9 protein-coding genes (2 of these 9 running past the window's edge) are annotated in these 57,671 nt (G+C 76.4%); 1 reads left to right on the plus strand and 8 read right to left on the minus strand.

Annotated features, from left to right (window positions below):
* From ACH495_RS19415 to ACH495_RS19435, 5 genes are all read right to left on the minus strand, one after another.
* Positions 1 to 5,365: the beginning of a type I polyketide synthase gene (locus tag ACH495_RS19415; RefSeq protein ID WP_396859125.1), read on the minus strand. Its footprint begins 24,218 nt before the window's first position; only the first 5,365 of its 29,583 coding nucleotides appear in the window; its start codon is at positions 5,363 to 5,365; its stop codon lies off the left edge, out of view.
* A 22-nt stretch (positions 5,366 to 5,387) separates the two neighbouring features.
* A complete protein-coding gene (locus ACH495_RS19420) occupies positions 5,388 to 29,174 on the minus strand; it encodes a type I polyketide synthase (protein WP_396859126.1) in 23,787 nt (7,928 codons plus the stop codon).
* A 182-nt stretch (positions 29,175 to 29,356) separates the two neighbouring features.
* A complete protein-coding gene (locus tag ACH495_RS19425; RefSeq protein ID WP_396859127.1) occupies positions 29,357 to 30,238 on the minus strand; it encodes a metallophosphoesterase family protein in 882 nt (293 codons plus the stop codon).
* Entirely contained in the window at positions 30,235 to 44,229 is a 13,995-nt protein-coding gene (locus ACH495_RS19430) for a type I polyketide synthase (protein ID WP_396859128.1), read from the minus strand. Before ACH495_RS19430 ends, ACH495_RS19425 begins: the two co-directional genes overlap by 4 nt.
* A 21-nt stretch (positions 44,230 to 44,250) precedes the next feature.
* Positions 44,251 to 49,764, minus strand: a complete 5,514-nt coding sequence (locus ACH495_RS19435) for an SDR family NAD(P)-dependent oxidoreductase (protein WP_396859129.1) — start codon at positions 49,762 to 49,764, stop codon at positions 44,251 to 44,253.
* Between the two features lie 229 nt (positions 49,765 to 49,993).
* Between ACH495_RS19435 and ACH495_RS19440 the strand changes: the two genes are divergently transcribed.
* Positions 49,994 to 50,749, plus strand: coding sequence for a thioesterase II family protein (locus ACH495_RS19440; protein WP_396859130.1), 756 nt, complete (start codon positions 49,994 to 49,996; stop codon positions 50,747 to 50,749).
* A gap of 52 nt (positions 50,750 to 50,801) precedes the next feature.
* Here the strand turns inward: ACH495_RS19440 and ACH495_RS19445 are convergent, their stop codons facing one another.
* The 3 genes in view from ACH495_RS19445 to ACH495_RS19455 are tightly spaced (at most 29 nt apart) and all read right to left on the minus strand, a layout consistent with a single transcriptional unit that may run on beyond the window.
* Positions 50,802 to 51,689, minus strand: a complete 888-nt coding sequence (locus ACH495_RS19445; protein WP_396859131.1) for a class I SAM-dependent methyltransferase — start codon at positions 51,687 to 51,689, stop codon at positions 50,802 to 50,804.
* Positions 51,690 to 51,718: 29 nt separating this feature from the next.
* Positions 51,719 to 53,281 (minus strand): bifunctional 3-(3-hydroxy-phenyl)propionate/3-hydroxycinnamic acid hydroxylase, encoded by a 1,563-nt coding sequence (locus ACH495_RS19450; protein WP_396859132.1) that lies wholly within the window; start codon positions 53,279 to 53,281, stop codon positions 51,719 to 51,721.
* Between the two features lie 29 nt (positions 53,282 to 53,310).
* Positions 53,311 to 57,671, minus strand: the final stretch of a protein-coding gene (locus tag ACH495_RS19455; protein WP_396859133.1) for an SDR family NAD(P)-dependent oxidoreductase. 10,273 nt of this gene lie beyond the right edge of the window; the window shows 4,361 of its 14,634 coding nt (coding positions 10,274-14,634); the start codon falls outside the window, past its right edge; its stop codon occupies positions 53,311 to 53,313.

Here is a 57,671-nt window from a genome sequence, read left to right on the forward strand (position 1 = left end):
CGTCCGCGGCCAGCCCGCCCTGGCGGGTGAACTCGACGAACGCGCCGGGGGTGACCAGCACGTTCACGCCGCCGGCCAGGGCCAGGTCGCACTCGCCGGCGCGCAGCGACTGCACGGCCAGGTGCAGCGCGACGAGCGACGACGAGCAGGCGGTGTCCACGGTGACCGCCGGGCCCTCCAGCCCGAACGTGTAGGCGACCCGGCCGGAGATGACGCTGTGCGCGCCGCCGGTGAGCCGGTAGCCGTCCAGGTCGCGGGTCTCGTCGCCGGCGCCGTAGCCGGACGGGGACGCGCCGACGAACACGCCGGTGGCGGTGCCGTGCAGCGCGTCCGGGTTGAGCGCCGCCTGCTCGAACGCCTCCCAGGTGGCCTCCAGCAGCAGCCGCTGCTGCGGGTCCATGGCGAGCGCCTCACGCGGGCTGATGCCGAAGAAGTCCGGGTCGAAGTCGGTGGCCCGGTCGATGAAGCCGCCGTGGCGGGTGAACGAGCGGCCCGGGGCGTCCGGGTCGTCGGCGAAGAGCCGGTCGAGGTCCCAGTCCCGGTCGGTGCGGAACTCGGTGATGCCGTCCCGGCCCTCGGCGACCAGCTCCCACAGCCCGTCGGGGTCGGCGACGCCGCCCGGGTAGCGGCAGCTCATGCCGACGATCGCGATCGGCTCGTCGGCGGTCGCCGGGCCGGCGGGCGCGTCGGCGGCGGCGTCGCCGGCTTCGGGCAGCCGCAGCAGCGTGGCGAGCTGACCGGCGAGCACGGCCGGGCTGGGGTAGTCGAAGATGACGGTGGTGGGCAGCGACAGGCCGGTGGCGGCGGTGAGCTGGTTACGCAGCTCCACCGCGGTCAGCGAGTCGAAGCCGAGGTCGCGGAACGCGCGCCGGGGGCGTACCGCGTCGCTGCCGCGGTGGCCGAGCACTGCGGCGGCGTGGTCGCGGACCAGGTCGGTGAGGCGGCGTTCCCGGTCGGCGGGGGGCAGGTCGAGCAGTTGCCGGCGCAGCCCGGTGGCCCGGTCGTCGACGTCGGCGGTGGCGGGCCGCTCGGCCAGCGCGTTTCGGGCCTCCGGGATGTCGGCGAGCAGCGGCCGGGGGCGGGCGGAGGCGTACGCGGGCGCGAACTGGGCCCAGTCCACGTCGGCGACGACAAGCGTGGTCTCGCCGTGCTCGACGGCGCGGCGCAGGGCGAGCAGCGCGGCGGCCGGCTGCATCGGGTTGAGGCCGCGTCGGCTGAGCAGCCGCTGCGCCTCCTCGGTGGTGGCCATGCCGCCCTCGGCCCAGGCGCCCCAGGAGATCGAGGTGGCGGTGAGTCCCCGGGCGCGGCGCTGCTCGGCGAGCGCGTCCAGGTAGGCGTTCGCGGCCGCGTACGCGCCCTGACCGCCGCTGCCCCACACGCCGGAGATGGACGCGAACAGCACGAACGCGTCGAGCTGCCGGTCACCGAGCAGTTCGTCGAGGTGGGCGGCGCCGGCGACCTTGCCGGCCATCACGTGGTCGAACACGTCGAGGTCGGTGTCGACGAGCGCGGTGAGCCGGGTGATGCCGGCGGCGTGCAGCACGGCGGTCAGCGGCGCGACGTCGTCCAGGCCGGCGACCAGCGCGGCGACCTTGTCCCGGTCGGCGAGGTCGCAGGCGACCACGCTGACCCGTACCCCGTCGGCGGTCAGCTCGTCGGCCAGCTCGCGGGCCCCGGCGGCGTCGAGCCCCCGGCGGCTGGTGAGCACCAGGTGCTCGGCGCCGTTGGCGGCGAGCCAGCGGGCGGCCTGGGCACCGATCGCGCCGGTGCCACCGGTGATCAGCACGGTGCCGCGCGGCTGCCAGCCGGCGAGCTGCCCGGCGGTGCGGGCGGTGGTACGGGTCAGCCGGCGCACGAACGTGCCGTACGGGCGGACCGCGAACTGGTCCTCGTCACCGCCGCCGGTGAGGACGCGGGCGACCTCGGCCCAGGTGGCGGCGTCGGGCGCGGCGGGCAGGTCGACCACGCCGCCCCACTGCCGGGGGTGTTCCAGGCCGATCACCCGGGCCAGGCCCCAGAGCGCGGCCTGGGCGGCGCTGGTGACCGGCTCGGCCGGGCCGGTGCCCACGCCACCCTGGGTGACGCACCACAGCGGCGCGGCCCGGCCGGCGTCCTGGGCGGCCTGCACCAGCCGGGTGGTGGCGACCAGGCCGGTGGAGATGCCGGGGTGGCCCGGGTGGTCGGCGTCGGCGAGCCCGAGCAGGGACACGATCGCGGTCGGCTCGTCGGCGAGCGACGCGGCCAGCTCCGCGCGGGTGGCGTGGACCGGGTCGACGGGCAGCGTGCGCAGCGTCGACCCGTCGGGCAGCGCGGCGGCGAGCGCGGCCAGCCAGGCGTCCACGCGCGGGTCGTCGGCCGGTCGCACCACCAGCAGGTCGGCGGCGGCCGGGGTGGCGACGGCGGTGGCCGGCTGCCACACCACCCGGTACGACCAGCCGTCCAGCACGGCCCGCTGGAGCCGGGCCCGCCGCCAGGACGACAGCAGCGGCAGCGCCGGGGCGAGCACCTCCGGGTCGGCGTCCCCGGCGGTGAGCGCGGCGACGTCGGCGCGTTCCACGGCCGACCAGAACTCCACGTCGACGACGTCCGGGCCGACCGGGCCGGCGGCGGTCGCCGCCATCCGCTCCGGCCAGTAGCGCCGGCGCTGGAACGCGTACGTGGGCAGGCCGGTGAGGACCGGCGCGGGGGCGAGGACCCGGTCCAGTTCCACCGGCAGGCCGTGCGCGTGGGCGTGGGCGATGCTGGTCAGCAGCCGCAGCCGGGCGTCCTCGCCGCGCCGCAGCGTGGACAGCGCGCGGCCGGCGGTGCCGGTGTCGTCCAGGATGGCCGCGACCGACATGGCGAGCACCGGGTGCGGCGACACCTCGACGAAGTCGGTGTGCCCGGCGTCGATCGCGGTGCGCACGGCGGTGTCGAACAGCACCGGCAGGCGCAGGTTGTCCGCCCAGTGGTCGGCGTCGAGGCGGGCGCCGTCGCACCAGTCGCCGGTGACCGTGGAGATGATCGGCACGTCGCCGGCGCGCGGCGTCAGGCCGGCCAGCTCGGTGCGGAGCCGGTCGGCGACCGGCGCCACGGCCGGGGAGTGCGAGGCGTAGTCGACGGCCACCGGCCGGGCCCGTACGCCGTCGGCGACCAGCGTGGCGATCAGGTCGGCGATGGCCTGGGACGGCCCGGCGACGGCGGTGGTGGCGGGGCCGTTGACCACCGAGACGGTCACGCCCTCGGGCAGGCGGGTGGCCAGCTCGGCGGCGGGCAGGTCGACGGCGGCCATGGTGCCGGTGCCGGCGACGTCGGCCAGGGCCCGCAGGCGCAACGCCAGCACCCGGGCCGCGTCGGCGAGGGTGAGCGCGCCGGCCACGTGGGCGGCGACGATCTCGCCCTGGGAGTGGCCGATCACGGCGCGCGGGCTCATCCCGGCGTGCCGCCACAGCCGGGCCAGCGCCACGCCGACCGCGAACAGCGCCGGCTGGGCGATCTCGGAGCGGGTCAGCCACGAGTCGTCGGGGCCGGTGAGCAACGCGACCACGTCGACGTCGAGCCAGCGGTCCAGTTCGGCCTGGCACTCGGCGAGCGCCTCGTCGAAGACCGGCGCGGCGCCGATCAGCTCGGCGGCCATGGCGGCGTGCTGCGCGCCCTGGCCGGGGAACACCCAGACCGGCCCCTCCCCCGGCTCGCCGGCCTGCCCGGTGACGACGGTGGCGGCGGGCGTGCCGGCGGCGACCGCGTCCAGGCCGGCGAGGAGCTGCTCGGGGTCGGCGGCGACCACTGCGGCCCGGTGCTCGAACACCGACCGGGTGGTGACCAGCGACCAGGCCAGCCGGGCCGGGTCGAGGTCGGCGTGGTCGCGGACGTGGCGGGCCAGCCGGGTGGCCTGCTCGCGCAGCGCGTCGGCGGACCGGGCGGAGAGCGACCAGACGGTGGCCGCGCCGGCGACCAGCGCCGGCCGGTCGGTGACGGGCGCCGGGGCGGGCGTCGGGTCGGCCTGTTCCACGATGACGTGGGCGTTGGTGCCGCTGATGCCGAACGAGGAGATCGCGGCGCGGCGCGGCCGGTCCACCGCCGGCCAGCTCCGGGCCTCGGTGAGCAGCTCCACCGCGCCGGCGGACCAGTCGATGTGCGGGGACGGCGTGTCGACGTGCAGCGTGGCGGGCAGCCGGCCGTGCCGGATGGCCTGCACCATCTTGATCACGCCGGCGACGCCGGCGGCGGACTGGCTGTGGCCCAGGTTCGACTTGATCGAGCCCAGCCAGAGCGGGTCGCGGCCGTCGCGGTCCCGCCCGTACGTGGCCAGCAGCGCCTGCGCCTCGATCGGGTCGCCGAGCGTGGTGCCGGTGCCGTGCGCCTCGACCGCGTCCACGTCGCCGGCGTCCAGCCGGGCGTTGCTGAGCGCCTGCCGGATGACCCGCTGCTGGGAGGGGCCGTTGGGGGCGGTGAGCCCGTTGGACGCGCCGTCCTGGTTGATCGCGCTGCCACGCAGCACCGCGAGCACCGGGTGGCCGTTGCGCCGGGCGTCGGCGAGCCGTTCGACGAGCAGCAGGCCGACGCCCTCGGCCCAGCCGGTGCCGTCGGCGGCGGCGGCGAACGACTTGCAGCGTCCGTCGGAGGCGAGCCCGCGCTGGCGGGAGAAGCCGACGAACGCGCTGGGGCTGGCCATCACGGTCACGCCGCCGGCGAGCGCCAGGTCGAACTCGCCGGCCCGCAGCGCCTGCGCGGCCAGGTGCAGCGCGACCAGCGACGACGAGCAGGCGGTGTCCACGGTGACGGCCGGCCCTTCCAGGCCCAGCGCGTACGCGATCCGCCCGGAGACGACGCTGGTGACGGTGCCGGTGAGCAGGTAGCCCTCGTCGGCGTCGGTCGCGCCGCCGTCGGCGGCGACGCCGTAGCCGTTGGCGGCGGTGCCGACGAACACGCCGACCTTCTGGCCGCGTACCGACGAGGGGGCGATGCCGGCGGTCTCGAACGCCTCCCACGACGTCTCCAGCAGCAGCCGCTGCTGCGGGTCCATGGCGAGCGCCTCGCGCGGGCTGATGCCGAAGAACTCGGCGTCGAAGCCGGCCGCGTCGTAGAGGAAGCCGCCCTGCTGGGTGGTGGAACGGCCGACCCGGTCGGCGGACGGGTCGTAGAGGTTGGCCAGGTCCCAGCCCCGGTCGGTGGGGAAGCCGCCGATCGCGTCGCCGCCGGCGTCCACCAGCTCCCACAGCTGCTCGGGGGTGGACACCCCGCCCGGGTAGCGGCAGGACATCGCGACGATCGCGATCGGCTCCCGGGCGGCGGCGCTCAGCTGCTGGTTGAGCTGCTTGAGCCGGCTGGTCTCCTTGAGGGAGGCCCGAAGCGCCTCGACGACCTTGTCTGAAGACGTGGACATCATCTACTCCGTACGTGGGGCGTCAGGACTCGGAGCCGTCGAGGGCCAGCCGGATCAGGGTGTCGGTGTCGAGGTCGTCGAGGTCGACCTCCGCGCCGTCCGGCTCGGGCGCGGGGCCGTCGCCGTCGGTGAGGCCGAGCAGCAGCTCCAGCAGCCCGGCCTCGCGGATGCGGGCGAGCGGGACGGTGGCCAGCGCCTGGCGTACCGCGGTCTCGGCCGGGTCCGCCGTCGGCGTGGTCGACGCGTCGGGCAGCAGCGTGGCGCGCAGGTGGTCGGCGAGCGCGGCCGGGTCGGGGTGGTCGAAGACCAGCGTGGTGGGCAGCGACAGGCCGGTGGCCCGGTTGAGCCGGTTACGCAGCTCGACCGCGGTCAGCGAGTCGAAGCCGAGGTCCTTGAACGCCCGCCGGGGCTTGACCCGCTCCGGACCGCCGTGGCCGAGCACGGCCGCCGCCTCGGCGCGGACCAGCTCGACGAGCTTGCGGTCCCGGTCCTCGGTGGACAGCTCGCGGAGCTGGTCGCGCAGCGCGGCGCCGCCGTCGGCGGGGACCTCCGCGGCGGCGCGGACGGCCTGCCGGGCCTCGGGCAGGTCGGCCAGGAACGGCCGGGGACGGCTCGACGCGTACGCGGGGGCGAACGTCGCCCAGTCCACGTCCGCCACGATGAGGGTGGCGTCGCCGCGCCCGACCGCGACGCGCATGGCGTGCAGCGCATCGGCGGGGGCCATCGCCCGCAGGCCGCGTCGGGCCAGTTCGCGCTGCGCGTCGTCGGTGGCCATGCCGCCGTCGGCCCACGGTCCCCAGGCCACCGAGGTGGCGGCGAGGCCGCGGGCGTGCCGCCGGGCGGCCAGCGCGTCGAGGTGGGCGTTGCCGGCCGCGTAGCCGGCCTGCCCGCCGCTGCCCCACACCCCGGCGATGGAGGCGAACAGCACGAACGCGTCGAGCGGCCGGTCGCCGAGCAGCTCGTCGAGGTGCACCGCGCCGGCGGTCTTGCCGGTGAGCACGCCGGCCAGCCGGTCCGGGTCGGTGTCGAGCAGCGGCGCCACGTCGTTGAGCCCGGCGGCGTGCACCACGGCGGTCAGCGGCGCCGGGTCGGCGTCGAGGCGGGTCAGCAGCGCGGCGACCGCGTCCCGGTCGGCCACGTCGCAGGCGGCGATCGTGACGCGTACGCCGAGCGCGGTCAGCTCGTCGCGCAGCTCGGCCGCGCCGGGGGCGGCGTCGCCGCGTCGGCTGGTGAGCACCAGGTGCTCCGCACCGGCGCCGGCCGCCCAGCGGGCGACGTGCGCGCCGAGCGCGCCGGTGCCGCCGGTGACCAGCACCGTGCCGGCGGGCTGCCACCGGTCGGCGGCGGCCGGCGCGGCCGGGGTGGCGCGGACCAGGCGGCGCGCGTAGAGGCCGCCGTCGCGCAGCGCGAACTGGTCCTCGTCGCCGTCGGCGGTGAGCGCGGCGGCGAGCCGGGCGGGTTCGATGTGGGTGTCACCGTCGCCGGCGGGCAGGTCGAGCAGGTTGACGCGCAGCCGGGGCAGTTCCAGCCCGGCGACCCGGGCCAGGCCCCACAGGCCGCCCTGGGCGACGCCGTGCACCGGGTCGTCGCCGTCGACGGCGACCGCGTCCCGGGTGAGGCACCACAGCGGCGGCGTGTCGCCGGTGTCGTGCAGCGCCTGGATCAGCAGCAGCGTGGCTGCGGTGCCGGCGGGCAGCGCCGGATGCTCCGGGTGCGGCGCGTCGTGCAGGCCGAGCAGCGAGACCACGCCGTCGACCGGCCCGTCCGCGAGCGCCTTGCCGAGCGCGGCGGCGAGGTCGGTCCGGGTGGCGGTGGCGGGGTCGACGGTGACCGGGCGCAGCTCCGCGCCGGCCAGCGCGGCGGCGACGTCGGCGGTGGCGGGTTCGCCGGCCGGGGCGACGACCAGCCAGGCGCCGCCGGCGGCGGGCCGCTCGTCGAGGTCGAGCCGCTTCCAGGTGACCTGGTACGCCCACCGGTCGGCCGGGGTACGCCGGGTGCGGGCCCGCCGCCAGGTGGTGAGCGCGGGCAGCGCCGGGGCGAGCGTGTCGAGGGCGTCGTCGGCGAGGTGACCGGCGAGCGCGGTCAGGTCGCCGCTCTCCACGGCGGCCCAGAACTCGGCGTCGGAGGCGTCAGTCCGGGTCGGCGTGTCGGGCCAGAACCGCTCGTGCTGGAACGCGTACGTGGGCAGCTCGACGCGGGTGGCGCCGGCGAACCAGGGCGCCCAGTCGACGCGGACGCCGTGCACGTGCAGCTCGGCCAGCCCGGCCAGCAGCGCGCCCGCCTCGTCCCGGTCCCGGCGCTGCACGGCGACGGCGACCACCTCGTCGTCCGGCAGGATCTCCGCCGCCAGCGCGGTCAGCACGCTCTGCGGGCCGATCTCCAGGAACGTGTCCACCCCGGCGTCCCGCAACGCGGTCACCCCGTCGGCGAACCGGACCGCCTCCCGCACGTGCCGCACCCAGTAGTCGACAGTGGTGATCTCGTCGGACCCGGCGAGCGCGCCGGTCACGTTGGACACGATCGGCAGCAGCGGCGCGGCGAACGTCAGCCGGTCGAGGACCGTGCGGAACTCGGCCAGCATCGGCTCCATCAGCGGGCTGTGGAACGCGTGCGACACGGTCAGCCGGCGGGTGCGCACACCCCGGTCCCGCCACGCGCGCTCGATCTCGTCCAACGCGCTCAGGTCACCGGAGACCACTGTCGACGACGGGCCGTTGACCGCCGCGATCCCGACGTCCGCGTGACCGGCGATGGACGCCGTCACGTCGGCCTCGGGCGCCGCGACCGCGAGCATCCCGCCGCCGGCCGGCAGCGCCTGCATCAACCGGCCCCGCGCTGCCACCAACCGGCACGCGTCCGGCAGGGAGAGCACGCCCGCGACGTGAGCGGCGGTGATCTCGCCGATCGAGTGCCCGCCGACGAAGTCCGGCGTCACGCCGAACGACTCGACCAGGCGGAACAGCGCCACCTCGACCGCGAACAGGCCGGCCTGGGTGAACTGCGTCTGGTCCAGCAGGTCGCCGTCGCCGAACAGCACCGGCTTCAACGGCTCCGGCAGCAGCGGGTCCAGGTGCCCGCAGACCTCGTCCAACGCGGCGGCGAACACCGGGAACGCGTCGGACAACTCGCGGCCCATGCCGGCACGCTGCGCGCCCTGCCCGGAGAACAGCACCGCCAGACGACCGCGCGGGCCGGCGGGGCCGGTGGTCACCGCGCCGGTGGGCGTGCCACCGGCCAGCGCGCGCAGCGCGGCGAGCAGGTCGTCCCGGTCGGTGACGCCGAGGACGGCCCGCTGCTCCAGCGCGGGCCGGGTGGTGAACGCCGACCATCCGACGTCGGCCGGGCGCAGCGTCTCGTCGGCGGCGAGCCAGCGCGCCCAGCGACCGGCCTGCGCGGCGAGCGCCGCGTCGGTACGCGCCGACAGCAACACCGGCACCGGCCCGCCGGTCGACTCCCCGACGCTCGCCGGCTCGATGACGTCCGTGGGCTGTTCCAGGATGACGTGGGCGTTGGTGCCGGAGATACCGAACGACGACACCGCCGCCCGACGCGGCCGATCCACCACCGGCCACGGCGTCGCAGCCGTCGCCAGCGTCACCGCCCCCGCCGACCAGTCGATGTGCGGCGACGGCTCATCCACGTGCAACGTCGGCGGCACCACGCCGTGCCGCATCGCCAGGACCATCTTGATGATGCCCGCGACACCGGCCGCCGCCTGCGTGTGCCCGATGTTCGACTTCACCGACCCGAGCAGCAGCGGCGTCTGCCGGTCCTGCCCGTACGTGGCCAGCACCGCCTGCGCCTCGATCGGGTCACCCAGCGTGGTGCCGGTGCCGTGCGCCTCCACCGCGTCCACGTCGGCGGTCGTCAGCCGCGCGTTGGCCAGGGCCTGCCGGATCACGCGCTGCTGCGACGGACCGTTCGGCGCGGTCAGGCCGTTTGACGCCCCGTCCTGGTTCACCGCCGTACCCCGCACCACGGCGAGGACCCGGTGGCCGCGACGGCGGGCGTCGCTGAGCCGCTCGACCAGCAGCATGCCGACGCCCTCGCCCCAGCTCGTCCCGTCGGCGCCGGCGGCGAACGACTTGCACCGCCCGTCGGGGGCCAGCCCGCGCTGGCGGGAGAAGCCGACGAACGCGCTGGGCGTCGCCATCACGGTGACTCCACCGGCCAACGCCAGGTCGCACTCCCCGGCCCGCAGCGCCTGCCCGGCCAGGTGCAGCGCGACGAGCGACGACGAGCAGGCGGTGTCGACGGTGACGGCCGGTCCTTCCAGCCCGAAGACGTACGCGACGCGACCGGAGGCGACGCTGCCGGCGGTGCCGTTGACCAGGTAGCCCTCCAGCTCCTCGGAGGCGTCGAGCCGGCCGGCGTAGTCGTGGTGGATCAGACCGGCGAAGACACCGGTGGTCGTGGTGCGGTCGTGGGGGTCGAGGCCGGCGGACTCGAACGCCTCCCACGAGGTCTCCAGCAGCAGCCGCTGCTGCGGGTCCATCGCGAGGGCCTCACGGGGGCTGATGCCGAAGAACGCCGGGTCGAAGTCGGCGGCGCCGGGCAGGAACCCGCCGTGCCGGGTGGTGGACGTGCCGGCGCGGTCGGCGTCCGGGTCGTAGAGCGCGTCGAGGTCCCAGCCCCGGTCGGCGGGGAACTCGGCGATCCCGTCGCCGCCGGTGGCGACCAAGTCCCACAGTTGGTCCGGGTTGGTGACGCCGCCGGGGAGCCGGCAGGCCATGCCGATGATGGCGATCGGGTCGTCGTCCTCGGTGGCGGTGGCCCGGATGGCGGTGGTGACGGCGGCCGGCCGGTGGCCGAGTCGTTCGTGCAGGTGCTCGGCGAGGCGTTCCGGGGTGGGGTGGTCGAAGACCAGCGTGGCGGGCAGCCGCAGCCCGGTGGCGGCGGCGAGCCGGTTCCGCAGCTCCACCGACGTCAACGAGTCGAACCCGAGGTCCTTGAACGCCCGCGTGCCGGGCACCGCCTGCGCCGACGCGTGCCCGAGCACCGCCGCGGCCTGCGCCCGGACCAACTCGACCAGCAGCGCGGTCGCCTCGTCCGGGGCCAGGCCGGCGAGCCGCTCGGCCCAGCCGGTGGGTTGCGCGTCGCCGGTGCGGGCCTGCCGGCGTACGCCGGTGGGGGCCAGCAGCCGCAGCAGCGGCGGAAGGTGCGTCTGACCGCCGGTGACCCGCAGCCGGGCGGCGACCACGGCGGGCAGCGGTTGCGCGGCGGCGGCGTCGAGCAGGGCCGCCCCCTCGGCGGCGCTGAGGCCGGTCATGCCGATCCGGCCGAGTCGCTGCCGGTCGCCGGCGTCGAGCCGCCCGGCCATGCCGTCGGTGGCCCACGCGCCCCAGCCGATGCTGGTGGCCGCCAGCCCGTTCGCCCGTCGGTGGGCGGCGAGCGCGTCGAGGAACGCGTTCGCGGCGGCGTAGTTGCCCTGCCCGGGCGAGCCGAGCGTGGCCGCGATGGACGAGAACAGCACGAACGCGGACAGGTCGTGCCCGGCGGTGGCCCGGTGCAGCGCCCAGGCGGCGTCCACCTTGGGCCGCAGCACCCGCTCGACGGCGTCGGCGTCCAGCGAGGTGACGGTGGCGTCGGCGATGGTGCCGGCGCAGTGGTACACGGCGGTCAGGTCCACGCCGGCCACCAGCGCGGTGACCTGTGCGTCGTCCGTCACGTCGACGGTGGCGACGCGGACGGTCGCGCCGGCCGTTTCCAGTGCCTCGACCACTGCCGCGTAGGCCGGGTCGTCGGCCGGGAACCGGCGGGCGGCCAGCAGCAGGTTCCGACTCTGGCCGGTGGCGACGAGGTGCCGGGCGACGACCCCCGCGAGGGCGCCGGACGCGCCGGTGATCAGCGTGACGCGCTCCGGGTCGACCGGCGTAGGCACGGTGAGCACGACCTTGCCGACGTGCCGCGCCTGACTGAGGTGCCGCAGCGCGGCCCGCGCCTGCCGCACGTCCCAGGTCCGGACCGGCAGGGGCCGCAACGCGCCGCTGGTGAACAGCGCGAGCAGCTCGCCCAGCATCTGACCGATGCGCTCGCCGCCGGCCTCGTTCAGGTCGAACGACCGGTAGGCGACGCCCGGGTGCTCCCGCGCCACCACCTCCGGATCCCGCAGGTCCGTCTTGCCCATCTCGACGAAGCGTCCGCCGCGCGGCAGCAACCGCAACGACGCGTCCACGAACTCACCGGCCAGGGCGTCCAGCACCACGTCGACCCCGGCACCGCCGCTCGCGGCGGCGAACGCGGCCTCGAAGTCGGTGGTCCGCGACGACGCGATCCGCTCGTCCGCCACCCCCAGACTCCGCAACGTGTCCCACTTCGCGGGGCTCGCCGTCGCGTAGACCGTCGCGCCGAGATGCCGGGCGATCTGGATCGCCGCCATCCCCACCCCACCGGCACCGGAGTGGATCAGCACCGACTCACCGGAACGCAGGTTCGCCAGATCCCGCAACGCGTACCAGGCGGTCAGGAACACCACCGGCACCGACGCCGCCTCGACGAACGACCAACCCACCGGCACCCGCGCGACCCGATCCCGCCGCGCCACCACCACCGGACCGAACCCGGGCTCGAACAACCCGAACACCCGGTCACCCACGCCCAGCCCGGACACCCCCGGACCGACCTCCAGCACCACCCCGGCGCCCTCGCTGCCCATCACCGCCGACGCGTCCGGATACATCCCGAGCGCGATCAACACGTCCCGGAAGTTCACCCCGGCCGCCCGCACCGCCACCCGCACCTCACCGGCCGCGAGCGGGACCGGCGTGGCCGGCACGATCTCGACGCCGTCGAGCGTGCCGGGACGCGCGGCGGCGACGTGCCAGCCGCCCGCCGCCGGCGGCACCAGCTCCGCGTTCGTCGGGCGCACCAACCGGGGTACGCACACCCGGTCGCCGCGCAGCGCGAGCTGACCGCCCGACGGGGACGGGTCCGCCACCACGGCGGCCAGCACGCCGAGCGCGCGCCGGTCGAGGGCGACGTCGGTGTCCACCAGCACGATCCGGTCCGGGTGTTCGGACTGCGCCGAGCGCAGCAGCCCCCACACCGCCGCGGCGGCCGGGTCGACCGCCCGGTCGTCGTCGCCGGTGCTCACCGCGGTGCGAGTCACCACCACCAGCCGCGAGTCGGCGAGCACGTCGGCGGCCAGCCACGCCTGCACGCCCGCCAGCACCGCTGTCGTCAGCGACCGCACCCGGGCGGGCAGGTCCCCCTGGACGCCCGCCCCCTCGGCCGTCGCATCGACCACGCCGCTGCCCGCCGTGCCGGTCAGGGCGTCGGCGGTGCGCGCCGGGAGATCGATCGGCAGCAGAATCGCGTCGGGGGTGGGCGTGCCGGCCTCGACGGCTGCCACCAGCGCCGCGACGTCCGGGAACGCCGGCACCGCCCCGGTCGGGTCGAGCCAGCCGGTGGTCGGGGATCCGGTGTTCGGCCGGGCCGCGCCGCGTCCGGCCGCCTTCCCGCCCCGGGCCGGGCGGTCCGCGTCGGCGTCGGCCGGTCGGGCCGGGACGAGCGCCGCCCAGGTCAGGTCCGCCTCGGCCGGCGGGATCTCCTCGGCCGGCCAGGTCACCGCGTACAGCGACCGGGGGCCCGCACCCGTGGTGGGAGTGGCGGCCAGTTCGCGCAGCACCAGCGTGTCGACCGACACCACCGGCGCGCCGGTCTCGTCGGCCGCCACCAGGCGTACCCCGGCGCCGGCGCGGGTCAGCCGCACCCGCAGCAGCCGAGCCCCGGCGGCGTGCACCTGCACGCCCTCGAACGCGAACGGCACGCGCGGTCCGGTCGACGCGTCTGCGTCCGGCAGGAGGCCGATCGGGTGCAGCGCGGCGTCCAGCAGCGCCGGGTGCACCGCGAACCCGGCCACCGTGGTGTCGGGCAGCGCCACCTCGGCGTACACCTCGTCGCGGCCGGTCCAGGCCCGGCGCAGGCCCTGGAACGTCGGTCCGTACGTCAGGCCGTGGCCGACGAGCGTCTCGTACCAGCCGGTCAGGTCCGTCTCGGTGACGCCGGGCGGCGGCCAGGCGGCGAGGCCGGGCTCGTCGGCGGCGGCCGGCTCCAGCACCGCCTCGGCGTGCCGGGTCCACTCCGCGTCCGGGTCGTCGTCCGGCTGGGCGTACACGGCGGCGTCCCGGCCGCCGGTGTCGTCGGCGGCGCCGACCCGCACCTGCACCCGGACACCGCCGGTGGCGGGCAGCACCAGCGGGGCGGTGACGGTGAGGTCGCGTACCCGGGGGGCGTCGACCTCGTCGCCGGCGCGCACCACCAGCTCCACCAGCGCGGTGCCGGGCAGCAGCACGGCACCGGCCACGACGTGCTCGGCCAGCCAGGGCTGCGCGGACACCGCGAGCCGGCCGGTCAGCACCGTCTCGTCCGCGCCGGCCAGCCGCACCGCGGCGCCGAGCAGCGGGTGGCCGGACGCGGCCAGTCCGGCGCCGGTCAGGTCACCGGCCCGCCAGCCGGTGGCGTCGGGCCAGAAGCGCCGCCGCTGGAACGGGTACGTGGGCAGGTCCAGCGGCGCGCCCCCGCCGGTCAGTGGCGTCCAGTCCACCGGCACGCCACCGGCGTACGCCTCGGCGAGCGCGGTGAGCAGCGCGGCCCCCTCGGTGCGTCCGGCGCGCAGCGTCGGCACGACCACCGGCGTGGCGTCGTCGCCGAGGCAGTCGCGGATCATGCCGGCGAGCACCCCGTCCGGCCCGACCTCCAGGTACGTGCCGACGTGGCGCTGCCGCAGGTCGGCGATGCCGTCGGCGAAGCGGACCGCGTCGCGGACGTGCCGCACCCAGTAGTCGGGGTCGCGCAGCGCGTCCGGCTCGGCGACGCGGCCGGTCAGGTTCGACAGCACCGGCAGGCGCGGCGGGTCGAGGGTGAGTTCGTCGACGACGGCCCGGAACGCGTCCAGCATCGGGGCCATCAGCGGGCTGTGGAACGCGTGGCTGACCCGCAGCCGGCGGGTGCGTACGCCCCGCTCCCGCCAGTGGCGTGCCAGTTCGTCGAGCGCGTCCGACGCGCCGGAGACGACCACCGACGACGGGCCGTTGACGGCGGCGATCCCGACCCGGTCGGCGTACCCGGCGAGCGCGGCGGTCACCTCGTCCTCGGGCGCGGCGACGGCGAGCATGCCGCCGCCGTCGGGCAGCGCCTGCATGAGCCGGCCGCGCGCGGCGACAAGCGTGGCGGCGTCGGGCAGGGAGAGCACCCCGGCCACGTACGCGGCGGTGATCTCGCCGACCGAGTGGCCGCCGACCACGTCGGGGGTGATCCCGAACGACTCGACCAGGCGGAACAGCGCCACCTCGACGGCGAACAGCGCCGGCTGGGTGAACTCGGTGCGGTCCAGCAGCGCCGCCTCCGGGGCGCCCTCGGGTGCGAAGAGCACCGGCCGCAGCGGTCGGGGCAGCAGCGGGTCGAGGTGCCGGCAGGCCTCGTCCAGCGCGGCGGCGAAGACCGGGAACGCCCGGTACGCCTCGCGGCCCATGCCGGGGCGCTGCGCGCCCTGACCGGAGAAGAGCACGGCGAGCCGGCCGGTGCCGGCGGTGCCGCGTACCACTGTGGACGACGGTTCGTCGGCGGCGACGGCGGCCAGGCCGGCGAGCAGGCCCGTACGGTCGCGCGGCAGCAGCACGGCCCGGTGTTCGAACGCGGACCGTCCGGTGGCGAGCGCGTGGCCGAGGTCGGCCAGCGGCACCGCCGGGTTCGCCTCGATCCAGGCGGCCAGCCGGTCGGCCTGGGCGCGCAGCGCGTCCGGGGTGCGGGCGGAGAGCACGCACGGGGTGCCGAGGTCGCCGGTGACGGCGGGCGGCGTGGTGGGTGCCTGGGTGGGTTCGGGGGCCTGTTCCAGGATGGCGTGCACGTTGGTGCCGGAGATGCCGAATGACGAGACGGCGGCGCGGCGGGGCCGGTCGACGGCCGGCCAGGGCGCCGCCGTCGTGGCCAGCGTGACCGCGCCGGACGCCCAGTCGACGTGCGGGGACGGCTGGTCGGCGTGCAGCGTCGGCGGCACCACGCCGTGCCGCATGGCGAGGACCATCTTGATGATCCCGGCGACGCCGGCGGCGGCCTGGGTGTGGCCGATGTTCGACTTCACGGAACCGAGCAGCAGCGGCTCCGTCCGGTCCTGCCCGTACGTGGCGAGCAGCGCCTGCGCCTCGATCGGGTCGCCGAGGGCGGTGCCGGTGCCGTGCGCCTCGACCACGTCCACGTCGGCCGGGGACAGCCGCGCGTTGGCCAGGGCGGCCCGGATGACCCGTTGCTGGGACGGGCCGTTGGGGGCGGTGAGGCCGCTGCTGGCGCCGTCCTGGTTGACCGCGCTGCCGCGCAGCACGGCGAGGATCCGGCGATTGTTGCGGCGGGCGTCGGAGAGGCGTTCCAGCAGCAGCATGCCGACGCCCTCGGCGAAGCCGGTGCCGTCGGCGTCGGCGCCGAACGCCTTGCACCGCCCGTCCGGGGACAGGCCGCGCTGCCGGGAGAACTCGGCGAGCATGCCGGGGCTGGACATGACCGTGACGCCGCCGGCCAGCGCCAGGCCGCACTCCTGCTGGCGCAGCGCCTGGGCGGCCAGGTGCAACGCGACCAGCGACGACGAGCAGGCGGTGTCGACGGTGACCGCCGGGCCTTCCAGGCCGAGCAGGTAGGAGATGCGGCCGGAGGCGACGCTGCCGGCGCTGCCGTTGCCCACGTACCCGTCGAGTTCCTCGTCGGTCCCGACGGCGGTGCCGGCGTAGTCGTGGTAGATCAGGCCGACGTAGACGCCGGTGCTGCTGCCGCGCACGGTGGACGGGTCGACGCCGGCGCGTTCCAGCGCCTCCCACGAGGTCTCCAGCAGCAGCCGCTGCTGCGGGTCCATGGCGAGCGCCTCGCGCGGGTTGATGCCGAAGAACGCGGCGTCGAAGTCGGCGGCGTCGTAGAGGAAGCCGCCGTGCCGGGGCGCGGGCCGGTCGTCGCCGTCGTCGAGCAGGCCGGCCAGGTCCCAGCCCCGGTCGGTGGGGAACGGCGCGATCACGTCCGCGCCGGCGGTGACCAGGTCCCACAGGTCCTCGGGGCTGTGGACGTCACCGGGGAAGCGGCAGGCCATGCCGACCACGGCGATCGGCTCGTCGACGGCGGTGGTCGCGGTGCCTGCCGGCGTGGCGGCGGGCGCGGCCCGGCCGCCGATCTCCCGGTCGAGGTGTTCGGCGAGCACGACCGGGGTGGGGTGGTCGAACGCCACGGTGGCGGGCAGTCGCAGCCCGGTGGCGGCGGCGAGCCGGTTGCGCAGCTCCACCGAGGTCAGCGAGTCGAAGCCGAGTTCCTTGAACGGGCGTTGCGGGTCGACGCCGTCGGCGGACCGGTGGCCGAGCACCGCGGCGACGCTGCCGGCGACCAGGTCGAGGAGCTGGTTGTGCCGGGCGGCGGGGCTGAGCGTCGCGAGCCGCTCGGCCAGCGACAGGTCCCCTCCGGTACGCGCGGCGGCCCGCCGCCGGGCCGGGCGGATCAGGTCGCGCAGCAGTTCCGGCACGCGGGCCGGGTCGGGGCTGGTCGGCACGTTCATGAGCACGGCGTGCGTGCCGCCGTGTCGCTGGGCCGCGTCGAGCAGCGCGAGCCCTTCGGCGTCGGTGAGCGGGGCGCTGCCGGCGCGGATGGCGCGCCGGTGCTCGCCGTCGTCGAGGTGGGCGGTCATGGTGCTGGTGGTGGCCCAGAGTCCCCAGGCGAGGCTGGCCGCCGGCAGTCCGTTCGCCCGGCGGTGGGCGGCGAGCGCGTCGAGGAACGCGTTCGCGGCGGCGTAGTTGCCCTGCCCGGGTGAGCCGAGCGTGGCGGCGATGGACGAGAACAGCACGAACGCGGTCAGGTCCAGGCCGGCGGTGGCCTCGTGCAGCGCCCAGGCGGCGTCCACCTTGGGCCGCAGCACCCGGTCGACGGCGTCGGCGTCCAGGGAGGTGACGGTGGCGTCGGCGATGGTGCCGGCGCAGTGGTACACGGCGGTCAGGTCCACGCCGGCCACCAGTTCGGCGGCCCGGCCGGGTTCGGTCAGGTCGACCGGGACGGCCCGGACCGTGGCCCCGGCGTCGGTCAGCGCGTCCACGAGGGCCGTGTACGCCGGGTCGTCGGCCGGTGCGCGGCGGGCCGCGAGGAGCAGGTTGCGGGTCTGGCCGGTGGCGACGAGGTGCCGGGCGACCAGGCCGGCGAGGGTGCCGCTGGCGCCGGTGACCAGCGTGACGCGGTCCGGCTCGGCGAGGGCGGGCACGGTGAGCACGACCTTGCCGACGTGGCGGGCCTGGCTCAGGTGCCGCAGCGCGGTGCGGGCCTGCCGGACGTCCCAGGTCCGGATGGGCAGCGGCGTCAGCGCGCCGCGCTCGAACAGGTCGAGCAGCTCGGTGAGCATCTGGCCGAGGCGCTCGCCGCCGGCCGCGTTGAGTTCGAACGCCCGGTACGTGACGCCGGGGTGCTGGGCGGCGACCTGGTCCGGGTCGCGGACGTCGGTCTTGCCCATCTCGACGAAGCGTCCGCCGCGCGGCAGCAACCGCAACGACGCGTCCACGAACTCACCCGCCAGGGCGTCCAGCACCACGTCGACCCCGGCGCCGTCACTCGCCGCGGCGAACGCGGCCTCGAACTCCGTGGTCCGCGACGACGCGATCCGCTCGTCCGCCACCCCCAGGCTCCGCAACGTGTCCCACTTCGCGGGGCTCGCCGTCGCGTACACCGTCGCGCCGAGATGCCGGGCGATCTGGATCGCCGCCATCCCCACCCCACCGGCACCGGAGTGGATCAGCACCGACTCACCGGAACGCAGGTTCGCCAGATCCCGCAACGCGTACCACGCCGTCAGGAACACCACCGGCACCGACGCCGCCTCGACGAACGACCAACCCTCCGGCACCCGCGCGATCCGATCCCGCCGCGCCACCACCACCGGCCCGAAGCCCGGCTCGAACAACCCGAACACCCGATCACCCACCGCCAGCCCGGACACCCCCGGACCGACCTCCAACACCACCCCCGCGCCCTCGCTGCCCATCACCGCCGACGCGTCCGGATACATCCCCAACGCGATCAACACGTCCCGGAAGTTCACCCCGGCCGCCCGCACCGCCACCCGCACCTCACCAGCCCCGAGCGGCAGGGTGTCGGTCGGCCGCAGGGCGACGCCGTCGATGGTGCCGGGCTCGACGGCTGCCACGTGCCAGCGGTCGGTCGACGGGACGAGCCGGTCGCCGGCCGGGCGCGTCACGCGCGGGACGAGCACGTCGCCGTCGCGCAGCGCGACCTGACCGCCGGCCGGCGCGGCGGCGAGCAGCGCCAGCACCTCGGCGTCGGGCGTCCGGTCCAGGTCGGCCAGCACGATCCGGCCCGGGTGCTCGGACTGCGCGGACCGCAGCAGCCCCCACACCGCCGCGCCGGCCAGGTCGACGATCCGGTCGCCGTCCCGGGCCGCCACCGCTCCCCGGGTGGTCACCACCAGCCGCGACTCGGCCAGCACGTCGGCGGCCAGCCAGCTCTGCACCGCGGCCAGCACCGCCACCGTCACCGACCGCACCCGGTCCGGCAGGTCCCCGCCGGTCGCGGCCGCCTCGCCGTCCTCGGCCGCGCCGGTCGGTTCGCCACCCGTCACCGTGCCGGTCGATCCACCGGTGGTCGGTTCGGGCCGGACCGGCAGCAGCACCGCCTCCGGGGCCGGCACGCCGGCCGCGACGGCGGCCACCAGCGCGGCCACGTCGGGATACGCCGCGGCGTCGCCGGTGTCCGGCCGCCCGGCGGCGGGCGGCTGCGGGTCCGCTCCCGCCTGCGGGGCGCTCCGGTCGGCACCGACGCCGGCCAGCGTCGCCCAGGACAGCGACTCACCCGCGGGCGTGACGTCCCGGGCCGACCAGGTCACCTCGAGGACGGACCGGTCGGCGGCAGCCGGTACGACGGACGCGCCCAGCTCCTTGAGCACCAGCTCGTCCACCGACACCACCGGGGCGCCGGTCTCGTCGGCGGCGACCAGCCGCACCGTGTCGCCGGCGCGGGACAGCCGCACCCGCAGCACCGCCGCGCCGGCCGCGTGCACCTGCACGCCGCCGAACATGAACGGCACCCGCGGTCCGGGCGTCCGGTCCCCGCCGGGCAGCAGGCCGATGGCGTGCAGCGCGGCGTCGAGCAGCGCCGGGTGCACCTCGAACCGGCCGGCGCGGTCGGCCGGCCCGTCCGGCAGGGCGACCTCGGCGCAGACCGTGCCGTCGGCGGTCCACGCCCGACGCAGGCCCCGGAACGCCGGCCCGTACGCCAGGCCGTGCCCGGCGAGCGTGTCGTACCAGTCGGTGAGGTCCACCTCGGCGGCGCCGGCGGGGGGCCAGGCGTCGAGCGTCGGTTCCTCGGCGGTCGCCGGTTCCAGCACACCCTCGGCGTGCCGGGTCCACCCGTCGTCGGTGGCGCCGTCGGGTTGGGCGTGCACGGTCAGCGGGCGGGCCCCGGCGTCATCGGGCGCGCCGACGCGTACCTGCACCCGGACTCCCCCGGTGTCCGGCAGGGTCAGCGGGGCGACAAGCGTCAGCTCGCGTACCCGGGCGGCGCCGACCTCGTCGCCGGCCCGGACCGCCAGCTCGACCAGCGCGGTGCCGGGCAGCAGCACGGTGCCGGCGACGGCGTGGTCGGCCAGCCACGGCTGCGCCGCGAGCGAGAGCCGTCCGGTCAGCACCACCTCGTCCGCGTCGGCCAGCCGGACCGCCGCGCCGAGCAGCGGGTGCCCGGCGGCGCCGAGACCGGCGCCGGTGACGTCGCCGCCGCGCGTCGCGCCCGGTTCGGGCCAGAACCGTTCCCGCTGGAACGCGTACGGGGGCAGGTCGACCCGGGTGGCCCCGGAGCCGGCGAAGACGGCCGCCCAGTCGACCGGTACGCCGGCGGCGTGCAGGCCGCCGAGCGCGGTGAGGAGCTGGCGGGGGCCGTGCTCGTCGCGGCGCAGCGAGCCGACGACGACGCCGGGCGTCCCGGCGGGCGTCCGGTCGAGCGCGTCCTGCACCACGACCTTGAGCACCGGGTGCGGGCTGATCTCGACGAACGCCCGGTGACCGGTGTCGATCAGCGCGTCCACGACCGGCGCGAGGCGGACCGGTTCGCGCAGGTTGCGGAACCAGTAGTCGGCGTCCAGGTCGGTGGTGTCGATCGGCTCGCCGGTGACGGTGGAGTGGAAGGCGACCCGGCTCGGGCGGGGTGCGAGCGTGCCGAGCGCGGCGGTCAGGTCGTCGCGGACCGCGTCGACGTGCGCGCAGTGCGAGGCGTAGTCGACCGCGATCCGCCGGGCCCGCAGGTCGCGGTCGGCGGCGACGGCGAGCAGCTCGTCGACGGCGTCGGCGTCACCGGAGACGACGGTGACGGTGGCGCCGTTGAGCGCGGCGACGCCGAGCCGGTCGCCCCAGGGCGCGATGAGGTCGGCGGTGTCGGCGGCGGAGAGCGGTACGGAGACCATGCCGCCCCGGCCGGAGAGGGCGAGCAGCGCCCGACTGCGGGCCACCACGAGGCGCATCGCGTCGGGCAGGGTGAGCGCCCCGGCCACGCAGGCGGCGGCGATCTCGCCCTGCGAGTGGCCGATCACCGCGTCGGGGCGTACGCCGCCGGAGCGCCACACCTCGGCCAGCGACACCATCACGGCGAACAGCAGCGGCTGGACCACGTCGACCCGGTCCAGCGGCGGGGCGTCGGGCGCGCCGCGCAGCACGTCCTCGGGCGTCCAGTCGACGAGCCCGGCCAGCTCGGCGGCGCACTCGCGCATCCGGTCCCGGAAGACCGGCGAGGTGTCGAGCAGGTCGAGCGCCATGCCGGGCCACTGGGAGCCCTGGCCGGGGAAGACGAAGACGACCTTCGGCGTACCGTTGACGGGTTGGGCCGGCGACGCGGCGGCGGTGAGCGCGGCGAGCGCGTCGGTCCGGCCGGCGGCGACGGTGACCTGCCGGTACGGGTGGTGGGCCCGGCCGGTGGCCAGTGACCAGCCGACGTCGGCCAGGTCCAGGTCGGGGTGGGCGTCGAGGTGGTCGCGCAGCCGGGCGGCCTGGGCGGGCAGCGCGCGGGCGCTGCGGGCGGACAGCAGCAGCGGCACGGCGTCGGCGCGGACCAGGCCGGGGCCGGTGGCGGGTGCGGGGCCGGCCGGCGGCGCGGCGGGGGCCGCCTCGATGACGGCGTGCGCGTTGGTGCCGGAGATGCCGAACGAGGAGACGGCGGCGCGGCGGGGCCGGTCGACGGCCGGCCAGGGCGCGGCGTCCGTGACGAGGGTGACCGCGCCGGCGGTCCAGTCGATGTGCGTCGAGGGCGCGTCCACGTGCAGCGTCGGCGGCACCACGCCGTGGCGCATGGCGAGGACCATCTTGATGATCCCGGCGACGCCGGCGGCGGCCTGGGTGTGGCCGATGTTCGACTTGATGGAGCCGAGCAGCAGCGGCCGGTCGTCCGGCCGGCCCTGCCCGTACGTGGCGAGCAGCGCCTGCGCCTCGATCGGGTCACCGAGCGTGGTACCGGTGCCGTGCGCCTCCACCACGTCCACGTCCGCCGGGCCGAGCCGGGCCGCGGCCAGCGCCGCCCGGATGACGCGCTGCTGGGACGGGCCGTTGGGGGCGGTCAGGCCGTTGGACGCGCCGTCGGAGTTGATGGCGGTGCCGCGGACCACGGCGAGGACGCGGCGGCCGTCGCGGCGCGCGTCGGCGAGGCGCTGCACCAGCAGGATGCCGGCGCCCTCGCCCCAGCCGGTGCCGTCGGCGCCGGCGGCGAACGCCTTGCACCGGCCGTCCGGGGCCAGGCCGCCCTGTCGGGAGAACTCGGAGAACATGCCCGGCGTGGCCATCAGCGCCACGCCGCCGGCGAGCGCCAGGTCGCACTCGCCGGAGCGCAGCGCCTGCGCGGCGAGGTGCAGCGCGACGAGCGACGACGAGCAGGCGGTGTCGACGGTGACGGCCGGCCCTTCCAGGCCGAACGTGTAGGCGAGGCGGCCGGAGGCGACGCTGCCGGCGGTGCCGGTGAGCAGGTGGCCTTCGAGCCCTTCGGCGCCGTCGGCGGCGTAGCCGGAGGAGGCGGCGCCGACGAAGACACCGGTGGCGGTGCCGGCGCGGGTGGCCGGGTCGAGGCCGGCGGACTCGAACGCCTCCCACGCGGTTTCCAGCAGCAGCCGCTGCTGCGGGTCCATCGCGAGGGCCTCGCGCGGGCTGATGCCGAAGAACGCCGGGTCGAAGTCGCCGGCGTCGGCGAGGAACCCGCCGTGCCGGGTGGTGGACGTGCCGGCCCGTTCGGCGTCCGGGTCGTAGAGCGCGTCGAGGTCCCAGCCCCGGTCGGCCGGGAACCCGCCGATCGCGTCCCCGCCGGCGGCGACCAGGTCCCACAACTGCTCGGGGGTGGCGATGCCGCCCGGGTAGCGGCAGGCCATGCCGACGATGGCGAGTGGTTCGTCGGCGGCGACCGCCCCGGCGGTACGGGTGGCCGGCGCGGCGGGCGCGGCGGTGGCGAGGTGCCCGTGCAGCAGGCCGGCGACGCGTTCCGGGGTGGGGTGGTCGAAGACCAGCGTGGCGGGCAGCCGCAGCCCGGTGGCGGCGGCGAGCCGGTTCCGCAGCTCCACCGACGTCAACGAGTCGAACCCGAGGTCCTTGAACGCCCGCGTGCCGGGCACCGCCTGCGCCGACGCGTGCCCGAGCACCGCCGCGGCCTGCGCCCGGACCAACTCGACCAGCAACGCGGTCGCCTCGTCCGGGGCGAGACCGGCGAGCCGCTCGGCCCAGCCGCTCTCGCCGCCGCCGGTGACCTGCGCCGCGCGACGGGCGCCGGTGCGGACCAGGCCGCGCAGGATCGCCGGGTAGCGGTCGGCGTCGCCGGTGAGCCGCAGCCGGGCCGCCGCGACGGCGGGCCGGGCGCGGCGGGTGGCGGCGTCGAGCAGGGCGGCGCCCTCGGTGGCGGTGAGCGGCGTCATGCCGAGGCGGCGCAGCCGCCGCGCGTCGTCCCGGTCGAGGTGGGCGGTCATGGCGCTGGTGGTGGCCCACATGCCCCAGCCGATGCCGGTGGCCGGTAGCCCGGCGGCGTGGCGGTGGGCGGCGAGCGCGTCGAGGAACGCGTTCGCGGCGGCGTAGTTGCCCTGCCCGGGCGAGCCGAGCGTCGCCGCGAACGAGGAGAACAGCACGAACGCGGACAGGTCGTGCCCGGCGGTGGCCTCGTGCAGCGCCCAGGCGGCGTCCACCTTGGGCCGCAGCACCCGCTCGACGGCGTCGGCGTCCAGCGACGCGATCGTGGCGTCGGCTACCACGCCCGCGCAGTGGTGGACGGCGGTCAGGTCCACGCCGGCCACCAGCGCGGTCACCTGCTCCGCGTCACCGAGGTCGACGGCGACGGCGCGGACCGTGGCCCCGGCGTCGGTCAGCTCGTCGATCAGCGCCGCGTAGGCCGGGTCGTCGGCCGGGGACCGGCGGGCGGCCAGCAGCAGGTTCCGGCTCTGGCCGGTGGCGACGAGGTGTCGGGCGACGACCCCCGCGAGGGCGCCGGACGCGCCGGTGATCAGCGTGACGCGCTCCGGGTCGACCGGCGTAGGCACGGTGAGCACGACCTTGCCGACGTGGCGGGCCTGGCTGAGGTGCCGCAACGCGGTCCGGGCCTGCCGCACGTCCCAGGCGCGCACCGGCAGCGGCGACAGCACGCCGCGCGCGAAGAGCGCGAGCAGCTCGGCCAGCATCTCCCCGATCCGCGTCCCGCCCGCGTCGTTCAGGTCGAACGACCGGTACGCGACGCCCGGATGCTCCCGCGCCACCACCTCCGGGTCACGCAGGTCCGTCTTGCCCATCTCGACGAAGCGTCCGCCGCGCGGCAGCAACCGCAACGACGCGTCCACGAACTCACCCGCCAGGGCGTCCAGCACCACGTCCACCCCGGCACCGTCACTCGCGGCGGCGAACGCGGCCTCGAAGTCGGTGGTCCGCGACGACGCGATCCGCTCCGGGGCGACCCCCAGGCCCCGTACCGTGTCCCACTTGGCCGGGCTGGCCGTGGCGTAGACCGTCGCGCCGAGGTGGTGCGCGATCTGGATGGCCGCCATGCCGACGCCACCGGCGCCGGAGTGGATCAGCACCGACTCACCGGCGCGCAGGCCGGCCAGGTCCCGCAGGGCGTACCAGGCGGTCAGGAACACCAGCGGCACGGAGGCCGCCTCGGTGAACGACCAGCCGGCCGGGATGCGGGCCACCCGCTCGCGGGCGGCGACCACCTGCGGCCCGAAGCCGGGCTCGAACATGCCCAGCACCCGGTCGCCGGGGGCCAGGTCGGTGACGTCCGGTCCGACGTCCAGGACCACGCCGGCGCCCTCGCTGCCCATCCGGGCAGCCGGATCCGGGTACATGCCGAGCGCGATGAGCACGTCCCGGAAGTTCACGCCGGTGGCCCGTACCGCGATGCGGACCTGGCCGGGGCCGGGCTCGGCGACCGACGCCGGCACCGGCGCGACGCCGTCCAGCGTGCCGGGCGCGACCGCCGCGAGATGCCACGGCCCGTCCGGCGGGCTCAGCTCGTCGTCGGCCGGGCGCGCCAACCGGGGTACGCGCACCGCGTCACCGCGCAGCGCCACCTGACCGCCGGTCGCCGTCGGGTCGGCGACCACCCCGGCCAGCGCCGACAGCGCCTCGGCGTCCGGGTCCCGGTCCAGGTCGACCAGCACGATGCGGTCCGGGTGCTCCGACTGCGCCGAGCGCAGCAGCCCCCACACCGCCGCGCCGGCCAGGTCGGTGATCCGGTCGTCGTCGGTGGCCGCGACCGCGCCCCGGGTGAGCACCACCAGGCGCGAGTCGGCGAGCGTGTCGGCGGCCAGCCAGTCCTGGAGCGTCGCCAGCACGGCGGTGGTCACGGACCGGACCCGGTCCGGCAGGCCGGTGCCGGCACCGGTCGCGGCTGCCGTCGTGCCCGCGTCGTCGGCGGGCCGGTCGTCGGCCGGGCCGTCGGCGGACCCGTCGTCGGTGCGCCGGCTGTCGGCGGACCCGTCGTCGGTGCGCTGGCTGTCGGCCGGGCCGGCGGGCAGCCGCAGCAGCACCGCCTCCGGGGCCGGGCCACCGGCCGTCACGGCGGCGACGAGCGCCGCCACGTCCGGATACTCCACCGCGCCCTCGGTACCGGTGCTGGCCGTGCCGGAGCCGGCCGACTGCTGCCGCAGCACCGCCCACACCGGCGCGGTGGCCGGTGCGGTGACCTCCTCGACCGGCCAGGTCAGCGCGTACAGCGACCGGTCGGCGGTGGTCGCCGGCGCGGACCCGCCCAGCTCCCGCAGGGTGAGCGCGTCCACCGAGACCACCGGCGCGCCGGCGGCGTCCACCGCGACCAGCCGCACCGACGAGCCGGCGCGGGTCAGCCGCACCCGCAGCACCCGGGCGCCGGCGGCGTGCACCTGCACGCCCTCGAACGCGAACGGGACCCGGGGGCCGTCGCCGGTGCCCGCGTCGAGCAGGCCGATCGGGTGCAGTGCCGCGTCGAGCAGCGCCGGGTGCACGCCGAAGCCGGTCGGGTCGGCCCCCTCGGGGAGCGTCACCTCGGCGTACGCCTCGTCCGGGCCGGAGAAGACCCGGCGCACGCCCCGGAACACCGGCCCGTACGCCAGGCCGTGCGCGGCGAACGCGTCGTACCAGCCGGCGACGTCCACCTCGGACGCCCCGGCGGGCGGCCACGCGCCGATCGTGGGTTCCTCGGCGGCGGCCGGTTCCAGCACGCCCTCGGCGTGCCGTACCCACTCGGCGTCCGGGTCGTCGTCGGGCTGGGCGTGCACGGTCACCGGCCGGGCGCCGCTGTCGTCGGCGGCGCCGACCCGCACCTGCACCCGGACCGCGCCGGCGGCCGGCAGGGTGAGCGGGGTGGCCACGGTCAGCTCGCGGATCCGGCCGGCGTCGGCCTCGTCGCCGGCGCGCACCACCAGCTCCAGCAGCGCGGTGCCGGGCACCACCACCGCGCCGGCGACCACGTGGTCGGCCAGCCACGGGTGGGTGGACACGGACAGCCGCCCGGTGAGCACCACCTCGTCGTCGCCGGCGAGCCGGACGGCGGCGCCGAGCAGCGGGTGCCCGGCCACGCCGAGCCCGGCCCCGGACACGTCGCCGGCCTGCCAGCCCGGCGCGTCCGGCCAGAACCGCTCCCGCTGGAACGCGTACGTGGGCAGGTCGACCGGGCGGGCGCCGGTGTCGGCGAACCAGGGCGTCCAGTCGACCGGCACGCCGTGCACGTGCAGCTCGGCCAGCGCCGTCAGCAGCGCCTCGGTCTCCGGCCGGTCGCGCCGCTGGGCGGCGACGGTGAGCACCCCGTCGGCGTCGGGCAGCGCCTCGGCGGTCAGCGCGGTGAGCACGCTGCGCGGGCCGATCTCCAGGAACGTGTCCGCGCCGGCGGCGCGCAGCGCGGCCACGCCGTCGGCGTAGCGGACCGCCTCACGGACGTGCCGCACCCAGTAGTCGGGGGTGCGCAGGTCGTCGCCCTCGGCGAGCGCGCCGGTCAGGTTCGACACCACCGGCAACGTCGGCGCGGAGAACGTCAGTCGCGCCAGCACCGCGCGGAAGCGGTCCAGCATCGGCGTCATCAGCGGGCTGTGGAACGCGTGCGACACGGCGAGCCGCCGCACCCGGACGTCCTGCCCGGTCCACCGTGCGGCCAGCTCGTCCAGCGCGTCGGCGGCGCCGGAGACGACCACCGACGACGGGCCGTTGACCGCGGCGATCCCGACCCGGTCGGCGTACCCGTCGAGGTCGGCGCGGACCCGCTCCTCGGTGGCGGCGACGGCGAGCATGCCGCCGCCGGCGGGCAGCGCCTGCATCAGCGCGCCCCGGGCGGCCACCAGCAGGCAGGCGTCCTTCAGCGACAGCACCCCGGCCAGGTACGCGGCGGTCACCTCGCCGATGGAGTGGCCGGCGAGCAGGTCCGGGGTGACGCCGAACGACTCGACCAGCCGGAACAGCGCCACCTCGACCGCGAACAGGCCGGCCTGGGTGAACGCGGTCTGGTCCAGCAGCGCCGCCTCGGGCGTGCCCTCGGCCGCGAACAGCACCTCGGTCAGCGGCCGGGGCAACGCCCGGTCCAGGTGCGCGCACACCTCGTCCAGCGCGGTCGCGAACACCGGGAACTGCCCGTACAGCTCCCGGCCCATGCCGACGCGTTGCGCGCCCTGCCCGGAGAAGAGCATCGCGACCGGCCCGCGGTCGGTCGCCTCGCCGGTGACCAGCGCGCCGGACGGGTCGCCGGCGGCCAGCGCCCGCAGCGCGGCCCGCAGGCCGTCCGGGTCGGTGGCGGTGAGCACGGCCCGCCGGTCCAGCGCGGTCCGGGTGGTGACCGACGCGTACGCCACGTCGAGCGGTCGGGGCACGGGGTCGGTGTCCAGCCAGGACGCCCAGCGGCCGGCCTGGGCGGCGAGCGCGGCCGGGTCGGCGGCGGAGAGCAGCACCGGCACGACCGGGCGGTCCACGGTGGCCGTCGGCTCGGGTGCCGGCTCGGCGGCCGGGGCCTCCTCGATGACCAGGTGGGCGTTGGTGCCGCTCATGCCGAACGAGGAGACGGCGGCCCGACGGACCCGCTCCGGGTCGGCCGGCCAGGGTCGGGGTTCGGTGAGCAGCGCGACCGCGCCGGCCGACCAGTCCACGTGCGGGGTGGGCTCGTCGGCGTGCAGCGTGGCCGGGAGCAGGCCGTGGCGCAGCGCCAGCACCATCTTCATCACGCCGGCGACGCCGGCGGCGGCCTGGGTGTGGCCGAGGTTCGACTTCAGCGAGCCGAGCCGCAGCGGCCGGTCCGCGGGCCGGTCCCGGCCGTACGTGGCCAGCAACGCCTGCGCCTCGATCGGGTCACCGAGCGTGGTGCCGGTGCCGTGCGCCTCGACCACGTCGACGTCGGCGGGGGTGAGCCCGGCGTTGTCCAGGGCCTCCCGGATGACGCGTTGCTGGGCGGGTCCGTTGGGGGCGGTGAGCCCGCTGCTGGCGCCGTCGGAGTTGACCGCGCTGCCCCGGATCACGGCGAGCACCGGGTGACCGAGCCGGCGGGCGTCGCTGAGCCGTTCCACGAGCACCAGGCCGGCGCCCTCGGCCCAGCCGGTGCCGTCGGCGGCGGCGGAGAACGCCTTGCACCGCCCGTCGGCGGCGAGGCCGCGTTGGCGGGAGAACTCGACGAAGCCACCCGGGGTGGCCATCACGCTGGCCCCGCCGGCGACCGCGAGCGTGCACTCGCCGTCGCGCAGCGCCTGCGCGGCCAAGTGCAACGCGACGAGCGACGACGAGCAGGCGGTGTCGATGGTGACGGCCGGCCCTTCCAGGCCGAACGTGTAGGCGAGGCGGCCGGAGATGACGCTGGCGGCGGTGCCGGTCAGCACGTACCCCTCGACGCCGGCGGGCAGCCGGCGCAGCACCGACGCGTAGTCCTGCCCGGCGGTGCCCACGAACACCCCGGTACGGCTGCCGCGCAGCGTGCCGGCGTCGATGCCGGCCCGCTCGAACACCTCCCAGGTGGTCTCCAGCAGCAGCCGCTGCTGCGGGTCCATGGCGAGCGCCTCGCGCGGGCTGATGCCGAACGGGGTGGGGTCGAAGTGGCCGGCGTCGGTGAGGAAGCCGCCCCGGTCGCTGTACGAGGTGCCCTGGTGGTCCGGATCCGGGTCGTAGAGCGTCGCCAGGTCCCAGCCGCGGTCGGTGGGGAACGGCCCGGTCGCGTCGGTGCCGGCGGCGACCAGGTCCCAGAGCTGCTCCGGGGAGCCCACGCCGCCGGGGAACCGGCAGGCCATGGCCACCACGGCGATCGGCTCGGGCTCCTCCAGCTCGCGCAGGCGCCGGTGCGCCTGACGGAGCTCGGTGGTCACCCACTTGAGGTGTTCGAGAAGCTTCTCTTCGTCCGCCATGATCCACCCGCCCGCAGTTGCTGCCGATCGATTCCGTCGAACACCGAGGTAGCCGCCGGTGCGGCACACGGGGGTACGCCGGCACCCGGCCCGTCACCGTGAGTGGACGCTACTGAGCGCTGACCTGGGACCCAACCCCTACGGACCCCTCATTCACCGCCCTCGGCGGGTGGTCCGCACGGTCAGCGGAGCTGCCCGGCGAGCGCCGGGAGGATGGCGCGGGGCCGGCCCGGCGGGGTGGCGCGGCGACGCCACTCGCGGGGGTAGCCGACGGACACCTCCTCGAACCGGACGCCGTCGTAGCGGGTGCTGCGCGGGATGTGCAGGTGCCCGTAGACGGCGACGCGGGCGTCGTAGTGCAGGTGCCAGTCGGCGGTGAGGTCGGTGCCGCACCACTGGGCGAACTCCGGGTGGCGCAGGATCCGGGTCGGCTCGCGGACCAGCGGGTAGTGGTTGACCAGCACGGTGGGCAGCCCGGCGCGTTCGGCGTCCAGCCGCCGTTCGGTGCGGATGACCCGGGCCCGGCACCACGCGTCCCGGCTCGGGTACGGGTCCGGGTGCAGCAGGATCTCGTCGGTGCACACCACCCCGGTCTCGTACGCCAGCGCCAGCGCCTGGGCGCGGTTGTAGGTGCCCGCCGGCCGCCACGAGTGGTCGTACCCGACGAACAGCGGCACCACCAGCACCGGGTCGCCGTCGGCGTCCCACACCGGGTACGGATCCTCGGGGGTGAGCACGCCGAGCCGCCGGCACAGCGCCACCAGGTGCCGGTAGCGGGCCTCGCCGCGCAACTGCACCGGGTCGTCGCGGGGCGTCCACAGCTCGTGGTTGCCGGGCGCCCACACCACCCGGGCGAAGCGCCGGGCGAGCAGGCCGAGCGCCCATTCGACGTCGTGCAGGTACTCGCCGACGTCCCCGGCGACGATCAGCCAGTCGTCGTCGCCGTCGGGGCGCAGCCGTTCGACCAGCTCACGGTTCTCGGCGTACCCGACGTGCAGGTCACTGATGGCGAGCAGCCGGCCACCCCTAGCCGCGGGCGTACCCCTAGCTCCGGCGCTGGTCACGACTTGCCGAACTCTCGCTGGATGATGGCGAAGATGTCGTCCTCGCCGGCGTCGGCCAGGTCGTCGGCGACCGGGGCGGCGGCCGGCGGCGCGGCGTCGCCGCGCCACCGGGCCAGCAGTTCCTCCAGCCGGTGGGTGACCTGCGCGTCGCGCCGCTCGCCCGGCACCGCGTCGAGCAGCCGCGCCAGGCGGTCGATCTCGGCGGTGACGTCGTCGGCGGCGGGGCGCAGCTCCCGGCCCAGGTGCTCGGCGAGCGCGGCCGGGGTGGGGTGGTCGAAGACCAGCGTGGTGGGCAGCGTCAGGCCGGTTGCGGCGGTGAGTCGGTTGCGCAGCTCGACCGCGGTGAGCGAGTCGAAGCCGAGGTCCAGGAAGCCGCGTCCGGCCCGGACCGTGGCCGGGGTGCGGTGTCCGAGCACGGTGGCGGCTTCGGCGCGTACCAGGTCGAGCAGGATCCGGTCCCGTTCCGTCGGGCCGGCGGCGGCGAGGCGGTCGCGCAGCGCCGCCGGTGCGTCCGCGTCGGCGGCCGGGGTGGCGGCGCGGTCGGCGGCGGCCTCGGGGATGCCGCCGAGCAGCGGGCTGGGCCGACGGGCGGTGAACGACGCGGCGAACCGCTCCCAGTCGACGTCGGCGACGACCACCGCGGTGTCGTCCCGGTCGAGCGCGCCCTGGAGGGCGGTCACCGCGAGGTCCGGGTCGAGCGCGGGCAGGCCACGCCGGGCGAGCTGATCCCGCTGGTCGCCCTGAGCCATGCCGGCGCCGGCCCACGGTCCCCACGCCACGGCGGTGCCGGCCGCGCCGCGGGCGCGCCGCCGGGCGACGAGACCGTCGAGGTACGCGTTGGCGGCGGCGTAGCCGGCCTGCCCGGCGGAGCCCCACACCCCGGCGATGGAGGAGAACACCACGAACGCGTCCACGTCGGGCAGCAACGCGTCCAGGTGGGTCGCGCCGTCGACCTTGGCCCGCAGCACGTCGGCCAGTTCGTCGCCGGTCATCGCGGCGAGCGGGGTGGCCTGGGCGGCGCCGGCGGCGTGCACCACGGCGCGGACCGGTTCGGCGGCCAGCCCGTCGAGCAGTCCGGCCAGCGCGGCCCGATCGGCCACATCACACGCCGCCACCGTCACCCGCACCCCACCGGCACCCAGGCGCTCGACCAGCTCGGCCACGCCCGGCGCGTCCGGCCCACGCCGGCTGGTCAACACCACGTGCTCGGCACCGGTATCGGCCGCCCACTGCGCGACCCGCGCACCCAACGCACCCGTACCACCGGTCACCAGCACCGTGCCGGAGAACCGGAACTCCCGCCGCACGGCGTCGTTCCCGGCCCGCACCAACCGCCGGGCGAACACCCCCGACGACCGCACCGCCACCTGGTCCTCACCGCCACCGGCCAGCACGCCGCACACCCGGCGCACCGCGTGGGCGTCCAGCTCGACCGGCAGATCCACCAGGCCACCCCAACGAGCTGGCTCCTCCAACCCCGCGACGCGGCCGAGCCCCCAGGTCCCGGCCGCCACCGGATCCACGGGACCGTCGGTGGCGCTCACCGCCACCGCACCCCGGGTCAGCCACCACAACCGGCCGGAGACGCCGCTGTCGGCGAACGCCTGCACGGCGGCCAGCGCCGCGCCGGCACCGGCGCCGGCGAGCGCGAGCAGCGACACCACCCCGGCGGCCGGGTCGGCGTCGCGCAGCGCCTTGGCGAGCAGTTCCCGGTCGTCGTCCGGCCCGTCCAGCCGTACCGGACGCACGCTCGCGCCGGCCGAGGTCATCCCGTCGGTCAGGGCCGCGACCAGCGTGTCGTCGATGCCGGTGTACGGCACCAGCAGCAGCCACGTCCCGGCCAGGGTCGCGGTCGGCTCGGGTATGCCCGACCAGTCGACGCGGTAGCGCCACGAGTCGGCGGTGGCGCGCTGCCGGCCCGCGTTCCGCCACCGGGCGAGCGCCGGCAGCAGGTCGGCGACCGGCCGCTCGGTGCGGAACTCCGGGTCGAGGCCGGTGAGGTCGGCCTGTTCGACGGCCGCCCAGAACCGGTCGTCCGCCTCGCCGCCCCCGGCCGGCACCGGGTGTGGGGTGTCCTCCTCGGACAGCCAGTACCGGGTGCGTTGGAACGCGTAGGTGGGCAGGTCGACGATGGCCGGCCGCCGCCCGTCGCGGGTGAACCAGGCCGTCCAGTCCACCGGCGTGCCGGTCACGTGCAGGCGAGCCAGGGCGGTGGTCAGCGCGGTGACCTCGTCCTGGTCCCGCCGCAACGCCGGCACGTGCTGCACCGGACGGTCGACAGGCGTGTCCGCCGCCATCGCGGTCAACGTGGCGTCCGGACCGACTTCCAGGAACGTGCTCACGCCCAGCTCGTGGAGCGTGGCCACACCGTCGGCGAACCGCACCGCCTCGCGGACGTGCCGCACCCAGTAGTCCGGACCCGCGATCTCGGTGGGGTCGGCGAGCCGGCCGGTCAGGTTCGACACGATCGGCAGACGCGGCTGCTGCCAGTCCAGCCCGGCGATGGCGGCCCGGAAGTCGGCCAGCATCGGCTCCATCAACCGCGAATGGAACGCGTGACTGACCGTGAGCCGCTTGACCCGCCAACCCTTGGCCGCGCACTCCCCCGCGAGCCGGTCCAGGTCCTCCACTGCGCCGGAGAGCACCACCGACGAAGGGCCGTTCACGGCCGCCACATCCACCCCGGAACCGGGAACCGCCCCCAGGCCGGCTCCCGACTCCGAGCCGGCACCGCCGGCCGTCGTGGCGCCACCCGCGCGGGCCAACAGCTTCCGCACCTGGGACTCCGACGCGCCCACCGCCAGCATCCCGCCACCGGCCGGCAACGCCTGCATCAACGACCCACGCGCCGCCACCAGCACACACGCATCCGCCAACGACAGGACACCCGCCACATACGCGGCGGTCACCTCACCGATCGAATGCCCCGCCAGATAGTCAGCCGTCACCCCCCACGACGACAGCAACTCCCACAACGCCACCTCCACCGCGAACAACCCCGCCTGCGTATAGACGGTCTGATCCAACAGCCCGCCACCGCCGAACACCACCTCCCGCAACGGACGATCGAGACGACCCTCGAACGACGCGCACACCCGATCGAACGCCTCCGCGAACACCGGGAACACCGCGTACAACTCCCGACCCATCCCGGCGCGCTGCGCACCCTGACCGGTGAACAACACCGCCCGACGACCCGACAACACCTCACCGGCCACCACACCGGGAGCCGCACCACCCTCGGCCAGCGCGGCCAGGCCCGCCAGCAACGAGTCCCGGTCCGGGCCGAGCACCACCGCCCGGTGCTCCAGGGCGGCCCGCGTCGTCGCCAGGGAGAAGCCGACCTCGGCCGGCGACAGGTCGACGTGCGCGCGCAGGTGGTCGAGCAGCCGCGCCGCCTGACCCGCCAGCGCGTCCGCCGACCGCCCCGACACCAGCCACGGCAGCACCGGCAACGCCACGGCGGCACGATCCTGCTCGGCCTCGACCGACGGCGGCTCTTCGAGGATGACGTGCGCGTTGGTGCCGGAGATGCCGAACGACGACACCGCCGCCCGCCGCGGCCGGTCCACCGCCGGCCACTGACGCGCCTCGGTCACCAGGTCCACCGCGCCGGCCGACCAGTCCACCTTGGTCGACGGCTGGTCGACGTGCAGCGTCGCCGGCACCACGCCGTGCCGGAGCGCCAGCACCGCCTTGATGACGCCGGCCGCGCCGGCCGCCGCCTGGATGTGGCCGATGTTCGACTTGATCGAGCCGAGCAGCAGCGGCTGCTCACGCTGCTGCCCATACGTGGCCAGCAACGCCTGCGCCTCGATCGGATCACCGAGCGTGGTGCCGGTGCCGTGCGCCTCCACCACGTCCACGTCGGTGGTGGTGAGGCCCGCCGACGCGAGCGCGGCCCGGATGACGCGTTGCTGGGCGGGCCCGTTCGGCGCGGTGAGCCCGTTCGAGGCGCCGTCGGAGTTGACCGCCGAGCCGCGCAGCACGGCGAGGACCCGCCGGCCGTCGCGTCGGGCGTCGGAGAGCCGTTGCACCAGCAGCACGCCGACGCCCTCACCCCAGCCGGTGCCGTCGGCGCCCTCGGCGAACGACCGGCACCGCCCGTCGGCGGCGAGCCCGCCCTGTCGGGAGAACTCGACGAAGGTGGCCGGTGAGGCCATCACGGTCACGCCGCCGGCCAGCGCCAGCGTGCACTCCCCGCTGCGCAGCGACTGTGCGGCCAGGTGCAGTGCCACCAGCGACGACGAGCAGGCCGAGTCCACTGTCACCGCCGGCCCTTCGAGGCCGAGCGCGTACGCCACCCGGCCGGACAGCACGCTGGTGGCGGTGCCGGTGAGCAGGTGCCCGCCGACGTCCTGGTCGCGGCCCATCGCGGTCGAGGCGTACCCCTGGAAGCTGGCGCCGGCGAAGACGCCGACGCGTTCGCCGCGCAGCCGGGCCGGGTCGATGCCGGCCGATTCGACCGCTTCCCACGAGGTCTCCAGCAGCAGCCGCTGCTGGGGGTCCATCGCGAGCGCCTCGCGGGGGGAGATGCCGAAGAAGTCGGCGTCGAACGCGGCCGCGTCGTAGACGAACCCGCCCTGCCGGGGGAACGAGGTGTCGGAGAGGCGGCCGGCGAGAAACCGGTCCCAGCCCCGGTCGAGCGGGAAGTCGGCGATGCCGTCACGTCCGGCCGCGAGCAGCTCCCACAGCTCGTCCGGGCCGGTCACGCCGCCGGGGAGGCGGCAGGCCATGCCGACGACGACGATCGGGTCCCCGTCGACCGCGATGGCGGTGCCGGGCGCCCCGGTGTCCACCGGCTCGCCGGTCAGCGTGGCGGCCAGGTACGCGGCCAGGGCCGTCGGGGTCGGCTGGTCGAAGACCAGCGTGCTGGGCAGCGTCAGGCCGGTCTCGGCGGTGAGCCGGTTCCGCAGCTCGACGGCGGTGAGCGAGTCGAAGCCCTGCTGCTGGAACGCCCGGTCCGCTGCCACGGCGTCGGCGGCCGGGTGGCCGAGCACCGCCGCAGCCTGGGCACGGACCAGGTCGAGCAGGCGGCCGGCGCGCTCGGCGAGGGTGAGCGCGCCGAGCCGGTGGGCGAGCGGGGAGGGGCCCTCGGCGGGCGCGGCCTGCGCGGGCCGGGCCTCGGGGAGTTCGTCGAGCAGCGGGCTGGAGCGCAGCGCGGTGAACGCGGCGGCGAACCGCTCCCAGTCGACGTCGGCGACGACCACGGTGCTGTCGTCCCGGTCGAGCGCGCGGTGCAGCGCGGCGATCGCCAGGTCCGGGTCCATGGCGGGCAGCCCGCGTCGGGCCAGGTGTTCCTGTGCCTCGCCGCCCTCCGCCATGCCGCCACCGGACCACGGTCCCCAGGCCACGGCGGTGCCGGCGGCGCCGCGGGCGCGGCGGCGGGCGACGAGCGCGTCGGCGGCGGCGTTCGCGGCGGCGTAGCCGGCCTGCCCGGCGGAGCCCCACACCCCGGCGATGGAGGAGAACACCACGAACGCGTCCACGTCGGGCAGCAACGCGTCCAGGTGGGTCGCGCCGTCGACCTTGGCACGCAGCACGTCGGCCAGCTCGTCGCCGGTGACGTCGGCCAGCGGGGTGAACTGCGGCGCGCCGGCGGCGTGTACCACCGCGCGGACCGGCTGACCGTCGGCGGTCAGGCCGTCGAGCAGTCCGGCCAGCGCGGCCCGGTCGGCCACGTCACACGCCGCCACCGTCACCCGCACCCCACCGGCACCCAGGCGCTCGACCAGCTCGGCCACGCCCGGCGCGTCCGGCCCCCGCCGGCTGGTCAACACCACGTGCTCGGCACCCGCACCGGCCGCCCACTCGGCGACCCGCGCACCCAACGCACCCGTACCACCGGTCACCAGCACCGTGCCGGAGAACCGGAACTCCCGCCGCACGGCGTCGTTCCCGGCCCGCACCAACCGCCGGACGAACACCCCCGACGACCGCACCGCCACCTGATCCTCACCACCACCGGCCAACACCCCACACACCCGACGCACCGCGTGGGCGTCCAGCTCGACCGGCAGATCCACCAGGCCACCCCAACGAGCTGGCTCCTCCAACCCCGCCACACGGCCGAGCCCCCAGGTCCCCGCCGCGGCCGGATCAACCGGCGCGTCCGTGGCGCTCACCGCCACCGCACCCCTCGTCAGCCACCACAACCGGCCGGAGACGCCGCTGTCCGCGAACGCCTGCACGGCGGCCAGCGCCGCCTCGGGCCGCGCGTCGAGCAGTGCCAGCACCCCCGCGACGTCGTGACCGGTCGCGGCGGCGCGCAGCCGGTCGGCGCTCGCCAGCCGGTCGGTGGGCGCGTCGAGCGCCACCGGCACGACGTGGGCGCCGTGCCCGGCCAGACCGGCGACCAGCGGGTGGTCGGCCCGGTCGGCCGCGGTCAGCACCAGCCACGTCCCGGTCAGGCCCGGCGGGGGTACGGAGGCCAGGGGCCGCCACTCCACCCGGTAGCGCCACGAGTCGACGGTGGCACGGTCCTGGCCGGCCCGCCGCCAGCGGGCCAACGCCGGGAGCAGGTCCCGCAGTGGCTGGTCGGCGGTGAGCCGCAGCTCGTCGCCGAGGCCGGTGAGGTCCTCCCGTTCGACAGCTGCCCAGAACCGGTCGTCGAGGTCGCTCCCGCTGGTCCGTGCCGTGGGCGCGGTCTCGGGCCAGTACCGGGTGCGTTGGAACGCGTAGGTGGGCAGGTCGACGGTGGCCGGCCGCCGCCCGTCCCGGGTGAACCAAACCGCCCAGTCGACCCGCGTGCCAGCCACATGCAGGCGGGCCAGAGCGGTGGTCAACGCGGTGACCTCGTCCTGATCCCGCCGCAACGCCGGCACGTGCTGCACCGGACGATCAACAGGCGTGTCGGCGGCCATCGCCGTCAACGTCGCGTCCGGACCGACTTCCAGGAACGTGCTCACACCCAGTTCGTGGAGCGTGGCCACACCGTCGGCGAACCGTACCGCCTCGCGCACGTGCCGCACCCAGTAGTCCGGACCTGCGATCTCCACCGGGTCCGCGAGCCGGCCCGTCAGGTTCGACACGATCGGCAGACGCGGAGCCTGCCAGTCCAGACCACTGATGGCGGCCCGGAAGTCGGCCAGCATCGGCTCCATCCACCGCGAATGGAACGCGTGACTGACCGTGAGCCGCTTGACCCGCCAACCCTGGGCCGCGCACTCCCCCGCCAACCGGTCCAGATCATCGACCGCGCCGGAGAGCACCACCGACGACGGACCGTTCACCGCCGCCACATCCACACCCGAACCAGAAGCCGCCCCCAGGCCGGCTCCCTGCTCCGAGCCGCCACCACCGACGCCGGACGCCAACAGCTTCCGCACCTGCGACTCCGACGCGCCCACCGCCAGCATCCCGCCACCGGCCGGCAACGCCTGCATCAACGACCCACGCGCCGCCACCAGCACACACGCATCCGCCAACGACAGGACACCCGCCACATACGCGGCCGTCACCTCACCGATCGAATGCCCCGCCAGATAGTCAGCCGTCACCCCCCACGACGACAGCAACTCCCACAACGCCACCTCCACCGCGAACAACCCCGCCTGCGTATAGACGGTCTGATCCAACAGCCCGCCACCGCCGAACACCACCTCCCGCAACGGACGATCGAGACGACCCTCGAACGACGCGCACACCCGATCGAACGCCTCCGCGAACACCGGAAACGCCCCGTACAACTCCCGACCCATCCCAACCCGCTGCGCACCCTGACCGGTGAACAACACCGCCCGACGACCCGACAACACCTCACCGCTCACCACGCCGGCCGCCGACGCACCCTCGGCCAGCGCCGACAGGCCCGCCAGCAGCGCGTCGCGATCCGCGCCGACGACCGCGGCGCGGTGTTCCAGCGTCGCCCGCGTGGCGACCAGCGACCAGCCGGCCTCGGCCGGCGCGACGTCGGGGTGCTGGCGCAGGTGGTCGAGCAGCCGGGCCGCCTGCCCGGCGAGCGCCGGGGTCGAGCGGGCCGACAGCAGCCACGGCGTGACCGGCAGCGGGGCGACCGCGTCCGGCGTGGAGGCGTCCTCGACCGGGGTGGGCGCTTCCAGGATGACGTGGGCGTTGGTGCCGGAGATGCCGAACGACGACACCGCCGCCCGACGCGGCCGGTCCACCGCCGGCCACTGACGCGCCGACGTGGCCAGGTCCACCGCGCCGGCCGACCAGTCCACCTTCGACGACGGCTGGTCGACGTGCAGCGTCGCCGGCACCACGCCGTGCCGCATGGCCAGGACCGCCTTGATGATCCCGGCGACGCCGGCGGCGGCCTGGGTGTGGCCCAGGTTCGACTTCACCGACCCCAGCAGCAACGGCTCGGCCCGCTCCTGCCCGTACGTGGCCAGCAACGCCTGCGCCTCGATCGGATCACCCAGCGTGGTGCCGGTGCCGTGCGCCTCCACCACGTCCACCTCGGCGGCGGAGAGCCGGGCGTCGGCCAGCGCGGCCCGGATGACGCGTTGCTGGGCGGGCCCGTTCGGCGCGGTCAACCCGTTCGACGCCCCGTCCTGGTTCACCGCCGAACCGCGCACCACGGCGAGGATCCGTCGACCGTCGCGTCGGGCGTCGGAGAGTCGTTGCACCAGCAGCACGCCGACGCCCTCACCCCAGCCGGTGCCGTCGGCGCCCTCGGCGAAGGACCGGCACCGCCCGTCGGCGGCGAGCCCGCCCTGGCGGGAGAACTCGACGAACGCGCCGGGGGTGGCCATCACCGTCACGCCACCGGCGAGCGCCAGGTCGCATTCGCCGGCCCGCAGCGACTGGGCCGCGAGGTGCAGCGCCACCAGCGACGACGAGCAGGCGGTGTCCACGGTCAGCGCCGGCCCTTCGAGGCCGAGCGCGTACGACACGCGGCCGGAGAGCACGCTGGCGGAGGCACCGGTCGCGCCGTAGCCGGCGAGGTGGTCGCCGCCGTACCGGATGAGGTGGTCGAAGTCCTGCCCGTTGGTGCCGGCGAAGACCCCGACCCGGCTGCCGCGCAACGAGGACGGGTCGATCCGGGCGTCCTCGATCGCCGCCCAGGACGTCTCCAGCAGCAGCCGCTGCTGCGGGTCCATGGCGGTCGCCTCGCGGGGCGAGATGCCGAAGAACTGCGCGTCGAACGCGCCGGCGTCGGCCAGGAACGCGCCCCGGGTGACGTCCGGCGGCAGCGCGGCCAGGTCCCAGTGCCGGTCGCGCGGCAGGTCGGTCATCGCGTCGACGCCGTCGGCGAGCATCCGCCAGAACTCGTCCGGGGAGCCGGCCCCGGCGGGGAAGCGGCAGCCCATGCCGACGATGACGATCGGGTCGTCGTCGACGGGGCGTACCGCCGGGGTGGTGGTCTCGGCCGGGCCGCCGGCCAGCGCGGCACGCAGGTGGGCGGCCAGGGCCTCGGGGTTGGGATGGTCGAACGCCACCGTGGCGGGCAGCGTGAGACCGGTGGCGGCGTCGAGCCGGTTGCGCAGCTCGACGGCGGTGAGGGAGGTGAAGCCGAGGTCCCGGAACGCGCGCCGGTGCGGCACCTGGTCGGCGCCGCCGTGGCCGAGGACGGCGGCGATCTCGGCCCGGACCAGCTCCCCGAGGATGTCCTGCTGGTCGGCCGGGGTGAGGTCGGCGAGCCGACGCCGCAGCGCGGCGGACCGGTCACCGTCGACGGCGACCGGGGTGGCGGTGAGCAGGTCGCGGAGCAGCGGGTCGGGTCGGTGGCCGGGAGCGGCGGCGATCCGGTCCCAGTCGACGTCGGCGACGACGAGGTGGGTCTCGTCCCGGTCGAGCGCCCGGTGGAACGCGCGGATCGCGCGGGCGGGGTCCATGGCGCGGACGCCACCGCGGGCCATCCGGCGCTCGAACTCGCCGGCACTGACGCCGCCGTCGGCCCAGAGCCCCCAGCCCACGGCGGTGGCGGGCCGTCCCTCGGCGCGGCGGCGGTGGGCGAGCGCGTCGAGCCAGGCGTTTCCGGGCGCGTAGTTGCCCTGGCCGGGGCCGGCCATGGTGCCGGCGAGGGAGGAGAAGAGCACGAACGCGGTGACGTCGTGGTCGCGGGTCAACTCGTCGAGGTGGCGGGCCGCGTCGACCTTGGCGCGCAGCGCGGTGGCCATCCGGTCGACGGTGAGCGCGTCGGTGACCGTGTCGTCGAGCGCGGCGGCGGTGTGCACGACGGTGCGCAGCGGCGCGTCGGCGGGGATGGTGGCGAGCAGGTCGCGCAGCGCGTCCCGGTCGGCGGCGTCGCAGGCCGCCACCGTGACGCGGGCGCCGAGCGCGGTCAGCTCGTCGGCGAGGTCGGCGGCGCCGGGCGCGTCAGGGCCGCGCCGGCTGATCAGCAGCAGGTGCTCGGCGCCGGCCGTGGCGAGGGACCGGGCGACGTGCGCGCCGAGCGCGCCAGTGCCGCCGGTGACGAGCGCGGTGCCGTGCGGGGTCCAACTCCGCGCGGCGGCGACGGGTCGGGCATCCCGGACCAGCCGCCGGGCGTACGCGCCGGCCGCCCGCACCGCCACCTGGTCCTCGGCCGGCTCACCGCCGAGCAGCCGGCGCAACCGGGGTACGGCGCGCGGGTCGGGCGTCCGCGGCAGGTCGACGAGGCCGCCCCAGCGGTACGGGTGTTCGGCGCGGAGCGCGCCGCCGAGTCCCCAGAGCAGCGCCGGATCGGGGTCGACGGTCGGGTCGGTGGGGTCGACGGCGACGGCGTGGCGGGTGGCGATCCAGAGCCGGGCGGTGCTGCCGGCGTCGCCGAGCGCCTGTGCGAGCGTCACGGTGCCGGCGAGCCCGGCGGGCACCGAGGCGCTGTCCGGATGGGTGCCGGCGGCGAGGCCGAGCAGCGACAGCACGGTCCCGGCCGGCGGCGAGGCGGTGAGGTCCCGGGCGAGGTCGGCACGACCGTGACCGGCCGGTACGGCGAGCACCCGGACGCCAGGCCCGGTCAGCGCGTCGAGCCACTGCCGGCCCGACTCGTCCACCTCGGCCGGTACGACGAGAAGCAGCTCACCGACGTCGGGGCCGGTGGGCTCCGGCAGCGGCTGCCAGGTGACCCGGTAGTGCCAGGAGTCGAGCGCGGCTTCGCTCTCCCGGCGGCGTCGCCACGCGGAGAGTGCGGGCAGCACGTCGGCGAGCGGCGCGTCGGGGTCGACGGCGAGCGCGGCGGCGAGGCCGTCCACGTCCTGGTTCTCGATCACCTGCCAGAACGCCGTGTCGTCGTCGGGGTCGCCGCCGTGGTGGCGGGTGCGGGCGTCGAGCCAGTAGCGCCGGTGCTGGAACGCGTAGGTGGGCAGGTCGACGATGGCCGGCCGCCGCCCGTCCCGGGTGAACCAGACCGCCCAGTCGATGCGGGTGCCGGTCACGTGCAACCGCGCCAGGGCGGTGGTCAGCGCGGTGACCTCGTCCTGGTCCCGCCGCAACGCCGGCACGTGCTGCACCGGACGGCCGACAGGCGTGTCCGCCGCCATCGCGGTCAACGTGGCATCGGGACCCACTTCCAGGAACGTGCTCACGCCCAACTCGTGGAGCGTGGCCACACCGTCGGCGAACCGCACCGCCTCGCGGACGTGCCGCACCCAGTACTCCGGACCCGCGATCTCGGTGGGGTCGGCGAGCCTCCCGGTCAGGTTCGACACGACCGGCAGACGCGGAGCCTGCCAGTCCAGACCACTGATGGCGGCCCGGAAGTCGGCCAGCATCGGCTCCATCAGCCGCGAGTGGAACGCGTGACTGACGGTGAGCCGCTTGACCCGCCAACCCTGCTCGGCGCACTCTCCCGCCAACCGGTCCAGATCATCGACTGCGCCGGAGAGCACCACCGACGACGGCCCGTTCACCGCCGCCACATCCACGCCATCACCGGAACCGGGAACCGCCCCCAGGCCGACTCCCGACTCCGAGCCGGCACCACCGACGCCGGACGCCACCAACTCCCGCACCTGCGACTCCGACGCGCCCACCGCCAACATCCCGCCACCGGCCGGCAACGCCTGCATCAACGACCCACGCGCCGCCACCAGCACACACGCATCCGCCAACGACAACACCCCCGCCACATACGCGGCGGTCACCTCACCGATCGAATGCCCCGCCAGATAGTCGGCGCTGATCCCCCACGACGACAGCAACTCCCACAACGCCACCTCCACCGCGAACAACCCCGCCTGCGTGTAGACGGTCTGATCCAACAGCCCGTCACCACCGTCAAACACCACCTCCCGCAACGGACGATCGAGACGACCCTCGAACGACACGCACACCCGATCGAACGCGTCCGCGAACACCGGAAACGCCCCGTACAACTCCCGACCCATCCCGGCCCGCTGCGCACCCTGACCGGTGAACAACACCGCCCGACGACCCGACAACACCTCACCGCTCACCACGCCGGCCGCCGACGCACCCTCGGCCAGCGCCGACAGGCCGGCCAGCAACGAGTCCCGGTCCGGGCCGAGCACCACCGCCCGGTGCTCCAGGGCGGCGCGTGTCGTTGCCAGCGACCAGCCCACCTCGGCCGGGGACAGCTCGGCGTGCGCGTGCACGTGCTCGGCCAACCGCGCGGCCTGACCGGCGAGGGCCTCCGCCGAGCGCGCCGACAGGACCCACGGGGCGGTCGGGGCCGGCTCGACCGGCAGCGGCTCCGGCGACGGCTCGGGCTCCGGGGCCTCGATGATCACGTGGGCGTTGGTGCCGGAGATGCCGAACGACGACACCGCCGCCCGCCGCGGCCGGTCCACCGCCGGCCACTGACGCGCCGAGGTGGCCAGCTCCACCGCGCCGGCCGACCAGTCGACGTGGGACGAGGGGGCGTCCACGTGGATGGTCCGTGGCACGAGTCCGTGCCGCATGGCGAGGACCATCTTGATGATGCCGGCGACCCCGGCCGCGGCCTGCGTGTGGCCCAGGTTCGACTTCACCGACCCCAGCAGCAACGGCTCGGCCCGCTCCTGCCCGTACGTGGCCAGCAACGCCTGCGCCTCGATCGGGTCACCCAGCGTGGTGCCGGTGCCGTGCGCCTCCACCACGTCCACCTCGACCGGCGACAGCCGGGCCGACGCGAGGGCCGCCCGGATCACCCGCTGCTGGGCGGGCCCGTTCGGCGCGGTCAGGCCGTTCGACGCGCCGTCCTGGTTCACCGCCGAGCCGCGTACCACGGCGAGGACGCGGTGGCCGTGGCGGCGGGCGTCGGAGAGGCGTTCCAGCAGCAGCACGCCGACGCCCTCGGACCAGCCGGTGCCGTCGGCGCCCTCGGCGAACGACTTGCAGCGCCCGTCCGGGGCGAGGCCGCGTTGCCGGCTGAAGTCGACGAACGTCTCCAGCGTGGTCATCACCGTGACGCCGCCCGCGAGGGCCAACGCGGACTCGCCGGAGCGCAGCGACTGCACGGCCAGGTGCAGCGCGACGAGCGACGACGAGCAGGCGGTGTCGACGGTGAGCGCCGGGCCCTCGAGGCCGAGCGTGTAGGCGACCCGGCCGGAGAGCACGCTGCTGGCGGTGCCGCCGCCGATGAACCCGTCGACCGTGTCGGGCACGTCGTCGAGCCCGGCCGCGTAGTTGTGGTACATCATGCCGGCGAACACGCCGACCCGGTTGCCGCGCAACGACAGCGGGTCGATCCGGGCGTCCTCGATCGCCGTCCAGGACGCCTCCAGCATGAGCCGCTGCTGCGGGTCCATGGCCAGCGCCTCGTACGGGGAGATGGTGAACAGCTCCGGGTCGAAGTTCCCGGCGTCGTGCAGGAAGCCGCCTTCGCGCGCGTAGGTGCTGCCCCGCCGCTCGCCGGTCGGGTCGTACGCCCGCTCGGTGTCCCAGCCCCGGTCGGTGGGGAAGCCGGTGATGCCGTCGCCACCGGCGGCGACCAGCTCCCACAGTTGCTCGGGTGAGCGGACGCCGCCCGGGTAGCGGCAGCTCATCCCGATGATGGCGATCGGCTCGTGGTCCTTGGCGTCGGCCGCCCTCAGCCGTTCGCTGGTGTCGTGCAGGTCGGCGGTGACGCGCTTGAGGTACTCACGGAGCTTGGCTTCGTTCGCCATCGGGGATTCACCTGTCGCGGGTCAGGACCGGCCGAAGCGGCTGTCGATGAAGTCGAACAGTTCGTCGTCACTGGCGTCGTCGAGGCTGGCGGCCACCTCGCCGCCGTCGCCGTCCCAGCGGGCCAGCAGGGCGCGGAGCCGGGCCGCGACGGCGGTACGGGTCTCGTCGTCGGCGGTCAGTTCGGCGAGTGTGTCGGCCGGGGTGGCGGCGAACGCGGCTTCGAGGCGGTCCAGCTCGTCGAGGACGGTGGGCGCGGTCGCGGCCGGCCCGAGGCGGGCCAGCAGGTGCCCGGTCAACGCGGCCGGGGTGGGGTGGTCGAAGACCAGCGTGGCCGGCAGCGTGAGCCCGGTCCGGGTGGTGAGCCGGTTGCGCAGGTCGACGGCGGTGAGCGAGTCGAAGCCGAGTTCGGTGAAGGAGCGGTCGGGTCCGACGGCGGCCGGTGAGGCGTACCCGAGCACGTCGGCGACCTGGCCGGTGACCAGCTCGGCGACCAGGCGGGCCCGGTCCTCGGCGGACGCCCCGGCGAGCCGGTCGGCGAGGCCGCCGGTGGCCGTCGTGGCGGTGCGGCGCGCGGGCCCGCCGGCGAGGCCGTGCAGCGGCGCCGGCAGTTCGTCGCGTCCGGCGCGGGCCCGCAGCGCCGCCAGGTCGAGGTGGACGGGGAGCAGCAGCGGCTGCCGGCCGCGCCGGCTGGCGTCGAACAGGGCGAGCGCCCGGTCGGTGGGGAGCGGGACGATGCCCTGGCGGGCGAGGCGGTCCCGGCCGGCGGTGCCCAGGTCGCGGGTCATGCCGCTGGTTTCCGCCCAGGGGCCCCAGGCCAGCGACGTGGCGGCGAGCCCGGCGGCGCGGCGGTGGTGGGCGAGGCCGTCGAGGAACGCGTTGGCCGCCGCGTAGTTGCCCTGCCCGGGGGCGCCGAGCGGGCCGGCGATCGAGGAGAACAGCACGAACATGGGCAGGTCGAGGTGGCGGGTGAGGTCGTGCAGGTGCCAGGCGGCGTCGGCCTTGGGGCGCAGCACCGCGTCGGTGCGGTCCGGGGTGAGCGCGGTGACCACTGCGTCGTCGAGCGCGCCGGCGGCGTGCACCACGCCGGCGAGCGGGTGTTCGGCGGGCACGGCGGCGAGCAGCCCGGCGAGCTGGTCGCGGTCGGCCACGTCGGCGGCGGTGAGGCTGGCCCGCGCGCCGAGCCGGCTGAGGTCGGCGAGCAGCTCGGCCGCGCCGGGGGCGTCGGCGCCGTGCCGGCTGACCAGCAGCAGGTGCCGGATCTTGTGGTGGGTGACGAGGTGGCGGGCGACGACGCCGCCGAGCGCGCCGGTGGCGCCGGTGATCAGCACGGTGCCGTCGGGGACGAGGTCGACGGCGCCGGTCGGGTCGGGTTCGGCCGGGGCGAGGCGCGGCACGAGCAGCCGGCCGTCGCGGAGCGCGAACTGGGGTTCGTCGGCGGCGAGCGCGCGGGCGAGCAGGTCGGCGTCGTCGTCGCCGGCCAGGTCGGCGAGGACGAACCGGCCGGGGTGTTCGAGTTGCGCCGCGCGGACGAGACCCCAGACGGCGGCGCCGGCCAGGTCGGTGACGTCGCCGTCGGCGGGCACCGCGCCCCGGGTGAGCACGACGAGCCGCCGGCCGGCGTGCCGGTCGTCGGCGAGCCAGTCCTGGATGAGCGTGAGCGTGTCGGCGAGCCGGGTGCGGACGGCGGCGAGCGGGTCGTCCGGCGCGGGATGTCCGGCGGGGACGAGCACCAGCCGGGCGTCGTCGGTCAGGGCGTCGAGGCCCGCCGCCGGCAGGGGCACCACCCCGGGGGCCGGCCGGGCCGGCAGCGGCACCGGGTTCCAGCGCAGGTCGTAGAGGGGCAGGTCGGCGGCGCCGGGGTCGAGCTGGTCGGCGGCGAGCGGGCGGGAGACCAGGGCGTCGATGCGGGCCACCGGCGCGCCGGCCGCGTCGGCGAGCGTGAGCGTGCTGGCCGGTCCGCTGCGGGTGAGCCGTACCCGCAGGTGGGTGGCGCCCTCGGCGACGAGTGTGACGCCGCTCCAGGCCCAGGGCAGGCGGGCGCCGGCATCGTCGGCGGCCGGGTCGTCGGCGAGGCCGACGACGTGCAGCGCGGCGTCGAGCAGCGCCGGGTGCAGCGCGTAGCCGGTGGTGGCGGCGCCGTCGGGCAGTTCCACCTCCGCGAACACCCCGTCGGGGGTACGCCAGGCGGCGCGCAGCCCGCGGAACGTGGGCCCGTGGGCGACGCCGAGGTCGCGGAGCCGGGTGTAGATCGGTTCGACCGGCACGGCGACGCCGCCGGGCGGTGGCCAGGCGGTCAGCGGCTCGGTGGGCTCGCCCGTGCCGGGGGCGAGGATGCCGTCGGCGTGGCCGGTCCAGTCGGCGTGCGGATCGTCGGCGGGGCGGGAGTGGACGGTGATCCGGCGTCGGCCGTGCTCGTCGGGCGCGGCGAGCTGGAGTTGGAGCGTGCGGGCGCCGTCGTCGGGCAGGACGAGCGGCGCGGCGAGCGTCAGCTCCTCGACGGTGTCGCAGCCGGCCTGGGCGCCGGCGTGCAGCGCCAGCTCGACCAGGGCGGTGCCGGGGACGACGATCCGGCCACGGACGACGTGGTCGGCGAGCCACGGCTGGGTACGCGCGGACAGCCGTCCGCCGTGGATGCGGACGTCACCGGCGGCGGTGGCGAGCGCGGTGTCGAGCAGCGGGTGGCCGGCGTCGCGGGCGCCCAGGCCGGCGGCGTCGTGGCCGGCGGTGCGGGCGTCGATCCAGTAGCGCCGGTGCTGGAACGCGTAGGTGGGCAGGTCGACGGTGGCCGGCGATCGCCCGTCGCGGGTGAACCAGGCCGCCCAGTCGATGCGGGTGCCGGTCACGTGCAACCGCGCCAGGGCGGTGGTCAGCGCGGTGACCTCGTCCTGGTCCCGCCGCAACGCCGGCACGTGCTGCACCGGACGGTCGACTGGCGTGTCCGCCGCCATCGCCGTCAACGTCGCGTCCGGGCCGACTTCCAGGAACGTGCTCACACCCAGTTCGTGGAGCGTGGCCACACCGTCGGCGAACCGCACTGCCCCGCGGACGTGCCGCACCCAGTAGTCCGGACCCGCGATCTCGGTGGGGTCGGCGAGCCTCCCGGTCAGGTTCGACACGATCGGCACCCGCGGGGCCTGCCAGCCCAACCCGGCGATGGCGGCCCGGAAGTCGGCCAGCATCGGCTCCATCAGCCGCGAGTGGAACGCGTGACTGACGGTGAGCCGCTTGACCCGCCACCCTTCGGCGGTGCCCTTCTCCGCGATCCGGTCCAGGTCCGCCAGCGGCCCGGAGAGCACCACCGACGACGGCCCGTTCACCGCCGCCACATCCACCCCGGAACCGGGAACCGCCCCCAGGCCGACTCCCCGCTCCGCACCGATGTCACCGGCCGCAGCGCCACCACCGACACCGGATGCCAGCAACTCCCGGACCTGCGACTCCGACGCGCCCACCGCCAGCATCCCGCCACCGGCCGGCAACGCCTGCATCAACGACCCACGCGCCGCCACCAGCACACACGCATCCGCCAACGACAGCACCCCCGCCACATGAGCGGCCGTCACCTCACCGATCGAATGCCCCGCCAGATAGTCAGCCGTCACCCCCCACGACGACAGCAACTCCCACAACGCCACCTCCACCGCAAACAGACCCGCCTGCGTGTAGACGGTCTGATCCAACAGGCCGTCACCACCGTCAAACACCACCTCCCGCAACGGACGGTCCAACCGGCCCGCGAACGACGCGCACACCCGATCGAACGCATCCGCGAACACCGGAAACGCCCCGTACAACTCCCGACCCATCCCGGCGCGCTGCGCACCCTGACCGGTGAACAACACCGCCCGCCGACCCGACAACACCTCGCCGGTCACCAGACCGGGAGCCGCACCGCCCTCGGCCAGCGCGGACAAGCCGGCCAGCAGCGCGTCCCGGTCCGCGCCGACCACCACCGCCCGGTGCGCCAACGCGGCCCGCGTCGTCGCCAGGGAGAAGCCGACCTCGGCCGGCGACACGTCGACGTGCGCGCGCAGGTGGTCGAGCAGCCGCCCCGCCTGACCCGCCAGCGCGTCCGCCGACCGCCCCGACACCAGCCACGGCAGCACCGGCAACGCATCCGCGTCGAGGACGGCCGGCGGCTCGTCCTCGACCGCTGCGGGCGCCTCCAGGACCACGTGGGCGTTGGTGCCGGAGATGCTGAACGAGGAGACGGCGGCGCGGCGGGGTCGGTCGACAGCCGGCCAGGGGCGGGCCGCGGTGGCCAGCTCGACCGCGCCGGCCGTCCAGTCCACCTTGGTCGACGGCGCGTCCACGTGCAGCGTGGCCGGCACCACGCCGTGCCGCATCGCCTGCACCATCTTGATCACGCCGGCCACGCCGGCGGCGGTCTGGGTGTGGCCGATGTTCGACTTGATCGACCCGAGCAGCAGCGGCTGTTCACGCTCCTGCCCGTACGTGGCCAGCAACGCCTGCGCCTCGATCGGATCACCCAGCGTGGTGCCGGTGCCGTGCGCCTCCACCACGTCCACCTCGGCGGCGGAGAGCCGGGCGTCGGCCAACGCGGCCCGGATGACCCGCTGCTGCGCGGGCCCGTTCGGCGCGGTCAGGCCGTTCGACGCACCGTCCTGGTTCACCGCCGACCCGCGCACCACGGCGAGCACGCGGTGCCCGAGCCGGTGGGCGTCGGCGAGCCGTTCGACCAGGAGCACGCCGATGCCCTCGCCGAGCGCGGTGCCGTCGGCGGCGTCGGCGAACGCCCGGCAGCGGGCGCCCCGGGACAGGTTGTTCTGCCGGGTGAAGTCCACGAAGATCGACGGGGTCGGCAGCACTGTCACGCCGCCGGCGAGCGCCAGGTCGGACTCACCGGCGCGCAGCGACTGCACGGCCAGGTGCAGCGCGACGAGCGACGAGGAGCAGGCGGTGTCGACCGTGACGGCCGGCCCCTCGAACCCGAGCGCGTACGACACCCGGCCGGAGCTGACGCTGCCGGCGCTGCCCAGCCCGAGGTAGTCGGCGACCGCCTCCGGCACGTCGGCGGCCCCGGCCGCGTAGTCGGCGTGGGTCAGCCCGGCGAACACGCCGACCCGGCCGCCCCGCAGCCCGGTGGGGTCCACGCCGGCCGACTCGAACGCCTCCCAGGACACCTCCAGCAGCAGCCGCTGCTGCGGGTCCATCGCGAGCGCCTCGCGCGGCGAGATGCCGAAGAACGCCGGGTCGAAGCCGCCGGCGTCGGCGAGGAAGCCACCGTCCCGGACGCAGGACGTGCCGGGGCGTTCCCGGGCCGGGTCGTAGAGCGTGGCGAGGTCCCAGCCCCGGTCGTCGGGGAACGGGCCGATCGCGTCCCCGCCGGCCGCCACCAGGTCCCACAGCGCGTCCGGCGAGGTGATCCCGCCGGGGAAACGGCACGCCATGCCGACCACGGCGATCGGCTGGCGGGTGGAGTCCTCCACGTCGCGGAGCCGTTGCCGGGTCCGCCGCAGGTCGGTGGTGACCCTCTTCAGATACTCCCGGAGCTTCTCTTCGGTGTCCATCAACCTGACCCTCGGTCGGCGGGGACCTGCCGTTGTCCGGCGCGCACGCGTCATCCGAGAGCCACGGGTCCCCTCTGCGGGGAAGCTATGGCGTCGCGCTGAGCTGCGACAACCCCTAACCCGTGGGCCCGGCCGGCTAGGGGTGGCCGGGCCGGCGGCGGCGCGGTTAGCGTCCGGTGGACCGCCCTGGCGCCCGGGTCGCGGGCGCCACCGCCGGAAGGACCGCGTGACGATGACCGACCACGACAACGGCCTGTGGGTACGCCGGTTCCACCCGGCCCCGCCGGGCGCCCCGCGGCTGGTGTGCCTGCCGCACGCCGGCGGCTCCGCGAGCTTCTTCTTCCCGGTGTCCCGGGCGCTGTCGCCGGCCGTGGAGGTGCTCAGCATCCAGTACCCGGGCCGGCAGGACCGTCGGCACGAGCCCTGCGTGCCGAGCATCGGTGAGCTGGCCCGGCAGGTGGCCGACGTGCTGCGCCCCTGGCGGGACCGGCCGCTGGCGTTCTTCGGGCACAGCATGGGCGCGACGCTGGGCTTCGAGGTGGCGCGGCTGATCGAGGCCGAGGGTGGGCCGGTGGCGCACCTGTTCCCGTCCGGCCGCCGGGCGCCGTCGTGCCACCGGGACGAGACGGTGCACCTGCTCGACGACGAGGGCCTGCTGGCCGACGTGAAGAAGCTCAGTGGCACCAACTCGGCGGTGCTCGGCGACCCGGACATGCTGCGCGCCGCGTTGCCGGCGATCCGCAGCGACTACCGGGCGGCGGAGACCTACACGTACGCACCGGGGCCGAAGCTGAGCTGCCCGGTCACGGTGTTCACCGGGGACGCCGACCCGAAGACCACAGTGGACGAGGCGAAGGCGTGGTCGGAGCACACCACCGGCGCGTTCGACCTGCACGTCTTCCCGGGCGGGCACTTCTTCCTGGCGTCCCACCAGCCGGCGATCCTGCGTACCCTCTCGGCGGCGCTGTCCGGCGCGGCGGTCCGCTGACGATCCACGCCGGTCCCCGCCGCCCGGTCCGGGCGGCGGGGACCGCGGCGGTTCACGGCTTCTGTGCCACCGCGATGACGTAGTCGAGCAGGCCCAGCTCCTTCTTGATCAGCTCGGTGTCGCGCCAGTGGTTGGCCATCCCCTTGACCGCGCTGCCGTCGGCGGCGGCGCGGAACGCCGGGTCGGACGGGCGGGCGGACTGGAACCGGCGCCAGCCCTCCCAGGTGCGGTCCGCGATGGAGTGCACCTCCACGGCGCCGAAGCCGGCGGCGGCGAGCTGCTCGCCGTAGGTCTTCCGGTCGTGCCAGTTCTCGTCCGGCAGGCTGAACTTGACGAAGCTGAGCGGACCCGAGCTGATCGACATGCGCGGGGTGTCGTTGCTCAGCGGGATGATGTCGGCGGTGGCCAGCGTGCCGCCCGGCCGCAGCACCCGGAACGCCTCGGCGAAGAACGCGCTGCGCGGGTGGAAGTGGAACGCCGACTCCAGCGCCACCACCCGGTCCACGCTGGCGTCCGGGAACGGCAGCGCGGTGGCGGTGCCGAGCTGGAAGTCGGCCCGGTCGGCCAGGCCCTCGCGGCGGGCCCGCTCCTGGGCGTGCTCGACGTGCCGGGGCGTCACGTTGATGCCGTGCACCTTCGCCACCCGGCGGTCCCGCAGCCAGGCGAAGTCCTGGTCGCCGTAGCCGAAGCCGACGTCGACAACGGTGTCGTCGGGCTTGAACCCGGCGGCGTCGGCGAGCTTGTCGGCCAGCGCCTGGCCGGCCACGTCGATGCTGGTGACGCCCTCCTCCCAGTAGCCGACGTTCATGTAGCGGGAGGTGCGGGCCGCGAACTCGACATCCGGCGACTGGATCTCGTAGAACCGGCGGACCCGGGTCACCGGGTCCTTGGTGGCCAGGGTCCGGATGACCCGGCCGAGGGTGCGGAGGTTCTCCAACATGTCAGCTCCTCAGGGCTGCGCGGGGGTGGTCAGGGTTGCAGTGCGGGGGCGGAGACCTGCCGGCGCAGGTCGGCCACCAGGGTGGCGGCGGCGTCGGGGCCGGCGGCCACGCCGAAGAGATAGAAGTCCGGCCGGATCAGCGCGGCGTCCGCGCCGCCCAGCCAGGCCAGGTAGGCGCCGTCGAGGTCGGCCAGCTCGCCGGCCGCCGGGCCGTCGTCCGCCGGCCGCACCACCAGCCGGTACGCGCCGAGGTCGTCGAGGAACGCGACCGCGTCGTCGTCAAGCGTGGCCGGTTCCCGGGTGAGCAGCACGAAGCCGACGCCCACCACGTCGTCGAAGCCGCCGGTGCGCCCGTCGACAGTGACCCGGCCCTGCGGCGCGGGCTCCCCGGCTCGCGGGGTGGGCGTGCCGTCGTCGGCGCGGTGCAGCACGCCGTCGACGATCGCCTCGCGCAGCGAGCGGACGTGCCGCTGCTGGGTACGCCGACGCAGCGCGGCCAGCATCACCGAGTCCCGGCCGGCGGCCTTCTTCGGGTCGGTCTCGCAGATCACCGCGCCGGAGTCCATCGACATCCGGATGGCGTGCTGCACGTGGGCCCGCCGTTCCACCTGGTAGGTGTCGAGCAGCGCTTCCCCGGCCCGGCCCCGGCGCACCAGGTCCAGCTTCCAGGCCAGGTTGACCACGTCGCGGAAGCCGGAACTCATGCCCTGCCCGAGGAACGGCGGCATGACGTGCGCGGCGTCGCCGGCCAGGAACACCCGGCCACGCCGCCAGACGTCGGCGGAGCAGGCCTGGGTGGTGTAGACGCCGTAGCGGTCCAGCCGGGCGTTGTCCGGGGTGATGTCGAACAGGCCGAGCAGCCGCCACGCGCTGGCCTCGGAGCGGAACTCCTCCAGGGTCTCCCCCGGCACCCGCATGAACTCCCAGCGCCGGTGGTTCGGGCCGGCGGAGACGGCGGTACGCGGACGCGCCGGGTCGCAGATCTGGAGGTTGTTCGGGGTGAACTCGCGCGGCGTGTGCAGCACCACGTCGCAGACCAGCCAGTCGTGGGTGAAGTCGAGGTCGGTGACGCCTGCGCCGAGCCAGCCCCGGACGAAGCTGTTCGCGCCGTCGCAGCCGAGCACCCAGGACGCGGTGTAGGTGTGCGGGTCGCCGTCGCCGTCCACGGCGGTCACCTCGACGCGGTCGCCGTGGTCGGCCAGGCCGGTCACCTCGACGCCCCGCTGCACCTGCACGCCGGGCAGCTCCGCGCCGCGCTCGGCCAGCCGTTCCTCCACACCGGGCTGGTAGAACGACGTGGAGTCGGGCCACCCGGACGGGCCGTCCGGCGCGGCGCGCACGTGCAGCAGCGTCCGGCCGAAGCCGTTCTTCCAGGTGTACTCGCCGGACAGCTCGGTCACGTCGCCGAGCCGGTCGGCCACGCCGCAGGCGGCGAGGATCCGGCTGGCCTCGCCGTCGTAGGAGACCGCGCGCGGCATGCTGTACGGGGTGGTCCACTTCTCCAGCACCCGCACCGTGAAGCCGCGCTGCGCCAGCAGGATCGCGGCCACCTGGCCCACCGGGCCGTAGCCCACGATCAGTACGTCGGTCATCGCCGTCCCTCGTTCGTCCGCCTGGGCCGTCACAGCCCGAGTTCCGTGTCGATCAGGCTGAAGATCTCGTCGTCGCTGGCCCGGTCGAGGTCCAGGTCGTCGTCGGTGGCGGAGGCGCCGCGCATGGTGCGCCACTTGGCGACCAGCACCTCCAGCCGCGCCGCCACCTGGGTGTGCAGCTCCGCCTCGACGGTGGTCTCGGCCAGCGCCCGTTCCAGGCGTTCCAGCTCGGCCAGCACCGCCGGGGCGGCCTGCGCGCCGTCGGGCACCAGTCGGGAGCGCAGGTAGCCGGCCAGCGCCGCCGGGTCCGGGTAGTCGAAGACGGCGGTGGCCGGCAGCCGTTCCCCGGTCGCCTCGGTGAGCCGGTTACGCAGCTCGACCGCGGTCAGCGAGTCGAAGCCCAGCTCGTGGAACGCCTGCCCCTCCCGGATGGCGTCCGGGCTGCCGTGGCCGAGCACCGCCGCGGCGGTGGCCCGGACCAGGTCGAGCAGGAGCGCGGACTGTTCCGCGCCGGTGAGCGCGCGCAGCCGCCCGGCCAGGTCGGCGCCGCCGGTGGTGGCGGCGGCGCGGGCCTTCGGCCGGTCGGCGCGGACCAGGCCGCGCATCAGCGCCGGCACGTGCGGCCGGCCGGCCAGCGCGGCCCGATCGACGCGGGTCGGCACCAGGTGTTCCTCCGGCGCGGCCAGGCCGGCGTCGAACAGCGCCATGCCCAGGTCGGACGGGATCGCGACCTGCCCGTCCCGGGTGGTGCCGGCCCGGTCCACGCCGGCGGTCAGCGTGCTGGCCTGCGCCCACAGCCCCCAGGCGTACGCGCGGGCCGGCAGGCCGGCGCCGCGTCGCCGCCGGGCCAGCGCGTCCAGCCAGGCGTTCGCGGCGGCGTAGTTGCCCTGGCCGGGCACGCCGAACACGCCGGCCCCCGAGGAGAACAGCACGAACCCGGCGAGGTCCAGGGGGCGGGTCAGCTCGTCGAGGTGGCGGGCGGCGTCCACCTTGGGACGGAACACGGTGTCGAGGCGTTCCGGGGTGAGCGCGGTGACCACGCCGTCGTCGAGGACGCCGGCCAGGTGCACCACGGCGGTGAGCGGATGCGCCGCCGGCACGGCGGTGAGCAGCCCGGCCACCGCGTCCCGGTCGGCGACGTCGGCGGCGGCCACGGTGACGGTGGCGCCGAGCGCGGTCAACTCGGCGGTCAGCTCGGCCGCGCCGGGCGCGTCCGGGCCACCGCGGCTGGCCAGCAGCAGGTGCCGTACGCCGTGCCCGGTGACCAGCCGGCGGGCCACCAGGCCGCCCAGCAGGCCGGTGCCGCCGGTGAGCAGCACCGTGCCGTCCGGGTCCCACGTCTCCGGCATGGTGAGCACCACCTTGCCGACGTGCCGGGCCTGGCTGACGTAGCGGAACGCGTCCGGGGCCTGCCGGACGTCCCAGGCGCGCACCGGCAGCGGGCGCAGCGCGCCGGTGGCGAACAGCGCCAGCAGTTCGGTGAGCATCCGCTGGATCTCGTCCGGGTCGACCTGCGTCAGGTCGTACGCCTGGTAGTCGACGCCGGGGTGGTCGGCGGCGACCCGGGCCGGGTCACGCACGTCGGTCTTGCCCATCTCCAGGAACCGGCCGCCGCGCGGCAGCAGCCGCAGCGACGCGTCCACGAACTCGCGGGCCAGCGCGTCGAGCACCACGTCCACGCCCCGCCCGCCGGTGACGTCGAGGAAACGCGCCTCGAAGTCGAGCGTCCGGGACGACGCCAGGTGGTCGTCGGGCACGCCCAACTCCCGCAGCGCCTGCCACTTGCCTTCGCTGGCGGTGGCGAACACCTCCGCGCCGAGGTGGCGGGCGATCTGCACGGCGGCCATGCCGACGCCACCGGCGCCGGCGTGCACCAGCACGGATTCCCCGGCCCGCAGCCGGCCCAGCCCGACCAGTCCCCGCCAGGCGGTGAGGAACACCACCGGCACGGTCGCGGCCTGCGCGAACGTCCAGCCGTCCGGCACCGGCGCGAGCAACCGCCGGTCGGTGACCGCGACCGGGCCGAAGCAGCCGGTGAAGACGCCGAGCACCCGGTCGCCGGGGCGCAGGTCGGTGACCTCCGCGCCGACCTCGACGACCACGCCGGCGGCCTCCCCGCCGGGCGGGCCGGGGTCGCCCGGGTAGAGGCCGAGCGCGTTGAGCACGTCGCGGAAGTTCAGGCCGGCGGCGCGGACCCGGACCCGGACGTCGGATGCGCCGAGCGGGGCGTCGGCCGCGTCGGTGGGCACCAGCGCCAGGTGGTCGAGGCTGCCCCGGCGGGGCACGTCCAGCCGCCAGGCGGTCGCGTCGGCGGGCGGGGTGAGCGTCGGCGCGTCGGCGCGGCGGGCCAGCCGGGGCACGTACGCGCCGCCGTCGCGCAGCGCCACCTGCGGCTCGTCGGCGGCGAGCACGGCGGTCACGGTGGCCGCGTCGGGCCCGGTGTCGGCGTCGAGCAGCACGAACCGGTCCGGGTGTTCGGACTGGGCGGCGCGGACCAGGCCCCACGCGGCGGCGGCGTCCGGGTCGTCGACCTCGCCGGGCCCGTGCACGCCGACCGCGCCGGAGGTGAGCAGCACCAGCCGCGTCTCGGCCCAGCGCGGCTCGGCCAGCCAGCGCTGCACCAACGCGAGCGCGGCACCGGCGAGCCGTCGCGCCCGGTCCGGGGCGGCCGGGTCGGAGCCGGTCGACCCCCGGCGCGCGCCGGCACCGTCCACGATGCCGGCGGTGAGCGGCGCGAGCACCGCGTCCGGCGGCGTGGCGCCGGCGTCGATCGCGGCGCCCAGGGCGGACAGGTCGGCGTGACGCGACAGCCCGGACACGTCGGCCGGAGCGGGCAGTTCGGCGTGACGCGACAGCCCGGACACGTCGGCCGGAGCGGGCAGGTCGGCGACGGCGGACGGGTCGGACACGTCCGCCGGGCCGGGCGGGTCGGTCCCGGCAGACGGGTCGGCGGCGTCGACAGCAGACCGACGCGCGGCCGGGTCGGCGGCGGCGGTCGGGGCGGCGAGCACGGCGATCCGGGCCGGGGTCGGTGCGGTGGGCGTCGGCAGCGGCTGCCAGGTCAGGTGGAACAGCGCGTCGGTGACCGCGTCGTCGCGGGCGCCCAGCTCGGCGCGGGAGATCGGGCGCATGGCCAGCGACGCCGCCTCCACCACCGGCGCGCCGGCCGGGTCGGTGGCGGACAACGCGAACGCGTGCGGGCCGACCCGGCGCAGTCGTACCCGCAGCGTGGTGGCGCCGGTGGCGCGCAGGGTGAGCCCGTTCCAGGCGAACGGCAACAGGATCCGGTCGCCGCCGGCGTCGGCGAGACCACCGAAGTGCGCGGCGTGCAGCGCGGCGTCGAGCAGCGCCGGGTGCAGCGCGTACCGGTCGGCGTCGGCGCGCGGGCCGGCCGGCAGCTCCACCTCGGCGTACACCTCGTCGTCGCCGGTCCGGACCGCGCGCAGGCCCTGGAACGCCGGGCCGTAGCCGTACCCCTCGTCGACCAGGCGGTCGTAGAAGCCGGACAGGTCGACGGCGCGGGCGTCCGGCGGCGGCCCGACCGGCGTCGCCGCTGCGGGTTCGGCGGCGGAGAGCGTGCCGCTGCCGTGTCGGGTCCACGGCGCGTCGGCCGGGCCGGCGGCGGGCCGGGAGTGCACGGTGACCGGGCGGCGTCCGTCGTCGGCGGCCGGGCCGACCGCGACCTGCACCTGGGTGGCCGCGTCCTCGGGCAGCGTCAGCGGCGCCTCGATGACCAGCTCGTCGAGGGCCGGGCAGCCGACCTCCTCGCCGGCGCGCAGGCACAGCTCGACCAGCCCGGTGCCGGGCACCAGCACCCGGCCGGCGACCCGGTGGTCGGCCAGCCAGGGCTGCTCGGCGACCGCGAGCCGGCCGGTGAACAGGTGCCCCCGCCCGTCGGCCAGCGGCACTGACGCGCCGAGCAGCGGGTGCCCGGCGGCGACCAGCCCGGCCGCGCCGACGTCGGCGGCACCGGTGACCGGGCGGGGCCAGTAGCGGCGGTGCGCGAACGCGTACGTGGGCAGGTCGACCCGGCGGCCGCCGGCCAGCACCGGCTGCCAGTCCACCGGCACGCCACGCACGTGCAACGCGGCCACGGAGAGCAGGAACCGGGCCCGGTCGCCCCGGCCGCGCTGCACCGAGCCGACCACCACCGCCGGCTGGTCGTGCTCCTGGAGCGTCTGCTCGATGCCCGGCGTGAGCACCGGGTGCGGGCTGCACTCGACGTACGTGAGGTGCCCCTCGGCGGCCAGCGCGCGCACCGCGTCGGCCAGTTCGACCGGCTGGCGCAGGTTGCGGTACCAGTAGTCCGCGTCCATCTCCTCGCCGCCGAGCCAGCACAGGTCGGTGGTGGAGTAGATCGGCACCGCCGCCGGTCCGGGCGTGACACCGG

This window comes from Micromonospora sp. NPDC018662, assembly GCF_044391475.1.
In the GTDB taxonomy this organism is placed as follows: domain Bacteria; phylum Actinomycetota; class Actinomycetes; order Mycobacteriales; family Micromonosporaceae; genus Micromonospora.

Excerpts from the sequence above, each read along its gene's own strand:
- ACH495_RS19450 (WP_396859132.1), bottom strand. The coding sequence starts at position 53,281 with ATGACCGACGTACTGATCGTGGGCTACGGCCCGGTGGGCCAGGTGGCC.
- ACH495_RS19430 (WP_396859128.1), bottom strand. The coding sequence starts at position 44,229 with ATGGCGAACGAAGCCAAGCTCCGTGAGTACCTCAAGCGCGTCACCGCC.
- ACH495_RS19445 (WP_396859131.1), bottom strand. The coding sequence starts at position 51,689 with ATGTTGGAGAACCTCCGCACCCTCGGCCGGGTCATCCGGACCCTGGCC.
- ACH495_RS19440 (WP_396859130.1), top strand. The coding sequence starts at position 49,994 with ATGACCGACCACGACAACGGCCTGTGGGTACGCCGGTTCCACCCGGCC.
- ACH495_RS19420 (WP_396859126.1), bottom strand. The coding sequence starts at position 29,174 with ATGGCGGACGAAGAGAAGCTTCTCGAACACCTCAAGTGGGTGACCACC.